This window comes from Pseudomonas sp. MC6, from assembly GCF_054790575.1.
In genome coordinates this window covers 6065001-6122671 of sequence record NZ_CP186504.1, presented here as the reverse complement: position 1 = coordinate 6122671, position 57671 = coordinate 6065001, and the positions used below count along the sequence as shown (strand labels likewise).

The following is a 57671-nucleotide window of genomic DNA, read 5'->3' as shown; positions in this document are numbered from 1 at the left end:
CACCGGAACTGGAAGTTGTGTGTTTGGGGGCTTCCCAAGCAAAGCTGAAGCTGATAAAGTCTCGGCCCTTCTGACAGAGACCCTTACAGGGTTTGTAGCGAAAGGAAGCAACGTTTCGATGTTGCACCGCAAGCTGCAAAGTCTGCTCTAAAGGAACCAAGTGCACGGCACTTGATGCAACAGATACAGGGGCGTCGCCAAGCGGTAAGGCAGCAGGTTTTGATCCTGCCATGCGTTGGTTCGAATCCAGCCGCCCCTGCCATTTTCTATACTCATCCAGGTTACCCTCAGCCTCTAGGTACTGCGCGTGTCCAAGATGATGGTCTTTACGGGGAACGCTAACCCCGATCTGGCTCGACGTGTCGTACGTCAGCTGCATATCCCTCTCGGTGACATCTCTGTCGGTAAATTCTCCGACGGCGAAATTACTGCCGAGATCAATGAAAACGTTCGCGGTAAAGACGTTTTCATTATTCAGCCGACTTGCGCTCCGACCAACGATAACCTGATGGAACTGGTAGTGATGGCTGATGCCTTCCGCCGCTCCTCGGCTACTCGTATCACTGCTGTTATTCCTTATTTTGGTTATGCCCGTCAGGATCGCCGTCCGCGTTCCGCACGTGTGGCTATCAGCGCGAAAGTCGTCGCTGACATGCTTACCGTAGTCGGCATCGACCGTGTTCTCACGGTTGATCTGCATGCTGACCAGATTCAGGGTTTCTTCGATATTCCGGTAGATAACATCTACGGCTCCCCGGTTCTGGTGGATGACATTGAAGATCAGCGCTTCGAAAACCTGATGATTGTGTCCCCGGACATTGGTGGCGTCGTGCGTGCACGTGCTGTTGCCAAATCCCTGGGCGTGGATCTCGGGATCATCGACAAACGCCGTGAGAAAGCCAATCACTCTGAAGTGATGCATATCATCGGTGATGTCGAAGGGCGTACCTGCATTCTGGTCGATGACATGGTCGATACCGCCGGCACTCTGTGCCACGCGGCCAAGGCCTTGAAAGAGCATGGCGCAGCCAAGGTCTTTGCCTACTGCACACATCCTGTGCTGTCGGGTCGGGCCATCGAGAATATCGAAAATTCCGTGCTGGACGAGTTGGTGGTGACTAACACCATCCCGCTGTCCGCTGCAGCACAAGCCTGTGCACGTATCCGTCAACTGGATATCGCACCGGTTGTTGCCGAAGCGGTTCGCCGCATCAGCAATGAAGAATCGATCAGCGCGATGTTCCGTTAAGGGCCCTGCCCTTCTCGAAATGTCTCGTTGACGAAAAGCGCCCCGCCCCGGCATTCCTGTCGGGGCGGGGCTTTTTTGCCCATACCGTGTTCGGCGCTGGTCGCAAACGCCACTCGGTCATGGCTATTTTGGAGATACAAAATGAACGATTTTACTCTGAATGCTGAAGTGCGTTCCGACCTGGGGAAAGGTGCGAGCCGCCGCCTGCGTCGTCTCGCCGCTCTGGTTCCAGCTGTTGTTTACGGTGGCGAAAAAGCCCCTGAATCCATCAGCATGCTGGCCAAAGAAGTTGCCAAACTGCTCGAAAACGATGCTGCCTACAGCCACGTTATCGAACTGAACGTTGGCGGCAAAAAGCAGAACGTCATCATCAAAGCTCTGCAACGTCACCCGTCCAAGGGTCACGTTCTGCACGCTGACTTCGTACGCGTCGTAGCCGGCCAGAAACTGACTGCTATCGTGCCTGTGCACTTTGTTGGTGAAGAAGCTCCGATCAAGAAAGGCGGCGAGATCTCGCACGTCCTGAACGAAATCGAAGTAACTTGCCTGCCGAAAGATCTGCCTGAGTTCATCGAAGTCGACCTGTCGGCTCTGGAAATCGGCGCAATCGTTCACCTGTCCGACCTCAAAGCCCCTAAAGGCGTTGAGTTCGTTGCACTGGCTCACGGTGACGACAAAGCTGTTGCAAACGTACACGCTCCACGCGTTGCTCCAGAAGCTGAAGAAGGCGCAGCAGAGTAATTCACTCTGTCGTGCCTGAGTGAGCAAGTAACATCGCGGACTGGAACGTAGCGAGAAAGCGGGCGAGAACGCGGAGTTTACATCCATGGTAAATGAGCATTTTTCGTCCACTTTCGCCGCCTTTCCTGATCGCGGCGATGTTATTCACCACTCAAAGGAAGGGCCCCTATCGTGACTGCCATCAAACTGATCGTTGGCCTGGGAAATCCAGGCGCTGAATACGACCAGACCCGGCATAACGCAGGGGCCCTTTTTGTTGAGCGCATCGCTGACGCACAAGGTGTCAACCTTGTCGCCGATCGCAAATATTTCGGCCTGACCGGGCGCTATTCGCATCAGGGTCAGGATGTTCGTCTGCTGATTCCCACCACTTACATGAACCGCAGCGGCCAGGCCGTGGCGGCACTCGCCGGTTTCTTCCGCATCAAGCCTGAAGAAATTCTGGTGGCGCATGACGAACTCGACTTGCCTCCGGGCGTTGCCAAGCTCAAGCAGGGTGGCGGCCATGGCGGTCACAACGGGTTGCGCGACATCATTGCGCAACTGGGCAATCAGAATACGTTCTACCGTCTGCGGCTTGGCATCGGCCACCCAGGCGTTGCCAGTATGGTTTCAAATTTCGTCCTGGGTCGTGCGCCACGCGCCGAACAGGAAAAACTCGATGCCAGCATCGACTTTGCCCTCGGCGTGCTGCCGGATATCCTCGCCGGTGAATGGAACCGCGCGATGAAAAACCTGCACAGCCAGAAGGCCTGACTCTACTCCGAGGGGAAACACCATGGGATTCAATTGCGGCATCGTCGGCCTGCCTAACGTCGGCAAGTCCACCCTGTTCAACGCCCTGACCAAATCCGGTATTGCGGCCGAGAACTTCCCCTTCTGCACCATCGAGCCGAACAGCGGCATCGTGCCGATGCCGGATCCGCGCCTGGAAGCCTTGGCGGCCATCGTCAATCCGAAGCGCATCCTGCCGACCACCATGGAATTCGTCGACATCGCAGGCCTGGTGGCCGGCGCCTCGAAAGGTGAAGGTCTGGGCAACAAGTTCCTGGCCAACATCCGCGAAACCGACGCGATCGCTCACGTCGTACGCTGCTTCGAAGACGAAAACGTGATCCACGTTTCCAACAGCGTTGACCCCAAGCGCGACATCGAAATCATCGACCTGGAACTGATCTTCGCCGACCTCGACAGCTGCGAGAAGCAACTGCAGAAAGTCGCGCGCAACGCCAAGGGTGGTGACAAGGACGCGGTGGTTCAGAAGGCTCTGCTGGAGCAACTGATCGCGCATTTCACCGAAGCCAAGCCGGCACGCAGCCTGATGAAGAACATGAGCACCGACGAAAAAGCGGTAATCAAGGGCTTCCACCTGCTGACCACCAAACCGGTCATGTACATCGCCAACGTTGCTGAAGACGGTTTCGAGAACAACCCGCACCTGGACGTGGTTCGCGCCATTGCCGAAGAAGAAGGCGCGATGGTCGTTCCGGTCTGCAACAAGATCGAAGCGGAAATCGCCGAGCTCGATGACGGCGAAGAGAAGGACATGTTCCTCGAGGCCCTGGGCCTGGAAGAGCCTGGCCTGAACCGCGTGATCCGCGCTGGCTACGAGATGCTGCACCTGCAGACCTACTTCACCGCCGGTGTCGAAGAAGTTCGCGCATGGACCGTCAAAGTCGGTGCCACCGCACCTCAGGCTGCCGGCGTGATCCACACCGACTTCGAGAAAGGCTTCATCCGCGCCGAAGTGATCGCCTACAACGACTTCATCCAGTACAAGGGCGAAGCCGGTACCAAAGAAGCCGGTAAATGGCGTCTGGAAGGCAAGGATTACATCGTCAAGGACGGCGACGTGATGCACTTCCGCTTCAACGTCTGATCCGGGCCGTGGCAACACGCTATCGCGCCTGAAAAATCCCCGCATCACTGAGTGATGCGGGGATTTTTCGTTTGTGGACTTCATCAATTTCATCGCAGGCAGCGCGCGGCACCTACGTTATGATCAGTCGCGAGCCCAGCAACCGCGAGACCTGACGTGCCTCCACTGCCACCCATTGGCGTTGGTCCTGCGAGCCTTCCACTACCACGATTTCCTCAAGGATCTACCCGCCGTCGACTGGCTGGAAGTTCACAGCGAAAATTATCTGAGCGCGGGCGGTCGCGATCTGCAAATCCTTGAACGTCTGGCCCGGCACTACCCGATCAGCCTGCACGGGGTTGGGCTGGGCATCGGCTCGGTGCGCGGGTTTTCCATGGCGCACGTCGAGCGTATTCGCCAACTGGCCGCACGCGTTGAACCGTTTCTGGTGTCCGAGCACTTGAGCTGGGGCGCGGTCGAAGGCCGATGCCTGAATGATCTGCTGCCCCTGCCGCTGAACGAGACATCCCTGAGCCTGGTGTGCGAACGGGTCGACCAAGTGCAAACGGTGTTGGGTCGCCAATTGTTGCTGGAGAACGTCTCCACCAGTCTGCGCTTCAAAGACGACACCTTGGGCGAAAGTCAGTTTCTTGCCGAGGTCGTCACGCGGACGGGCTGTGGTGTACTTCTGGACATCAACAACCTCTACGTCAATCAATACAACCATGCTGAGCCTGCGCTGCCGGCCATGCACAAACTCGCGCGCGGCTGCGTGGGCGAGTTGCACCTGGCCGGGCACAGCGAAGAAGAAGGTCTGCTTGTTGACGACCATGCCAGCGCTGTGTCCGAACCCGTCTGGGCGTTGTACCGCGAGGCATTGAAACGCTTCGGCGATGTTCCGGTGCTGGTCGAATGGGATGCCTGTCTGCCGCCTCTGGGCGAATTGTTGAAACAGGTCGCGACGGCACGCGATATCGCCCGGGAGGTATTGCATGACGCTTGACCAGCTAGCGACCTTGCAGGAGCGTTTCGTCCGAGCGCTCGATGCTGACTCGGCAGCCTCGGTGTTGCCCGACGGCTGGTGCAACGGTCATGGGGATGACTGGCAACGTTTTTCCCGTTATCGAAAAGGGCTTTGGCAACATCAGGTGCAATCGTTGGGACTGACGTTTCCGGTGCTCACCGCATTGGTGGGTGAAGATTTTCTCCGCACGCTCGCCTATGACTTCGGGCGCGTGCACCCTTCACGACACCCCGACTTGAGCCTGTTTGGTGAACACCTTCCGGGATTTCTCACCCATTACCCGGCCGCCCGCGATTATCCATATTTTGCCGAGATAGCCGCACTGGAGTGGGCTGTCCACTGCAGCGCACGCACCGAAGAGATCGTCGCCTTGAGCGCGCTGGATCTCGCCGTGCTGAAGCCCGAGCAGATCGATGGGCGGCGATTGTCCCTGCATGCTGGTTGCGCGCTGTTGCACAGCGAGTGGCCGATAGCGGCCTTGTGGCAGGCCCATGTCGAGCACGCGCAAGTGCTGCCGGCTCTGCAATCGGGAAGTTATGTCACGCTGGTCTATCGGCAGGGCTGGCACGCCAGGGTGCGCCCGGTTTCTCCATGGGAGGCGGCGGCATTGAGCCTTTTCATCGCGGGCGCCACGCTGGGCGAAGCGTTGCTGGCGGCACAAGCACAATGGGCCACCACCAGACCCGCTGCGGCCACGGCACTGATCGACAGTGCCGCACTGCTCAGTCGTTGGTTGGGCGAGGCGTTACTCATCGCCACCGAAGATTAGCCGGCGCTCGCCTGTTGCAGCTCATCAAAGGTCACAATACGTCCGGCCATCGCGCTGGCCGCCACCGTGTACGGACTGGCAAGCCACACGCTTCCCGGTCCGGAACGCCCGGGAAAGTTGCGATTGATGGCACTGATGGTGACCTGATCTGCCGACACTGACTGCCCCGGGCCGCAGTTGGCGCAAGCACCGCATCCTGGCTTGATCAGCACCGCTCCCGCCCGTGCGAAGGTCTCCAGATAACCGCTCTGCTCACAGTAATCGTGGACATCCATCGTGCCGAATTGCAGAAACAGCCGAGTGTCGGCGGTAAGTGGGTACTGGTTATCCAGCGCCCACTGCAAGACCTCGTGATAGCAGTCGAAGTCGCTACGCTTGCCAGCGGTGCAGGAACCTCCATAGGCGATGTCGACCTTCACCGACTCTGGCAGATCGCCAACCGCCACGCCGTTGCCCGGATCGCCAGGTCGCGCCAGCATCGGTTGCAGCTGCGCGCCGTCGATGCGAATGGTTTCCCGGTAATGCGCATCGGGATCACTGCGCATCCAGTCTTGCAGTTGGAAATCGATGCCCCGCCGCTCCTTGAGAAACGCCACGGTTTTTTTATCCGGGGCGACAATGCCGGTCATGCCACCCAGTTCGGCAACCATGTTGGTCAGGGTCGCGCGCTCATCAAGACTCATGGCTTCGATCGCCGAGCCGGCATACTCGAACACTGCGCCAATGGCACCGCCGGCCTTGATTGACTCCATCTGCAGCAGATACAGGACCAGATCCTTGGCCATCACGCCTGGCGCCAGCGGCCCGCTGACTTCGATGCGCAAGGTGTCGGGGACCTTGCAGCGCACGTAACCGGTGACCCAGCTGTTGGCCATTTCGGTGGCCCCGACGCCGAAGGCCAGACAGCCCAGTGCGCCGGAGTGCGGGGTGTGCGAGTCGGTGCCGGCAATCACCTGCCCAGGTAAGGCGTAGCGTTCGATCATCAGGGCATGACAAATCCCCTCGGAACCGCTTTTGTCGTGCAATGCGCCGTGGGACTGCACGGGATATTGCAGGGAAAAATGTTCATGTCCGCGAGCCAGATCGGCGACACCGTCCAATAAACCCTGCTGGATATGCGGAATGCTTTGCGGCGCCAGCACCAGGTGATCTTCGAAGGCAATGATCCGCGCCGGATCGATCAGCTGCGCTGGCTGCCCGAATGCCTGATGCATCAGGTGCGCGCTCATTCCGGTGAAATAGTCATGGCTGAAACGGAAATCCGCAGCGATAAACACACCCTCGCCGCGCACTACCCCTCGCGTATCGGGATGCACATGGCGGCTGATGATTTTTTCCACCAGCGTCTGCGGCCCCTGCGCGACCGGGCTTGCGTCCGGTAACGGCCAACGCGCCGAGCGACTGTATTTGAGCAAGCCGCCGCTGCGAATGATCGCTTGGGTCAGCTCGTCACGTCCCTCCAGAAAGGTCGAAAACTCGATGGCTTCACCGGCCGCAATTCGCTCAAGCACGGAAAAGTCGGTGGTGGTCAGGATGCCGATGTTGTCGCAGTTCTGTTGGTAGATACGTTCAAAACTCTCGGCAACAATCAGTCGAATCCCCGCCGACAACTCGGCCACCGGTGAGGACTCCCGCGAAGATCCTTTGCCGTAGCGCTTGCCAGCAACAGTGATTTCAAACCCGGCGTTCTTCACCGCATTGCGGGCGATCGGCAATTGTTCACCGGCCTTGAATCCGACATAGGGGAATTCGCCCAGGCGTTCGTCGTACACCATCATGACGGTGACGGGGGTGATTTCGTCGGTTGAGATGTTGTCTCGCAGCGGCCCGGCCTCGGCCAGTGTCAGGTCCTCACCGTCGAGTTGGCGGCGAATGGCTTGAGGATTCTGCGAGAGGTACAGGACGCGTCCGGAAAAGCGTATGGCATTGTTCATAGATGTGGTCTCCTGAAAACCACTCTATCAGCGGCCACCGACGCTCGTGCTGACGGTTGGAGAACCCAGCGATGCCCATCGGAGACGAATGGGCAAACACCCGACGCGGCTTAGTCGGCGAGCTTCCCGGCAAGCGCCGTGCGCCGATGTTGCAGGCACAAACGAGCGATCCACAAGGCGCAACACAGCAGCAGCACGCAGGTAGCCATGAACACCGAACGGATGCCGATGTGCCCGGCAAAAAAACCGCCCGCCACCGGGCCTAGCACCTGTCCGGCATACTGTGCTGAGGTCGAGTAGCCGAGCATCCGCCCCACCGAACGGTCATCGACATTGTGCCGGATCAGTGCCGTCACGCAGGGCAACAGGCCACCGAGCGCCAATCCCATGAAAAAGCGCAAGACGATCAGTTGCCAGATGTTCGTGACGAACGCCTGCGGGATTAGCAGCAGACCGGCCAGTGCAAGGCTGGCGGCGACCACTTTCAGGCCACCGATGCGGTCGGCGATCTTGCCCAGACGCGGCCCGGAAATGATGCTGCCGAGCGCGGCGACCGACATGGTCAGGCCCGAATAAAACGTGACGCTATCAACGGCGTCCACCAACTGCTGCACGTACACGGTGATGATCGGTTCGATCGACATGTTGGCGACCATCAGCAACGAGGCCGTTGCCAGCATGGTCAGCACCAGCGTGCGCTGGCTGGAAGAGAGTGTGGTCGCTGCCGCCGTTTTATCCTGCGCAGCTTTCGTGCGCGGCGCGACACGCTCTTCGCGCACAAACAGGCACGTCGCCAGAAAATTGAGGAAGATGCAGCCGCTGGCAATGAAGAAGATGCTGCGGATATCCAGCACCGTTGGCAGCACCCCGCCAATCAAGGGCCCCACCAGACTGCCCGCCATGATCCCCGACGCCAGCATGCCCAAGGCCCACGCCGAGCGATCCTTGGGCGTCTGCGCGGCGATGATCACATACGATCCAGAGGTATACCCTCCGGCCAGTCCGACCAGAAAGCGCAGGATCACCAACTGCCAGACGTTTTCCGCCAGACCGATCAGGTCCATGGTCACGACCATGCCGAGACTGGCGCGAATCAGGTTCGGCTTGCTGCCATACCGATCGGCAAGACGCCCCCACAGCGGTGCGACCAGCGCTGCGGAGAGAAAAGTGGCGCCGTAGGCGATACCTGACCATTGCACGATTTGCGCGTGCCCCTCCACGCCCAGTTGCTCGATGTAGAGGGGCAGAAACGGCAGCAGCAAGGTCATGGCAACAATGTTGATGAAGGAGCCAAAAAAGCAGATGGCCAGATTACGCTGCCAATACAGGCTGTTCATGGAATGGATTCCTGGAAAATTGACCGCACGCGCGGGGCGTTGACAGCATCCCGCGCGTCCTTGGTGCGATGCTCAGACAGTCGCCACCGGCGTTACCGGCGATGCCACCGCACCGGTCAGGCGCAGGGGCGGAGCGGTCAACAGGCAACGGCTACGCCCTTGTTCACGCAGCCATTGGGCCAGCGGCGTCAGATACCACAGCTCTCCCAGATGGATACCCAGTTTGAACAGACACAGTTCGTGTAAAGGCAAAATCGGGTAATGCGGCAAGTCGAGTTTTTCCGACGGAAACGCCTCCACCGCATGGTTGTCGGCAGCAATGGCACTGATCTGTGCTTCATCAATCCAGCGTAAAAGTGCTTCATCGCGACCGTTGAGGTCAACACAAGAATGTTCCAGCAGGTGCACGTCCGGGTCGCCTTGCATGTCGACGAGCATCTGCGCAAACCCGGTGTGGAACAGCACGATATCTCCAGGTTCGACGACAATATTGTCGATATCCATGATCCGGCGGATATCGTCATAACCGACGCGGCGTTTTTCCCGGCCGAAATGCGCATGCAGATCGATCAGCACCGCCCGCCCCTGCATGCCGGTAGCCGCCATGTGCTCAATACCGAGAAACTTTGCCGGTGCCGGCGGAAAGTCGCCATGAGCATCCGGCTCGCGGACAATCTCGCCGAAAATATCGCGTTCGGCGCGGTAGCCGTTGTAGAAACAGCTTTGCAGGCGTCCGTCGCCATCGGCATCGAACAGGCTGCCGACTTGGGCGAGGCTGTCCCACTGGGTCGAATACTGGGTGCACAAGGTCACGGTGTGATCGCACAAAACATCAGTCAGGTGCGGGTCGTCCTGGCTCAATTCATAGTCGATGTTAGAGCGATTGTTACGCAGCACCGGTTTCAGAACGGGCGGCTGGCGGCGCGAATTCCATTTCGAGCCACCGGGCAGATCCAATGGCAGGCTCAGGCAAAACGACTTGCCGGCGACCACTTCAGCAGCGCCCTGGCGGATCTTTTCAGCGGTCAGCAAATTCAGTCGCCCCAGTTGATCGTCGGGGCCGAAATCACCCCAGTTCGAACCCGCCGGCCGTTGTTTGTAGCGCATGTGTCACTCCCTCAGACAAGTGGGCAGCCCGCAGGCTGCCCGTTTCAACTCAGATGAACATCTTCAGCACGGCTGACTCAGTTGTGCTCAGTCGGATCCGGCTCCGGTGGCAGCACGGCAAAGCGCTTGAAGCCCGGGCGCTGGCTGATGCGCTGGTACCAGGCATCCAGATGCGGCGTCACCGGTTTGTTGTCGAGCTCGAAGGTTTCGTAGGTTTGCGCGAGGACGCCCAAAGCGATGTCGGCGATGGTGAAGTAGTCGCCCGTGATGTACTGCTTGCCCGCCAGGTACTCATCGGCAATGGCCCAATTCTTCGCCAGGCGCGCTGACTGGGTGCGCACGGAGGTCATGTCGCGACGGTCCGGCGCCGTGCGGATCAATGAGGTGAACAATGGCACGATGTCTGGCCACAGTGCGCCCACCGACCAGTCCAGCCAGCGGTTGCAATCGGCATGCAGCTTCGGCTCGGACGGATACAGGCTGGCCGGACCATAGCGCAGCGCCAGATAACGCATGATCGCGTTGGACTCCCAGAGCACAAACTCGTCATCGATCAGCGTCGGCACCAGACCGTTGCGATTGAGCCGCAGGTACTCCTCGTCGTTGGTGCGACCGTACTGGCGACCGGCATCAATGCGTTCGAAATCCAGCTTCAGGTCTTCCAGGCACCACAGCACCTTTTTGACACACAAACCGCGCTCTCTGCCCCAAACTGTCAACATGACTGATCCCTCGTTCAATTTTATTGGTTGATTGGCATTGCTGGTGTCAACGGCCCTACTCGGCCGGCTTCTTCATGAACATTTCCCGGTACTCGGGCACTTGCAGCCCGGCCATGCCCCAGTTGTCGACATTGATTTCGTCGATCACCACCGTGGTACTGCGGGGGTTCTTCTGCAGTACGCGCTCCAATACTTCAGTGACTTGCGCGATCAATTCGCGCTTCTGCTCGCGGGTCACACCCTCATCGGTGATCTTGATATTTACGTAAGGCATGCGGCGCTCCTCATGGCAGTGGGCTGGATGTCCGGGGTGGTGCTGCAAAGGCTCAATTGCGCCTCAAGACCTCGCGCCAGCCGCGTCATTGCGCGGCGCAGCAATTCGGGTTTCTGGGCGAAGCAGATACGGATAAAGCCTTCGCCAGCCGAACCGAAGGCACTGCCAGGCGCAATGGCGACGCCATGTCGTTGCACCAGCGCCATGGCCAGCGCAAGGCTGTCGGTCACACCTTCCAGCCGAATGAACGCGTACAACGCCGCGTCGGGAACATGACACGTCACGCCCGGTACATCGGCCAGAGCGCTGCAGACGATCTCCCGACCGGTGCGGCAGTAGTCGCGAAAGCTGTCGACAAAAACGCTGTCCTGCAACGCCGCCAGTGCCGCCATCTGTACGAACGGCGCGACACCGGAATGGGTCAGCTCGATCAGTTCACCGAGCTTTTCCCGCTGCCCGGTGGGCACCACCAGCCAGCCGACGCGATAACCGGTCATGGCCCAGGCCTTACTGAAGCTGTTGCACACCACGAGGCGATCCTGGTCAGTGGCGAATTCGAGCATCGAAGGGGCTGAGCGACTGCCGTCGTAAGTCAGACGTGAATACACTTCGTCACTGATGATCCACACCCCGTAACGCCGACACAGCGTCAGGATCGCTTGCATCTGCTCGCGACTGGCCGTCCAGCCGGTGGGGTTGTTCGGTGAGTTGAGAAACAGCACCCGCGCGCCGGGCAACGCAACTTCCAGCGCGTGCAGGTCGAGCGTGAAACCGTGTTCTCCCGCGTCCAGCGCCACCTCCCGGACGTTGACACCTTTCAGCGCGGCAAGATTGCCCGGGTTGGGCCAGGCAGGAGAGATCAACACCGCGCTGTCGCCCTCGCGCAGCAACGCGGCAAAGGCAACGTTGATGGCAGCCATGCCCGACGCGGTCACGGCAATCCGGCTTTCATCGACATCGGTCTGGTAGAGATCACTCAGATAATCCGCCAGGCCCTGACGCAAAACCGGCATCCCGCGAATGTCCGGGTAACGCGTCAACCCGGCGTCAATCGCCTGCTTGAGCGCCACTTGGGCGCTGACAGGACTCGGGTGATCGCTTTCGCCGAAGCAGAGAAAATCCACATCGCCCAAGCGAAACGCTTCACGTGCAACGCCGACCAATTGCGAACCGGCAATGTGATCCAGATCGAATGCCGCCACGTGTTCGAACGCCGAGGCCGCCGCGTCGTCTGAGCGCTTGTAGTTATTCAGGGTAACCATGGACGCCATCCTCGGCCGGTTCAGGCAATCGAACGCACGTTCTGCGGTTGAAGGATTCGATCCTGGCGCTGCAGATGCCCGAGCAATGCATCGAGGAACGTGTTGGAGGAATTGAGGCGGATAAGGGCGCCATACACGATTTCCTTGATCACGCGAGGATCGTGCTCGACCGCGGGTTCGATGACGTTGTCGAACCAACCTTTGCCATGGATGGCGTCAATGCGGATATGCAGGTCGTGATAGGCCAGACCGAATTCCGGCAGGCCCAGGCGCCGCCAGCCGGCGACCAGTTTCTTGAAGCGCCGGGGCGCGAGATATTCGGTCACGCCGAAATAGCCGATGGCTTTGTAGTGATGCCGCGGGCTCAGCGCCAGGCACGCCGAAAGATTGCCGCACACTCGCGCTTCAGGCAGCAATGACTGTTCGATGTAGCGTGCATCGACCTCCAGCGCTTTCAAGGCTTTGCTGAATAACAGTGTGTGGACTTCACGCTCATCGCCGTTACCCATTTCATCGAAATAGTTCTTGGCGATCTCCATTTTCTCGGCGCCGACCGTGCCCACTTGCATCAGGGCGAGGATGTCGTCGAAGCGCGGATCAAGTGTGGTTTCCTGAGCCAGGAAAGTTCTGAACCCTTCGACACTCGCCTGATCGCGAAGATAGTTTTGAAAGAACGGATGCGCGCCCGCCGGATGTTGCGAAATCAATTGTTTGAACCAAGTAACGAATGCAGCGCCACCGGTGGGCATGACATCGAATATATCGGCAGGAATACCATCTATTTCTTTTTGCAGGATAGCCGGCTCAAGCAATGTGGTGATATCTGCAAATACACAAGAGACATCGACCTCTACTGTTTCCATGGCCGGAACGGAAAACCGGTAGTCATAAATGACGGCCAGCACTCGATGCAGTTCTTCGCGGGCCTGCGCTTGGCCAGAGGCGGCCAGACGCTTGAGGCGCAGGCATTCGTCGAGGACACGCTGACGCAATTCATTATTAAGCGCATACGGCTGAACGCCACTCGCCCCCTGGCTGCAGTAGTCGCTGATAAATGAAATCAAATTGAAATCTTGAGTTTGCATCAAATACTCCTTTTGACGAAAAGCCTGACTTTCATCCGCAAATAACAGCCAGACCAACTCACACTAAGCACACCGTATCAGTTGCACTTAGAGCCATTCAGTAGGTTGCTATTCAGTTGCGTTCTATAGTCCATTCAGGTTGTTCTAAAATCAATTCTCGAATTTTCGAACGCTTTCAACTTATCGAGAACGAAGGCGCAAAATGTCGTTCTGTTCATGTCGCGGGCAGCGGCTTTTTTTCCCGCTCATGGATGAACGGGTCGTCACGGCGCACTTCTAATACCGTGCAAAACCGTGTATTCGTAATACCAAAGAAGAAAGCCGCGAGCGCCCGCCAGTTGCTTTTTCGGGCGGCATAAACAATAACGATTCTTATTGTCGCGGTATGGAGATAGTTAAAAGTCTGTCGTACCCAAGGGATTGTCATGAATCACTTAGTCAGAAAGCTGGACTTCACTTCCTTGCGTCTGTTCGTGACAGTGTGCCAAGAGAAGAACATCGCCCGGGCCGCCGAGCGCGAGTGCATCACCCCTTCCGCCGTCAGCCGTCGTATCACGGAAATCGAAGCGATCGTCGGGCTGCCGATCATCCATCGCGAATCGCGGGGTATTTCCGTTACGCCGGTGGGCGAGATGATCATTCGCCACGCCAAGGCCATGATCGCCAGCCTGGAAAGTCTCAACGCCGAACTCTCGCAATTCACCTCCGGTGCCAAGGGCAGCGTGCAGATTGCCGCCAACCTGTCAGCAATCGTGCAGTTTCTGCCTGAAGACCTGGCCGCCTTCAAACGGCTGTTTCCGGACGTCGAAATCCTCGTCGACGAACACAACAGCGCGCACGTGATTCGCAGCGTCAGCGAAGGCAGCGCCGAAGTCGGTATCTGCAATGCCAACTACGGCACCGGCGAACTGGAACACTTGCCCTATCGCACCGATCGTCTGGTGTTGGTGGTGCCGCTCGGCCATCCGCTGGCCGAAGCCAACGCGGTGACGTTTGCCGACATCGTCAATGAAAGTTTCGTCGGGCTGGGTGAAGAAACCTCGCTGATGACCTTGCTCGCCCAGCGCGCGCGGGACATTGGCGGAGAACTCGACGTCAAGATCCGCGTCCGCAGCCTCGACGTGCTGTGCCGCATGGTCCACGTCAAACTGGGTGTGGCGGTGGTCCCGCAATTGGTCGCGGAGCTGAATGTGAATGCCCTCGACCTGCGGGTCATCCCGATCGTGGAGCCGTGGTCGACGCGCAAACTGGTGGTGGTGTTCCGCCACCGCGATCGCCTGACCGCCACGGCGGCGGCGCTGGTCAACTATCTGACCAACAAGCACTGAGGTGCTGACGCTCGCCAATCGGCACGGTAGCCATCTCGACATGTCACGTCTGGAAGTGGATCGACGAAGTAATATTTGGAAACACTTCCACCGGGACCGCTGCCATGACCATCACTGCCCGCCCCAGGACTCTGTACGAAAAGATCTGGGACGCCCATGCCGTTGACACCGATGCCGACGGTACGACGCTGCTCTACATCGACCGTCACCTGATCAACGAAGTCTCCAGTCCGCAAGCCTTCGAGGGCCTGAAGCTCAGCCAGCGCAAGCCTTGGCGAGTGGCCTCCAATCTCGCCGTGGCCGACCACAACGTGCCCACCAGTGATCGTGCCGGCGGCAAGATTCGCGACCCGTTCTCGCGCATGCAGGTGCAAACCCTTGACGCCAACGCCCAGACCTACGGCTTCACGTACTTCGGCATGAACGATCCGCGCCAAGGCATCGAGCACGTCATCGGCCCGGAGCAAGGCGCGACGCTGCCAGGCATGACGGTGGTCTGCGGCGACTCGCACACCTCGACCCACGGCGCCTTCGCCTGCCTGGCGCACGGCATCGGCACATCCGAAGTCGAACATGTGCTGGTCACCCAGACTTTGCTGACGAAAAAGATGAAGTCGATGAAAGTCCAGGTCGATGGTGAACTTCCGCCCGGCGTGACGGCCAAGGACATTGTCCTGGCGATCATCGGCAAGATCGGTACCGCCGGTGGCACCGGATGCGCCATCGAATACGCCGGCTCGACCATTGCCGCGCTGTCGATGGAAGGCCGCATGACCATCTGCAACATGTCCATCGAAGCCGGGGCACGTGCAGGGCTGATCGCCTTCGACGAGACGACGCTCAACTACGTCAAGGGACGTCCCTTGGCTCCGGTGGGTGAGCAGTGGGATCAGGCTGTCGAGTACTGGCACACGCTGCACTCCGATGCCGAGGCGCACTTCGACGTCGTGGTCAATCTGGACGCCAGCACCATCGAGCCGCAAGTGACCTGGGGCACGTCGCCGGAAATGGTCGCGCCCATTGGCGGCTCGATTCCCGACCCCGCCCAGGAGGCCGATCCGGTCAAACGTGACGGCATGCGCAAAGCCTTGGCCTACATGGGCCTGCAAGCCGGAACGGCGATCAACGATATCGTCATCGACAAGGTCTTCATCGGCTCCTGCACCAACTCCCGCATCGAGGATCTGCGCGCCGCCGCCGACGTCGTACGGGGTCATTCGCTGGCGCACAACATCAAACTGGCCATGGTGGTGCCGGGCTCTGGTCTGGTGAAAAGCCAGGCCGAACTCGAAGGTCTGGATCAGGTGTTCATCAATGCCGGCTTCCAGTGGCGCGAGCCCGGCTGCTCGATGTGCATGGCCATGAACGACGATCGCCTGAGTGTCGGCGAGCGCTGCGCTTCTACTTCCAATCGCAACTTCGAAGGACGCCAGGGTGCCGGTGGGCGCACGCATCTGGTCAGCCCGGCGATGGCCGCAGCCGCCGCGATCGCTGGACGCTTTATCGACATCCGCACCCTGCAGAATCCATCACCATAATAAGGACGTTACCGTGAAGCCATTAACCCAACATCGAGGCTTGGTCGTTCCCCTCGATCGAGTGAACGTCGACACCGACGCAATCATTCCCAAGCAATTTCTCAAGTCCATCCGGCGCACCGGGTTCGGTCAGAACCTGTTTGACGAATGGCGTTACCTGGACCTCGGCGAGCCGGGCCAGGACTGCGCACAGCGGCCATTGAACCCGGATTTCGTGCTCAATCAGCCGCAGTACGCGGGCGGTTCGATTCTGCTGACTCGCGCCAACTTCGGCTGCGGATCGTCACGCGAGCATGCCCCGTGGGCGTTGGAGCAATACGGATTCCGGATCATGATCGCGCCCAGCTTTGCCGACATCTTCTTTCACAACAGCTTCAAGAACGGCATGCTCCCGATCGTCCTCAGCGAAGCGCAAGTAGACCGCCTGTTCGACGCTGCCACCGGCGCCACACCGCTGCAGTTGACCGTTGATCTTGAAGCGCAACGGATCCGCGACGACCAGCACTCGCTGGATATCCCTTTCGACATCGATCCCTTCCGCAAGGCCTGCCTGCTCAATGGCCAGGACGACATCGCCCTGACCCTGCAACGTGAAGCACGTATTCAGGCGTTCGAGCAGACTCATCTAAAGCGTTTTCCCTGGCTGCTGAACACTTTGTAAGCGCCATCCGCTGACCGCGTTGCCGCACGGGACTGTCACCGTACCTTCGACACAATCCCTGCGGAATCGATGCCCCATAGCACCGGCGCGTGATATCGCCGATTGCCTGCGGGGCTGGAATGGATGCCGGTTGCCCTGTCCAGGGCCGCCGAGGTTTAACGGAGTGAGTACATGTATCCGATCAGTTTGTTGCATCATTTGGACCTGACCACGCTGAAGCTGCTGCTGTCGATCAGTGAGGAAGGCAATCTGACCCGCGGCGCCCGTCGAGAATCCATCGCTATCTCCGCAGCCAGCAAAAGACTGCTCGGCCTTGAGCAAGCCATTGGCCTGCCCCTGTTTATCCGTGAATCCAAAGGCATGACGCTCACCGCCGCCGGCGAGACCCTGCTCGACCACGCGCGGCAAATGTTGCAAGGAGTGCAACGCATTCACCTGCAACTGCTCGAGCACGCCCGCCAGGCGCAGGACTGTGTGCGGGTGGCGGCCAACCCCTCCTCCATCGCGCAATTCGTGCCGGACGACGTCAGCCAGTTTCTCAAGACGCACAAGAATATCTGCGTCGACCTTACCGAAGAATCGAGCCTGAATGTCTTGCAGTCCGTGGAGAATGGCAGCGCCGACATTGGTGTTTTCGCCGACAACGGCAGCGCTCACGGGTTGTACAGCGAGCCCTACCGACAGGATCGGCTGGTCATGGTCGTGCATGACAAGCACCCGCTCGCCACACGCGGACGCATCAGCTTCGAAGAGTCCCTGGACAATCACCACATTGGCCTGCATGGCAATGACTGGATCAGCCAACACACTCTGCAGGCCTCCCTCGCCGCCGGCAAACCGCTGAACATTCAGACCCAAGTGCCAAGCTTTGAAGTGCTCTGCCGCATGGTGCAGGCCGGTGTGGGCGTCGGCCTGATTCCGTATCAGGTGTTCACCAGCCTTGGGCCACCGAAGAATCTGGTGTCGCTGGATCTGCACGAACCCTGGGCCACCCGCAATCTGATGGTGGTGGTGCGCAATCCACGGCTGCTGTCACCGGCGGCCAGCAAGTTGTTCGGCCACCTGACCCATGCCAGCAAAGCGCAAACGGGCACCCTGTGGATGGCCCACGCCGGCGAGCGCAAGCCGCAAGACCGTCCTTCACTGCTGCGTGTTTCCTGAGCCCGGGTGATTTGATGAACCTGAAAGATCTTTTGGTTGCCACTGCCCTGGCCTCCCTCAATGCCGCAGGCGTGAGCGAAAGGGCGGACGCCGCCGATTCTGCCGCCACCGAAGTCTGTTACGGCGTGGCCAAAGCCGGCCATAACGATTGTGCCGATACCAGTTGCTTCCACTCCTGCTCAGGCATGAGCAGTGTCGACAATGACCCTGGCGAATGGACCATGGTGCCCAAAGGCACCTGCACGCAACTGGGCGGTGTGCCGCATGCACAGCCCCAGGCCTGCTCGGCACACACGGCCACCATCGCCCCGTCCACGGATCTGCAGGCCGGCGCGGCCTTGTACGCCCGAGGCGATCCGGCCCGTACCATTCCAGCCTGTGTCGCTTGCCATGGCCCGCAGGGTAACTCGCAAAACAGTGCTTACCCGAAACTGACCGGGCAATTCGCCGATTATCTCGATGGCCAGTTACAGGCCTTTCGCGACGGCTCACGGCCTTCTTCGGTCATGGCGGTGGCGGCGAAATCATTGTCGGATAAGGACATTACCGAGCTGTCCTACTATCTGGCGACACGCCCCCCGCTCACCGAAGCCAATCGCCTCAGAACCGAAGCCCTGCAAACCCGACTACGCGAGAACGATCGGGTGATCGGCGAGCCGTTCAGCGATTGCGACAGGGCTTGTCCGCCTCTGGTGCCGATCCCGGCCGGAGACTTCACCATGGGTTCACCCGCCTCCGAGGAACAGCGTTTCGGCAATGAACAGCAACATCCGGTGAACATCCCCAAGGCGTTCGCCATGGGGGTCACCAGCGTCACCTTCGATCAATGGCAGGCCTGCGTGGATGACGGTGGCTGCGCAGGCTACACGCCCAGTGATGAAGGCTGGGGCCGCGGCAATCGGCCGGTCATCAACGTCAGCCCGGGGGATGCCCGCGCCTACCTGCAATGGCTTAGCGCCAAGACTGGCCATCGCTATAGCCTGCCCAGCGAAGCACAATGGGAATACGCCGCCCGTGCAGGGACGAGCACGGCGCGCTGGTGGGGGGAAGCGGCCAGACGTGATCACGCCAATTACGGTCCCGACGATTGTCCGGCACAGATCCGCTGCGGGGGATTTGTATCGGGCCAGGACGCCTGGCTGAACACCGCCCCCACGGCCAGCTTCGCCGCCAACGGCTTTGGCCTGTACGACATGCTCGGCAACGTCTGGCAATGGACCGCTGACTGCTGGCACCACGACTACACCGGTGCGCCCGAGGATGGCAGTGCCTGGCAGGACGCGCAGTGCGGTCAACGGGTCATTCGCGGTGGCGCGTGGGGCAATATTCCCGCCTTCATCCGCTCGGCCAGCCGAGCGGGTTACAAGGTCGAGGGCCGCACCAGCAACATTGGCTTCAGAGTGGTGCGCGAACTTTAGAGTGACGGCAGTCGACAGGAGCGGATTGCCCGCTCCTGTCGGTGCTTCAGGCTTTTTGGGTGCGCGGCAGGAAGATCGCCAACACGCCAAACAACGGCAGGAACGAGCACAGGAAATACACGTACTCAATCCCGTGAATATCCGCCAGATGCCCGAGCAACGCCGCGCCAATTCCGCCAAAACCAAACATCAGACCAAAAAACACCCCGGCAATCATCCCGACATTGCCCGGCACCAGTTCTTGCGCGTACACCACAATCGCCGAGAACGCCGAAGCCAGAATGAAGCCGATCACCACGCTAAGAACACTGGTCCAGAACAGATCAACGTGGGGCATCAGCAGCGTGAACGGCGCCACGCCGAGGATCGAGAACCAGATCACCGCCTTACGCCCGATCTTGTCGCCGATCGGCCCGCCGAAGAACGTCCCCGCTGCTACCGCACCGAGAAACAGGAACAGGTGCAACTGCGAACTGGCCACCGACAGGTCGAACTTCTCGATCAGGTAGAACGTGAAATAGCTCGTGAGGCTGGCCATGTAGAAATACTTGGAGAACACCAACAGCCCCAGCACCACCAAAGCACTGATCACCCGGCCCTTCGACAGCCCGTGAGTCGCCGCTTGGCCAGCCTTGAGCTTGAACAGATTGAGGTGATGGGCGTACCAGCGACTGATGCGGTACAGCACGAACAGTGCAAACACCGCGAACAGACCGAACCACGCCACATTGGCCTGACCGAACGGAATGATGATCGCCGCCGCCAGCAACGGACCGAACGCGGAACCGGCGTTACCGCCAACCTGGAAGGTCGATTGCGCCAGGCCAAAGCGTCCACCGGAGGCCAGTCGCGCAATCCGCGAGGCCTCAGGGTGAAACGTCGAAGAGCCGATACCAATCAGCGCCGCCGCCAGCAAAATCAACGGAAAACTGCCAACCATCGACATCATCACGATGCCGATCAGCGTGCAGATCGAACCCGCCGGCAACAGCCACGGCTTCGGATGCCGATCGGTGTGATAACCGACCCAAGGTTGCAACAGCGAGGCGGTCAGTTGAAAGGTCAAAGTGATCAGGCCGACCTGAGTAAAGGTAAGGCCGTAATTGGCCTTGAGCATCGGGTAGATCGAGGGCAACACTGACTGAATCAGGTCGTTGATCAAATGCGCCAGCGCCACCGCGCCGATGATACGCATCACCAAAGGACTGCTTTGCGGAACAGCGGGCGCCGAGGCAGCGGCGGTCTGAACGTTGCTGATAGCCATGAAAGTTTCCGGACAGCAGATGGGTGCACACAGGCAGGTGCGTCAATGTGCCATTTTTCGGTGCGCAAGCGCCATCCCCTTAGCCAGCTAACTAACTGACCTGACCGAATCATGTAGGAACTGCCGCAGGCTGCGATCTTTTGATCTTGCCGTTAAAAACACAGATCAAAAGATCGCAGCCTTCGGCAGCTCCTACAAGGGATAGGTGATAGCGCAACGCCATGGTCTGAATCTTGCCTTGCTACTTGCCTTGAACGCGGCGCCCTTACAAAGGGCACCGACAATGGGAAGTTTCGCTACAGAGCCGGCCTACAGAGCGGGCGAGAGTGAACTTTCGAGGCCTTTTAGCAGGGCACAGGTCGCGATCGAAACGAGCGCGATGCACGCCGATGGTGCGTGGTGTCCAGAGGAGTCATGGGGCATGCAGGCTTTCCTTTCACCGGGGATCAAATTGCTGGGGCGGTTTGGCTTCGCAGGTAAATTCCAGTTGTTGTTTCTGCTGTTCATTCTGCCGTTGGCCGGCAGCCTGTTGATGATCGGCCAGGACTATCGCGACAAGCTCAATCTGATTTCCGGCGAACGCGCCGGCGTACGCCAGTTGCTCGCGCTGGATGCGCTGGACAACCTGCTCGCCGCCCAACGCGACCGCGCCGCCCGCTGGCGCGCCACCGAAACCAATCGCCAACCGACGCCGGCCACCCTCGCCGCCATGGGCGCGTTTGACGCGGTGCAACCGGCGGTTCTGCAAGCCACCACGGACTTGGGCAACGCGCTGAAAAACGAAGGCGCCGAAGGCGAAACCCTCACCCGCTATCAGGCGCTGCAAACCGCGCTCAATGGTCTGGATTCGAAAAGTCTGAGCAGCGTCGGCTGGTGGCCGGACGGTTACGACCGCTTCACCAACGCCCTCAGCGCCCTGCAAGCGTTGCGCGAGCAGATAGTCATGGACAATCGCCTGACCCTCGCGCCGTGGCTGGAAACCTACCTGTTGACGCAAATTTCCACGCAACACGCACCGGACCTGATCGAACGGGTCGGCCGCCTCGCTGCGGTCGGGCAGGCCTCGGTGGTCTCCGGCCAATTCACCCTGCAAAGCCGTCTGCAATTGCGCGACCTGCGCAGCCGCATCGGCGATGCCCGCGAGCAACTGGTGAAAACCGCCACGCTGCTCGAAGCACGCCTGCCGAAGGATCAGCAGAGCTGGGCCAGCCAATATCACGACAGCCTCAAACACCTCGACAGCGGCCTGAAGGTGCTGGATGACGGCGTGTTCGGCGGCAGCATCAACCTCAAACCGGAAGATTTCGAACGCAGCCTCGACGCTTTGCTGACCGATCTCGCCGCCCTGCGCCAACAGTCATTGGTATCGCTGGATCAGCGACTCGACGCCTATCACGGCTCGGCGATCCGTCAGTTCATCATCGTCGCGGCGATCTTCGGCTGCCTGCTGCTCGCGGCGCTGTACCTGTTTGTCTGCCTGCAAGCCTCTATCCGTCGCAGCGCCAGCGGCATCACCCTGCTCGCCGAAGCCCTGCGTGACGGCAACCTCAGTCTGCAAGTGCCGGTGGAGGGGCGCGATGAGCTGGCCGCGATCAGCACCGCGCTCAACGTTGCCGTAGTGCAACTGCGCAGCAGCATGCTCGGTGTCGATCACGAGACCTCGCAACTGAGCAACGCGGTGCGCAGCCTCAACGAACACTCCAGCGGCGCTCTCAGTGAAGTCGAAGCACAGCAGTTGCAGATCAGCCAGATCGCCGCAGCTGCCACGCAACTGGCCGCGACCTCGCAAGGCGTGGCGCAAAGTTGCGAACAGGCCTCCGGCAGCGCACAGCACACCCGGCGCATCGCGGCCGACAGCAGCCGTGACAGCCAGCGCACCACGGCGAGTATTCAGCAGCTCAATCAACGCTTGAACGACACCGCTGCAGCGCTGGGCCGGGTCAGCGAGCAAGGCCAGCAGATTCAATTGGTCGTCGACACCATTCGCGGCGTCGCCGAACAGACCAATCTGCTCGCGCTCAACGCGGCCATTGAAGCCGCGCGAGCTGGCGAACAAGGTCGCGGTTTCGCTGTGGTGGCCGACGAAGTGCGCAGTCTGTCGCAACGCACGCAGTCGTCCACCGCGCAGATCGCCGGCACCGTCGACAGCCTGCGCGCGACGGTCAACGAAGCCGTGAGTTTGATGGAAGCGGCGTGTGGTCAGGCGCAAACCGATGCCGATTCGGTCACTGGTCTCGGTGAGCGTTTAGGAGAAATCGCCAGCGCCGTGCAGAGCGTCACCGACACGTTGGCGCAGATCGCCACAGCGGTTGAGGAGCAAGCGAGTACCGCCGACGAAGTCAGCGGCAATATCCAGCAGGTAGATCAGGCGGCCGTGCGTTTGCTCGAAGGCGCGCGGGCGGTGAACCTCGCGGCGGACACCCTGAGTCAGGGCAGCCATGCCTTGAGCGCCAATACTGCAAGATTTCAGCTGCGTTGAAGCCCTGCCCGGCCCGGATTTTCCGGGCTGGAGGATAAGCGGTTGAAAATAAGAAGAAATATTTTAAATTTACGCTTGACGCTTTTCCATTTCAGGGGAATAATGCGCGCCACTTGGCTACATAGCTCAGTTGGTTAGAGCATAGCATTCATAATGCTGGGGTCCGGGGTTCAAGTCCCTGTGTAGCCACCAAGTACTAAAAACGGCTTACCGAAAGGTAGGCCGTTTTTTTATGCCTCGAGAAAAGTCTCGGTAATCGGTTACTTCAAAACATCCTTCTCTTCGTCGCTCGCTTTGGTTGCTGCCTGTGCGATCAGTGCATCAAGCATCTGCGCAATGACCTTCTGTTGGACCTTCGAAAGCTCATTGATGGACTGCAACCGTCGATACCACGTCGAGGTCAAGCTGCGCCTGGGCGTCTCGGTGTACGAGGGAACCCCGAGCAGGTCTTCAACAGGCACGCGCAGCGCAAATGCCATCTTCACCAGCGTCGTGACCGGCATGCTGCGCGTGCCCTCCTCGTAACCCTGAAAGGTCTGCCGGGAAAGACCTAAAGCCCGTGCAAACCGAGTCTGTGTGATCTCGTGAACTGTGCGTAAGTGAACAATGCGACTGCCCATCGCCACCAGAAAATCGCGATCCTCATTGGAAACACTCATGACAATGGCCGACTGAAAATAGAGTTGAATGGCAACGGACTTATCCCTTTCATCTGAAATCCATCCTGGAAAAAACGATAGAAACCATCCTCAGGTAAGGGCGCGTAAGTTGTCGACCTGAAAAATCTGTAGGAGAAATGTGGAGCAACCGCCAAGTTGCGGCGAGGTACTACAGGCGCGAAATGCCTTTTCAGCAAGCCAACGCCACCAACCCTTTCGCCCAGATTTGCCGCGTGCGCAAACCGACCATCGCCCGCCAATCCGGATCAGCCGGATAGAACTGCTCGAGCAGATTCACTTTGATCCCCCGCCCCGTCGCATCCAGCGGATCGCCATGCAAATGCAACCAATGGTCATCGCGCAAACGCCGATGCACATCCGGCCCCGGATACGTTCCGCACTCGATCACGAACGGCATCAACTGCACGTCCGGCAAGGCATTGAGCAACGCCTGCGAGGTGTACCCGGTAGCCGTCGCTGCCACTCCGGTTTCGCTCAAGGTGTCGGCGCCCGTGTGCAGCGTGTAAAGCCATGGGCCATAAATTGCCTGGGCCTGCGCGAGTGCCGGGTAAGGCGCCTGGGTGATAGTCAGCAACATCGGATGACCGTATTCACCAGCGCCGGTGTGCAGATCGAAACACATCACGGTTTCAGCGCCGGCCAGGTGCGCTTCGATGATTTGATGCAACGTGCGATTCGACCAACTCGGCGCGCGGCCGCCGTAAAACAGGCCGTCGGGATGGCTGTGTTGACCGCCCTCGACAATCGACATCACCGCTGGCCAGCCGTGCTCTTTGATCTGCGCATCGAGCAAGGCGTCGGCACGCTGACGCTCGGCGCCATTCAGATCAGTGCAGGCGTAGATTTCATGCAGTGCGGCGTACGCGCGGTTATCCGGCAGCGGCCCGGTAAAATCGAGGTGGTTGCGGTTGAGGTCGATGTTGTCTTCGTTGACCCGGCGCCACCACGCCGTGCCCCATGGGTTGATCAGGTGAACCATGACCACCGCAACATCCTTGGGCAGCGAACCCGGTTCGAAGGTTTTCAGCCAATCGATCTGACAATCCGAGCCGTAATAGCCCTCGACGCCGTGAGTGCCGCTGAGCGCTACCAGTCGGCGTTTGGCCTGTGAATCGCCGAGCACGGCGACGTCTGTGCTCAGCGGTTCGCCAAAAGGGCCGCAACTTGGATGTGCGTAGGAGGTGAGCGTGGCGCCGGCGGCAGTGGCGGCAGTGATGAACTGTTCGCGTTGATCGCGGTAGCTGGATTCGGTGGGGAACTCGCTGTGCATGCGTGGCCTCTTGTGATTTTTATGCCTTTACCTGTAGGAGTGAGCCTGCTCGCAATAGCGGTGGTTCAGTCAACACTGATGTTGGCCGTAATGACGCTATCGCGAGCAGGCTCACTCCTACAGGGGATGTTGGTGCTCCATAAATTTGAGCTTGACCCTAGCGAACATCCGCCCCGAAAAGAAAGACAAAAATGCCCATCGGTTTGCGTCGCGACCGAGCGGTCGATAAAGTCCCGAAGACTTTTATCCCACGGACGGAGAGCCCGCGTGTTTTCAGCCTTGCCCTTGAGCCGCTTTCGCCTGCCAGCCCTGACACTGATCATCAGCGCCCTGACCCTCACCGCGTGCAACGCCCCGCCCTCTTCGACCCTGCCGCTGGCACCGGAAGCTGCTTCCGGTTTCCGCACCGATCTACAAACCCGTCACGCCAGCAAACACATGGCCGCCGCAGCCAATCCCTTGGCTGCTGAGGCCGGGCGCGAGATGCTGCGTCAGGGCGGTTCGGCGATTGATGCGGCGATTGCGATGCAAGCAGTGCTGACCCTGGTTGAGCCGCAGTCTTCCGGGATCGGCGGCGGCGCGATGATCGTGTTGTGGGACGGCAAACAGGTGCGCACGTATGACGGTCGCGAAACCGCACCGGCCGAGGCGACCGATAAGCTGTTCTTGCGTGCTGATGGCCAGCCGATGTCGTTCCCGCAGGCGCAGATTGGCGGTCGTTCGGTCGGCACGCCGGGCGTGTTGCGCGCGCTGGAGATGGCACACAAACAACACGGTCGCCTGCCATGGGCGAAGCTGTTTGCACCGGCGATCAAACTGTCCGAGCAAGGCTTTGCGATATCCCAACGTTTGCATTCGCTGCTGGAATCCGACCCTGTTATCCGCAAGTCGCCTGATATGGCGAAGTACTTCCTCAATGCCGATGGCAGCGTCAAAGCCGTCGGCACACGTCTGCAAAATCCGGCGCTGGCTGCGGTGCTCAAACGCATCGCCAGCGAAGGCGCGGACGCGCTGTACAAAGGCCCGATCGCCGAAGAAATCGTCGCCAAGGTGCAGGGCCACGCCAACCCCGGCAGCCTGTCGATGAACGATCTGCAGCGCTATCAGGCCAAGGAACGCGCGCCGCTGTGCACCGATTACAAACGCTGGCAGGTCTGCGGCATGCCACCACCGTCGTCGGGCGGGATCGCCGTGGCGCAGATTCTCGGCACATTGCAGGCACTGGAAACCCGCGATCCACGCCTTTCCGTGACACCGCTCAAACCAGTAAAAACCGACACACCGGCGGGCATCGAACCGGTGCCACTGGCAGTGCATTTGATTGCCGAAGCCGAACGTTTGGCCTACGCCGACCGCGCGCAATACGTCGCTGATACCGACTTTGTGCCGGTGCCGGTCAAAGGCCTGGTCGACCCGGGTTATCTCGCCAGCCGCGCCAGCCTGATCGGCGAGCGCAGCATGGGCAGCGCCAAACCGGGCACGCCACCGGGCGTACAAGTGGCCTACGCCCCGGACCGCTCGCCGCTGCGCATCTCCACCTCGCAAGTGGTCGCGGTGGATGACCTCGGCGGCGCCGTGTCGATGACCACCACCATCGAAGCCGCGTTCGGTTCGCACCTGATGGTTCAGGGCTTCTTGCTCAACAACCAGATGACCGACTTCTCGTTCATCCCCGAAGAAAACGGCCAGAAAGTCGCCAACCGCGTCGAGCCCGGCAAACGCCCACGCTCGTCGATGGCGCCAACGCTGATCTTCGATCGAAACAGCGGCGAATTCGTCGCCACGGTCGGCTCACCCGGCGGTTCGCAAATCATCGAATACGTGGCGAAAACCACCGTCGGCCTGCTCGACTGGAACCTCGACCCGCAAAGCGCCATCAGCCTGCCCAACTTCGGCAGCCGCAATGGCCCGACCGAACTGGAACAAGGCCAGTTCAGCCCGGCGCTGATTCAGGCACTGAAGGACAAAGGGCATGCCGTGAACGAAATCGACATGACCAGCGGCACCCAGGCCATCGTGCGGGTCAAGGATGCGCAGGAGAAAGCGTCGTTGGAGGGTGGCGCGGATCCACGGCGTGAGGGGGAAGCGTTGGGGGATTGAGGCTAGGACGCAAAGAGAAAAGGCTTACCGTGAGGTAGGCCTTTTGCTTAGCACACTGCGTATTTCAAATCGGGATGTTTAAAAGCTGCGAGGTAAACAGAGAACCGTCCCACAAGGTTTTCAGGTTGTCCGTCGGACGTCAGCTCTCTAGCCTGTACTCGTCGCTGCCAATTCAGTGACCGGGATTGGAAACCCCGAGTAGAACCGAGCGCACAAGCGCCTTTCATAACGTATCCTTGCGCACCTTCATGGTGTGCACTCCGTTATGGCGGCTGTGCGCGGGAGACCTTAGGGTCAACCGGGTTCTCCGTTCCCCGGGTTTCCAACCTGCGCACAGCTGCCACCTATTCGTTCGGAAACCGAATCGGCCAGCTCCAATCCTGATCGGAGAACACCATGAAAAAACCAACACCCAATCCCCCAGAAACAGACACCGACCCAACATCCCCGTACGCAATCATCGACAGCAAAAAACTCAACGAAGCGGCCGACCGCGCGCTCGACCACTACCTCAAACCGACCATTCACATCATGGCGTCCGCCCGCGTCGCTGAACCCATGTACCTCGCCAACCCGGTTTACGACACCGAATCGCTGCTGGCCAATGCCAGTGAGTCATTGGGTTCGGTCACCGAGATGCTCAACAATTTCGCCGCCGTGCTGGATATCGCGCACCGCAAGACCGCGCTGGGTATCGCGCAAATCGTCATGCTGAGTGAGCTGGCGGTGAATCAGGCGCTGGATAACGTTCAGCCGGTTACGTAGTTTTCGCAATGCATAAAAAATCCGATGCCGTGCAGGCATCGGATTCTTATTTCCTGGCGTTGCCCGGAATAAACCTGGCGTCCCTTTTTGCCCTATTAGGCGGACTCCTTTGAAGTGGAGTAATCCATGAAAGTACGCCCAATTCATAACGAAGACGACTATCGTGCGGCGCTCAAAAACGTGTCTGCACTTTTCGACAACGAGCCAGTACCGGGCACTGCTGAAGGGGATCACTTCGACATCATGATCAGCCTTATCGAAGCCTACGAGGCCAAACAGCTTTCACATCCAAGATCTATGGCTCAGCGATTAGCCACCAGATGCGCACCGAACAGCAGATAGCAACCGCCCGCGAAGCGATCCAGCCATTGTCGCGAACGCTCATACACACCGGCAATCCGCCGACTGGCGAAGAACAGCGCCACGCAGCAATACCAGCTGAACGACAGCGTCGCCATGGTCATCACCGCCAGCGCCAGCAACAGCGGCGGGATGTGAGCCGGCATGGCGGTGGCGAAGATGGTGGCGACGAACAGTGCTGACTTGGGGTTGGTCATGTTGCCCAGAAATCCCCGCCCGTAAGCGCCGAGCAACGTTTGCTCGGAGGTATCGAGCGTGCCCGCGACGATCGGCGCCTTGCGCTTGAACTGCTTGAGCCCGAGGTAGATCAGGTAGCAGCCACCGGCAATCTTGAAGCTCAGGTACAGCGTCGGCGCGGCACTGAACAGCGACTGAATGCCCAGGCCACCCGCCAGCCCCCACAACACGGTTCCGCTGGCCACGCCGAGCGCCGCGATGACACCGTGGCGGCGGGAACGGCTGACCGCCAGTTGCGCGATGTTGAAGAAGTTCGGGCCGGGGGTGACCACCGCGACTGTCCACAACAGGGCCAACGACAGCAACGGCGCCAGATAACTCGAAAGGGAAAGATCCATGGGGGTATGCGCCTGATTGGGTTCGACGATGCCCTCTACCTTGCAACATCCTGCAATGTTTTGCCATCAGCCGTCATTTAGACCGCTAACGTCTTGCCATCCACCGCATCACCAATCTTCAGAAAATGCCCGCCTGCCACGTGGTGCAAGGTGCGCAAACCGTCATGCCCTTCGAAATGCCAGCGCCCGTCGCTGAACACGCGTTCATCGGCGTGGGCAGCGATGACTTCGGCGAGGAACAGGTCGTATTGCTCATGGTTGCGCGGCTCCGGGAGCAAACGGCATTCCAGCCAGGCGACGCAGCCGTCGAGCAGAGGGGCTTGGACTTGTTCGCCGGCAAACGTCTGCAAGCCGTACGCCTGAAACTTGTCTTGCCCTTGGGTTTGGGTGATGTCCAGGCCCGAGGTATTGCCGACGGTTTGCACGATATCAGCCTGATTGACGCACGGGACGTTGAGCACGAAGGTGCCGGACGCTTCGAGCAACTGGCGGGTCCAGGTGGATTTGTCGAGGACGACGGCGACTTTCGGCGGCTCGAAATCCAGCGGCATGGCCCAGGCGGCGGCCATGATGTTGCGCTGACCGTCGTGGGCGGCGCTGACCAGCACGGTCGGCCCGTGGTTGAGCAAACGGTAGGCTTTGTTCAGGGGCACCGGGCGGCGGTGGGAATCGCTCATGGGAGTCTGCTCCGGGGGAAAAGGAGCAGATTGTAGCGCCAGCATCGAAATACAGGCAGGTGAAAACTTTGTAGGAGCTGCGGCGTTTCACTCGACAGCTCCTACAGGGGTTGTGTGCAGGTCAGTTGGAGAGTTGATTGGCGAATTGTCCGACGGCATTCACGACTTTCTGCGCACCGTCCTGAATCTCGACAATCACCGTGCCCGCCTCTGCCGCCAGCGCCAGCCCCTGTTCAGCCTGAAGCTTGCCGTCGGTCATCAGCGCTACGGCGTTGCGCGCCATTTCCTGGTTCTGCCGCACCACGGTGACAATCTCTTCGGTCGCCTGACTGGTGCGCGAAGCCAGTTGCCGCACTTCGTCGGCCACCACCGCAAAGCCACGACCCTGCTCACCGGCGCGCGCCGCCTCAATGGCAGCGTTGAGCGCCAGCAGGTTGGTCTGTTCGGCAATGCCGCTGATGGTTTTGACGATGGTGCCGATCACCTGCGACTGCTCGTTGAGTGCTTCGATGCCCTCACCGGCGGCTTGCATGTGTCGCGACAGATCTCGCATTACGTTGACCGCTTCAGTCACCACCGTGGTACCGCGCTGGGCGGTGCTGTCGGTTTGCTGCGAGGTGCTGTAGGCAATGCTCGCCGCGTCGGCGACGGCTTGTTCGCGGTTGACCTGATCAGTGATCACGGTGGCGAACTTCACCACTTTGTACAGTTTGTTGTTGGCATCGACCACCGGGTTGTAGGACGCCTCCAGCCACACCGTACGACCGTGGCTGTCGACACGCTTGAAGCGGTCAGCCACGAACTCACCGTTGTTCAGACGCCGCCAGAAGTTCTGGTACTCGGCGCTGTTGTATTCCTCCGGGGTGCAGAACAAGCGGTGATGTTTGCCCTTGATCTGCGCCAGGCTGTAACCCATGCCGCTGAGGAAGCGATCGTTGGCGTTGAGCACATTGCCGTTGAGGTCGAACTCGATCACCGCAGTCGAACGCACCAACGCACCGATCAGGTTTTCGTGTTCACGCGAGGCTTCGATGGTGCGGGTCAGGTCGCTGGCAAACAGCGAAATGTGCTTGATCCGCCCATCCGAAGAACGCACCGGCTGCACAATCGATCGCAACCACGCTTCTTCACCATTGCCACGCAGCAGGCGCACGGCACCGGCGAAGTGCTCGCCGCGGGTCATGGCGTTTTTGAAGCGGTGATGGAATTCGTCAGTCTTCACATGCGCCGGGACGATGTCTTCAATCGCCCGACCGATCAGGTCCTGACTCTTGTAGAGCATCTCGGTGAGGAAGTTCTGGTTGACCGATTGAATGCGCCCGTCGGGCTCAAGGTTCAGCACCAGCATCTCGCTTTCCAGGCTTTCCTTCACCTGCACGAGGCTGGAGAGTTCTTCACGAAGAGCGGCCAGCTCTTGCTTCAGGCGTTTGTTGAACATGGGAAAGTACCGGTGGGCAGGGTAGAAAGCGGGATGCAGCCTAACCATCGGCCTTGAAAATCTTTTCTGAAGAGCGCTCGCGACCGGTCAGTCAAAAATAATCTCAACAGGCCATTGGACCTCTCAGCCCTGCGCAAGCCAGATACAAAACCCAGCGCTCTGGCCCGGCCATATCAGGTATTCTCAAGATAAATTGCAACAACATGTTGCAGCTATCCGCCCGATAAGGAGTTCCGTTTTGGATTTATCGACCGCTGCCTGGATGGTTCACGATACCCGCCTGATTCTCTGCTGCCTGCTGGCCATTGCGACGATCATCGTGTTGATCAGCGCCACCAGACTTCCGCCCTTTCTCTCGATCCTGATTGGCACTTTCATCGCGGGTGTCGGCGCCGGTTTACCGCCCGAAGACGTGGCCAAGGCGTTCAGCAAAGGCGCCGGGGCGATTCTCGGTGAAGCAGGGATCATCATTGCGCTGGGTTCGATGCTCGGAGCGCTGATGGCCGAATCCGGCGCCGCCGACCGCATTGCCTCGACCTTGCTCGGGCTGGGCAAAGGCAAGTCGCTGCCGTGGGTGATGGCGTTGGTGGCGATGGTGATTGGCCTGCCGCTGTTTTTTGAAGTGGGTCTGGTGATGATGGTGCCGATCATCTTCGTCATGGCTCGCCGTTCAGGTCAGCCGCTGCTGAAAATCGCCATTCCGGCTCTAGCCGGGATGACCACGCTACACGCTCTGATGCCGCCGCATCCGGGGCCGCTGATTGCGGTCAGTGCGTTGCATGCCGACCTCGGGCTGACCATGTTGCTCGGCTTCAGCATCGCCATCCCGGCGGTGATACTGGCCGGGCCGCTGTACGGCAATTGGCTGTCGAAACGCATGCACGTCGATGAGCCGGCAGAGCTTGGTGCTTTGTTCAGTGCGCCGCCGAAAGCGCCGCGCCAGCCGAGTTTCGGCATATCGCTGCTGATCATTTTGTTGCCGGTGCTGCTGATGCTCGGCAGCACCCTGGCGAAAGTCGCGATGAGCCCGGAAAGCAGCGTCGCCCTGAGCCTGAAGTTCCTCGGCGAACCGTTGGTGGCGTTGAGCATTGCAGTGATGGCGGCGGTGATCTGCCTCGGTTGGGCCAACGGCATGCCTCGTGAAGACGTCGGTGGCACCCTGCGCAAAAGCCTCGCGCCGATTGCCGTGCTGTTGCTGACCATCGGTGCCGGCGGCGGCTTGAAGCAGACCTTGCTGGACGCCGGCGTCAGTCAGACCATCAGCAAAGTCGCCGAGGGCGCGCACATGCCATACCTGTTGCTGGCCTGGCTGATCGCCGTGGCCTTGCGTCAGGCCACAGGCTCCGCGACGGTCGCGACCACGACGACGGCGGGAATTCTGGCGCCGATGATGGCGGGACTCGCCGCGACGCAAAGTTCATTGGTGGCGTTGGCGATTGGTGCCGGCTCGGTGTTCTTCTGCCACGTCAACGACGCCGGGTTCTGGATGGTTCGCGAGTACTTTGGCTTGCAGCTGAAACAGACCATCTGGGTCTGGTCGATCCTGCAAACCATCGTCTCGGTGGTGGGCCTGGTGGGAACGTTGCTGTGGTGGCACTGGTTGACGTGACGGCCTCGGCGGGTTTTCGCTGAGGCGGTTAACTTGCCTTCAGGAACAAGGCGCCACGGATTGGCTGCCGACTCGCGGCATACGCGCGCCGAAATACGCCGCACTGAGGATGCCGACCATGCCCATCACCGCGCAGAACATCACGCAGATCCATGGACTCCACGGCATCAGACCGATCAGCAGCAGCGGTGTGATGCTCGCCCACGCGGCGTAGGCAATGTTGTAGGTAAAGGAAATGCCTGACACGCGAATACGTGCCGGGAACAACCCGACCATCACCGACGGCACCGCGCCGACCACACCGCAAGCCAGACCGGCCACCGCGTAAGCCAGGCCTACCCAGTTACCGCCCATGATCAAACAGCCATACAGCACGCCGATGCCCAACGGCAGTAGAAGGCTATACAGCATGACCGTGCGCCACGCGCCAATTCGGTCGACCAGCAATCCGGCAATCACGCAGCCTATATTGAGAAACACGATGCCCAAGGCACTGAGGGCAAAGGTGTGGCTGGCGGTCATGCCGAAGGTTTTCTGCATCATGGTCGGGGTGATCACCACGAACACCACGACCGCCGAGGTCAGCACACAGGTCAGCAGCATCGCCGGCCACATGGCCAGTCGATGCTCACGCAGCACCGTGCGCAACGGCAGTTCAACCCGCGCTTCACGCTGCGCTTCCATGGCCATGAACACCGGGGTTTCGCTCAGCCAGCGGCGCAGGTAAACGCCAATCACGCCAAACACGCCACCGAGCAGGAACGGGTAGCGCCAGGCGTAATCGAGGATTTCCGCCGGGGTGAAGACTTGTGCGAGAAACGTCGCAGTCAACGCGCCGATCAGGTAACCGAAGGTCAGCCCGGCCTGCAAAAAGCCCAGGGCGTAACCACGATGGCCGGCCGGCGCGTGCTCGGCGACAAACACCCAGGCACTCGGCACCTCACCACCGACCGCCGCGCCCTGGAGGATGCGCAACGCCAGCAACAGCAGCGGCGCGAAGTAGCCAATCTGCGCATAGGTCGGCATGATCCCGATCAGCAGGCACGGCAGCGCCATCATCAGGATGCTCAGGCTGAAGACTTTTTTGCGTCCGAGTTTGTCAGCGAAATGCGCCATCAGGATCCCGCCCAGCGGCCGCGCCAGGTAACCGGTGACGAAAATCCCGAAGCTTTGCAGCAGACGCAGCCACTCGGGCATTTCCGGTGGAAAGAACAACTGGCTGAGGGTCAGGGCGAAGAAGACGAAGATGATGAAATCGTAGATTTCCAGCGCGCCGCCAAGGGCCGCAAGACCGAGGGTCTTGTAGTCGGAACGGCTGAACGGCGCAGGTTTGGCCGGGGATTGGGCTGTCATGGCAAAGAACTCGGAAACAGGCAAAAAACCAAGGCGCCCATGGTCTACGCAAATGGGCTGGTGGACAACCCGTTAGACCATAGTCCCGGTTTTGCAAAACCTGCTCACAAAGCATCGGCTGTTGAATTACTGTTAAAGCCTGTCCAGCGGGACCACGCCAACGCCGGCCAACCGCCGTGAACCCCATGTGGGAGCGAGCCTGCTCGCGAAAGCGCCAGCCCAGCCAACTTCAATGTTGAATGTGCCGACCTCTTCGCGAGCAGGCTCGCTCCCACAGGGATCTCTGTGTTGTCGAGATCGGCGAGCGTTCCCGCGGACCACAATAACCATAAAAAATCCGAGGTACTTCCTGTGGCCGTTGATATCGAAGATAGCCGCTCCGCACGCTTTGCCCTGCGCTGTTCAAGTTTCGCCGAACGCTGGTTCCCCGATTCCTGGGTGTTCGCCGCGCTGGCCGTGATCATCGTCGCCCTGGCCACACTGGCCATGGGCGCCAAACCCACCGCTGCGGCGATGGCGTTCGGAGACGGCTTCTGGAGCCTGATCCCGTTCACCATGCAGATGGCCTTCGTGGTGATTGGTGGCTACGTAGTCGCCAGCTCGCCACCCGCCGTGAAACTGATTGACCGGTTGGCACGCATCCCGAAAAACGGCCGCTCCGCTGTGGCGTGGGTCGCGCTGATTTCGATGGTCGCGTCCTTGCTCAACTGGGGCCTGTCGCTGGTGTTCGGCGGTTTGCTGGTGCGCGCCCTCGCCCGCCGCACTGATCTGAAAATGGATTACCGCGCCGCCGGCGCCGCGGCCTATCTGGGCCTTGGCGCGGTGTGGGCACTGGGTCTGTCGTCATCGGCTGCGCAGTTGCAAGCCAACCCCGCCAGCCTGCCGCCGTCGATCCTGTCGATCACCGGGGTGATTCCGTTCACCGAAACGATTTTCCTCTGGCAGTCCGGCGTCATGTTGCTGGCGCTGATCGTGATCTCGATCATCATCGCCTACGCCACCGCCCCCGGGCCGAATTCGGCGCGCGACGCCAAGGCCTGCGGCATCGACCCGGCCTTCAACCTGCCACCGCTGCAACCGCGGACGCGGCCGGGTGAATGGCTGGAACACAGTCCACTGCTGATCATCGTGCTGGTGCTGCTGGCGGCGGGATGGCTGTTCCACGAGTTTTCGACCAAACCGGCGATCACCGCGATTTCCGGGCTCAATACCTATAACTTCCTGTTCATCATGCTCGGCGCCTTACTGCACTGGCGCCCGCGCAGCTTCCTCGATGCCGTCGCGCGTGCGGTGCCGACCACCACTGGCGTGTTGATCCAGTTCCCGCTGTACGGCTCGATTGCCGCGCTGATGACCACGGTCAAAGGCACCGATGCGCAAACCCTGGCGCACCACATCTCGACGTTCTTCGTCAGCATCGCCTCCCACGACACTTATGCGCTGTTGATGGGCGTGTACTCGGCGGTTCTCGGTTTCTTCATTCCATCCGGTGGCGGCAAGTGGATCATCGAAGCGCCGTACGTGATGCAGGTCGCCAACGATCTGCAGTATCACCTCGGCTGGGCGGTGCAGATTTATAACGCTGCAGAAGCGCTGCCAAACCTGATCAACCCGTTCTACATGCTGCCGCTGCTGGGCGTGCTGGGGTTGAAGGCGCGGGATCTGATCGGGTTCTCGTTCGTGCAGTTGCTGGTGCACACGCCGCTGGTGCTGGTTTTGCTGTGGGCGCTGGGGACGACTTTGGCGTATACACCGCCCGTCATGCCGTGATCCCGAGCGGGGCGCAGTCATGCTGGCCGCGCTCCGCACTTTTCTTCTGAAACAGCCGCGTATCGGGCTGCCTGTCGCAAATAATGGCTCAGAGCCATCATCCTGCTTTACCGCATCGCACCCTCGGTAATATTCTGCGCACCGATAAATGTTTCCATTTTTTACCAAGCGCAAAGGGAGTTCGTTGCAATGATCGTAGGGATTGACCTGGGAACCACCAACAGCCTGGTCGCCGTCTGGCGGGGCGATGCCACCGAGTTGGTGCCCAATGCCCTGGGCCAGTTCCTGACACCGAGCGTTGTCGGCCTGGATGATCAAGGCCGGATTCTGGTCGGTCAGGCGGCGCGTGAGCGTCTGCACACGCATCCGCGCCTGACCGCATCGCTGTTCAAGCGCCACATGGGCAGCGCCACGCAAACGTACCTGGCCGACAAGGCGTTTCGCCCGGAAGAGTTGTCCGCGCTGGTGCTCAAGAGTCTGAAAGAAGACGTCGAGCGTGCGTTTGGCGAAACCGTCACCGAAGCCGTGATCAGCGTCCCGGCCTACTTCAGTGATGCCCAGCGCAAGGCTACGCGGATCGCCGGCGAACTGGCCGGGCTGAAGGTCGAGAAGTTGATCAACGAACCGACCGCTGCCGCCCTCGCCTATGGACTGTACCAACGGGACAAGGAAACTTCGTTCCTGGTTTTCGACCTCGGTGGCGGCACGTTCGACGTGTCGATTCTGGAGTTGTTCGAAGGCGTGATGGAGGTACGCGCCAGCGCCGGTGACAACTTCCTCGGCGGCGAAGACTTCGATACCGTGCTGCTTGAGCACTTCATCAGCCAGCACCGTTCGGCCGCCGACTTCCCGGAGCGCAGCAGCGTCATCCAGCCGCTACGTCGCGAGGCCGAGCGCGTGCGCAAGGCGCTGGGGCAGGACGACAGCGCCGAATTCCGCTTGCAGCTCGGTGAGCGGCAGTGGACGCAAACCATCACCCAGCAACAGTTGGCGACGCTTTACATGCCGCTGCTTGAACGCCTGCGCGCGCCGATTGAACGGGCGCTGCGCGATGCACGCATCCGCGTCAGCGACCTCGACGAAATTCTGCTGGTCGGCGGCACCACGCGCATGCCGCTGGTACGCAAACTCGCTGCCGGGCTGTTCGGCCGGTTCCCGTCGATCACCCTCGATCCGGATCAGGTCGTGGCACAGGGCGCGGCGATTCAAGCGGCACTCAAGGCCCGCGCCGCCGCGCTGGAAGAAGTGGTATTGACCGATGTCTGCTCCTATACGCTGGGCATCGAGACCTCCACGCAGGTCGGCCGCAACTATGAGAGCGGCCACTACCTGCCGATCATCGAACGCAACAGCATCGTGCCGGTCAGTCGAGTGAAAACCGTGTACACGCTGCACGACGATCAGGAACAGGTGGTCGTGCGGATCTTCCAGGGCGAAAGCCGCCTGGTCAAAGACAACGTGGCGCTCGGCGAACTGGACATCAAGGTGCCCAAACGCAAGGCCGGCGAAGTTGCCCTCGACGTGCGCTTCACCTACGACAACAACGGTCTGCTCGAAGCCCAGGTAAAAATCCCCCTGACCGGACAACAGCATTCGCTGGTCATCGAGAACAACCCGGGCGTGCTGTCCCCCGAGGAGATCCAGCAACGCCTGGCGAACCTCGCACAGCTGAAGATTCATCCGCGCGAGCAGCAGGTCAACACGCTGCTGACTGCACGTCTGGAGCGCCTCTATCAGGAAAGCCTGGGCGATCTGCGTGATCTCATGGGCGATTGGGCCAAGCAATTCCAGATCGCGCTCGACTCTCAGGACGAGCGCCAGATCCGTGAAGTGCGCACCGACTTGAGCCGCCGCCTGAGCGAACTTGATCGCACCCCGTGGCAATAAGGAGCCTGGCCATGGATTGCTGGTCGGTGCTGCACCTGCACGATGACGCTGAAACCCGCGACATCAAGCGCGCCTATGCGCGCCTGCTGAAAACCTTCCGCCCCGATGAGGATGCCGAAGGTTTCCAGCGCCTGCGTGAAGCCTACGAACAAGCGCTGGCGATTGCCCGGTGGCGCCTTGAAAACGCTGAGCCTGCGGACGAAGACGACGTCGCCGTGGCCACGGCTTCCAGCGCCTTTGCCGCGCTGGCGGTCGATGCTGCACTGGCAAACAAACACAGCCACCGGCAAAACCCGTCGTGGGATTTTGCCGATCTCGACGTTCCGCCCGTCAACCCGGCAGCCCCCGAGCCTTTTGCGCCGCCGGCGAAGGATGATGTTTTGCCTGTCGAGCCACTGCCGGCGGCCCCGGACACAGAGGCGTATGCGCTTGAAGCGCAGGCCGCACGGCAACTGCTTGAGGGGCTATCGCCCGAAAACCTCGGCGAGCGTTGGGATCAGGCGCAACAGCAAGGCTGCGCCAAGGCCTTCGAAAGGTTGTTGCTGCAATTGTGTTTTGAACAGCCGCAACTGCGCAGCCCGGTGCTGCACTGGGCCGTCGAGCAACTTGGATGGTTGGGGCCGTGGCAGGACGTTCTGATGAATGATCATCAGCGCGACCAGCTCGCCGAAAGCCTGCTGGCCGATTACCGAAACGCCTTGCAGGCGCTGCTCGAAAGCCAGAGCGAACGCGAATTTCTCAACGTGCTCAAACGCTACAGCGCTCAACCGTGGCTGCAGGTATTCGATCGCCGCGAACAATGGCAGCAAACCCTGCTGCACTTGCTCAATGACACCGAGTGGAGCGTGCCGCTGTTCGACCGCATCGGCCAACTGTTCGGCTGGGATCACAACAAAGGCCTGCACCCGCAACCGGACTGGCTCTGGGACGCCTTGATCGAACGCTGCGATCAGGAAAGCTTCTACGACAATCTGCGCGCCAAGGCTGAAAGCGACCGGATGTGGGCGGCCGACGTGCAAGCGGCGCATCTATTGATCAATCCGCTCAAGCCCCTGCAGCAGAAGAAGATCATCGACGGCTTTGGCCAGAATGAATGGCAGGCCTGCCACGATCTGTCGGAAAACCTCAAATGGCGCTTCCCGGAACTGCTGGCGCGCTTGCCCTACGCCGACGTTTTTTACTGGCGGCGGTTTTTTCCACGGCCCATCGCTGCCGAAACCTGGGTACGCGTGTGGGCGGCCATTGCCTTGGCTCTTTGCCTGTTTTATCTGGGCCTTGAGAAAAGAGATACCGCCAATCTGATCTTCATTCCGATGATCTTTGCCTGCGTACCGGTCTGGTTTTTCCGCTTTGCACTGAGTTGGTGGGTGGTGCTCACGGCCCATGTGATAGTCCCCGACCTGTGGCTCACCGAAGGACTGATTCCACGCAAATGGAACCCTGACACGCACTGGCTGGTGATACGTCACGGGATCCCGCAGGTGGTCATGCTGTTGCTGTTTTCGCTGATGCTCGGGCCGCTGGGCGCGCTCACTTATGTCGGCACGCTGCTGATAGGACTGGTGCACAAACGCCGTATCGGTTCGCTCGATCCGGAGCTGAGCCACAGCCGTCCTTGGCTGACCGCACTGCACTGGGCGCACTTCAGTCCGCTGCAATTGCTGTTTCTGGTGGTCATGACCGCGATCACGGCGGCCAGCAGACTCGGCTTTTCGCTCAGTCAACTCATGCCCGGCTAGGCAAACAGCGCCAGTGCCGCTTGTCATCCATCCGTCACATTCACTTGCTAGCGTCCGCCCGAAACATACTGAAACAATTAAGCAAGAACGGGCTGACAGATGAAAGACGACACAGACGGCACTGACGCACCTGAATCCAATCACCCCACCGACACCAGTCGCCGCCGCTTTCTCGGCGGCGTCGCGGTGCTGGGTGTCGGTGCCACGCTGGCGGGGTGTGGCAGCGCCAGCGATCAACCGGGCAAACCGACCGAACGCCCGCTGACGCCCGCCGAACTGGACAAGGCCCTGCGCGATCAGGTGAAAACCGTGGTGGTCATCTATGCCGAAAACCGCAGTTTCAACAACCTGTTCGGTGATTTCCCCGGTGTCGAAAAACCGCTGGCAGCGCTCAAGCCCGGCGACTATCAACAACGTGACCGCGACGGCTCGCTGCTGCAAACCCTGCCTCCGGTCTGGGGCGGTGTGCTGCAGATCGGCCCGCAAACCCTCGATGGCGTGACTTATCCCAACGCCACGCAGTTTCAGCAAAACCTGGCCAATGCACCGTTCGCCCTCAAAGGCCCGAATGCTGAAGATTTGCCATTCGGTCTGGTGACCCGCGATTTGTGGCACGTGTTCTATCAGAACCAGATGCAGATCAACGGCGGCAAGAATGACGGCTTCGTCGCCTGGGCCGACTCCGGTGGCTTGACCATGGGCCACTACGCCCAAAGCCGTTATTCCCTGCGCCTGTGGGACGTCGCGCAGGAGTTTGTGCTGTGTGACAACTTCTTCCAGGGCGCCTTCGGTGGCTCGTTCCTCAACCATCAGTACCTGATCAGCGCCACCGCGCCGTTCTATCCGGACGCGGCCAACTCCGTCGCCAAATCACAGATCGCCGCGTTGCAAAGTGATGATCCGGCCGATCCGCGCCTCAAGCCGCTGGACGCATCGCCGGCCAGCGCCATGACCGGCCCGCCGCAGTTCGGCCCGAGTGCGCTGACTCCGGACGGCTTCGGCGTCAACACCCTCGCCCCGCCCTACTGGCCCACCTGGATTCGCGACCCGGAGCGCCCGGCGTATTCCAAAGCGGATCTGCCCAACGTCATGGTGCCGCAAACCCACGAACACATTGGCGACAAGCTGTCGAAAAACAACATCGATTGGGCGTGGTATGCCGGTGCGTGGCAGGCGACGCTGGATCAGTACAAGGACTCCGGCGGCATCCCGAAGATTCCGAATTTTCAGTATCACCATCAGCCGTTCAACTACTTCAAGCAGCAAGGTCCGGAGAACCCCGACGAGCGCAACAAGCGTCTGCGTGATGCTGGCTTGGGTGATGAATCGAGCAGCAACAAATTCTTCGCCGATGCCGAAGCGGGCAAGTTGCCGGCGGTGAGTTTCTACAAACCCCAAGGCAACCTGAACATGCACGCCGGTTATGCCGACGTGGCTTCCGGGGATCGGCACATCGTGCGCGCGCTGAAAGTGCTGCGCGAAAGTCCGCAGTGGAAAAACATGGTGGTGATCGTCACGGTCGATGAAAACGGCGGCTGGTGGGATCACGTCGCACCGCCCAAGGGCGACCGTTGGGGGCCAGGCTCACGAGTACCGGCGCTGGTGGTGTCGCCGTTTGCACGCAAGAGCACGGTGGATCACACGGTCTACGACACGGCATCGATCCTGCGGTTGATCACTCGTGTCTTCCAGTTGGAGACCCTCGACGGCCTCAAACAACGGGACGAGTCGATGATTGCCCGGGGCCAGAAACCCATGGGCGATCTGACCAACGCTCTGCATTTTCAGGCCTGAAAACCAGCCCTGCGAGTTTGCGCAAAATTCTGCCGATGACGGCTTCTCTGTCAAACGCGGCTGATCCACTATGAGCCGCCCCCGAAACGCGGGGAACCGACGCTGAAAAGGATCTGAGCATGTTCAAACTCGCAGGACTTACCCCCGTTGCACTGGCTCTCACCGCACTCACGCTGAGCGCGGCCGCCCACGCCGATGTCGACTTGAAACTGGGCAGCACCGAACGCGTCACCCGTCTCTTTGCTTATCCCAACAACTGCAGCGTGATCTGTTTCCGCAACTGGACGCTGGAACAGACCGTCGCCCATTACCTGAGCCAGAGCGTACAACGCGATGGTTATACCGATGCCAAGGTGTTGGTAAAAACCGACAACGGCCAGCTCTATGCCGAAATCACCGGCGTGCCGAAGGATTACGACAAACCGCTGTCGGCGCTGCTGGATGCGGGGGATCTGGCCTACACCGGCGCCAGCAAACTCAACGCCGACGGCAAATGGGCCTACAGCTGGTATCTGTTCCTGCCGCTGGGCATGGCTCTGGAAAACCGTAAAAGTGTCGAGTTGCTGCACTTTCCGCCAGATTACTCGCTGACCCAGGCACAGGATTATCTGCGGTCGAACACCACCGACCGCTGGGCGACGCTGCTGACTGACAATGGCATTCCTGCCGGGCAGACGCCGGCCTATCAAACCATCATCGACATCGCCCCGATTGCCGCGCCGTCCAATGCCGGCAGCGATCTGGAAGGCGTGTATGACTACTTCAAGGACTACCAGACCACGCTGGTCAAACAGTTCAGCCAGACCGCCAGCGGCACGACGCTGCCGATGGTCGCGTTCGGTGCGCCGGTGCGTAACTGGATCAAGCAGCAATACGGGCCGACTGTGAATGTCTTGGGGCTGGCGACCATCAGCCCGAGCGAAGGCGTGAAAGTGCCGGTGCTGGGTTCCAACCACCCGAGTTACATCTGGTACGCCGCTGACCCGAAGAGCTACACCGGCGACGATGCACAGGCCAAGGCTGATGCAGCAGGCCTGAAAGTCATGGGTCAGGATTTGAGTGCCGCCTGCTGGCAGGCCGGGATGGGCAGCAAACCTGGCAGCGATGCCCAGACTACCCTCAGCAGTTGCACACAGACATGGCAGGTCACGCAGAAAGTCAAAACCTGCGAGCTGTTCTACACCTCGATCCGTAATCTGACCCCGGAACAAGCCACCGCCAAGTGCGCTACCACCCCGATCAAGGCCCAACTGAAGCAATTGCAAGCACCGTTGCCAACCACCGCCGTCCCTGCCCCGCACCTATAGCCGCTTGAAGCGTTCCCGTGTCAGCCAATGCTGACGCGGGAAAGCGTCTAAATCGCCTGTCAGATCTGACAGTAGACCCGCTATACCTAATAGGACACGATTGGATCCAACCAGTGGCGTTGCAGTACTGACAGGACGTCAACCCAAGGAAGTCGCAAAAGCTTTGCGACAAGGACTGATATGAATATCCACGCCATGGCGCAATCGGCGTCACGCGATACTGAAGGCATCTATCCTTTCGCCGGTCTGCCCGTACGGCTGGGGTTTCCATCGAGCGTCGATTTCGAAATCATCAAGGATGAGCACGGCACCCCAACGGCGGTCGCGGCGCGGCGCGAGTTTCTGCACACCCACCGGATGTGCCGGGTGTCCGGGCAATTACTGCCGTATCGCTGCCGCCAGACCCGGCAACTGCTGACGGGGATCCACATTTACGACCCGCGCTTCTGCGGATTGATCGAACACGCCTGCGACCCCAACGTATTTCTCGACATGAGCGAGTTATGGCTGTGGGCGCTGAAAGATATCCACAGGGGGGAACGGTTGACCATGGACTACGCCGCCACCGAAGACAAACTCTTGCACCAGTTCGCCTGCGGTTGCGGTTCCTCACGTTGCCGCGGGTGGATCACCGGTTTCGACGAACCACCCAGCCTCGAAGGCCACCACTTTCTACAGCGCTGGCGGCATTCCGGTTTGCGCTGAAAGGTGCGCTGAAAAGCGGCTTACAACGCGCCGACCGGCCGCAAACGATACTGCGGCGGCAATTGCTCGAAACCACTGATGGTGGTGTTGAGACTTTTCCAGCGGCCATCCTTGATGCCGTAGATGCAACCGTGGATCGACAGGCTCTGCCCGCGATGCCAGGCGTTCTGGATAATGCTGGTGTGGGCGACGTTAGCCACTTGCTGGACCACGTTGAGTTCGCACATGCGATCAACCTGCTCTTCTTCCGTCGGCAACTTGGCCAGTTCTTCACGTTTTTCGTAATACAGATCACGGATCGAACGCAGCCAGCCGTCGATCAGACCGAACTGCCGATCCTGCATCGATGCGCGCACACCGCCGCAGCCGTAGTGGTCCGTGACAAGAATGTGCTTAACCTTGAGCACATCGACCGCGTACTGAATCACCGACAGGCAGTTGAGATCGGTGTGCAGCACCACGTTGGCGACGTTACGGTGAACGAACAGATCGCCTGGCAACATGCCGACGATTTCGTTGGCCGGCACGCGTGCGTCGGAACAACCGATCCACAGATATTCCGGCGTTTGCTGGCGCGCCAGTTTGGCGAAGAAATCCGGGTCTTCCTTGGTGATCGCGTCAGCCCAACGCTCGTTGTTATCAATCAGGTCTTGTAAGTCATGCATGCTGTAAGGCCTCAAGAAAGATGCGCTGGTATGACAGACGACCACCCGTCGGGGTCACGCCGCCAGCGCAAGTGATTTCATTGGAATTCTCGTGTGCCCGGTGAGTCCACCTAAGTAAGGCCCACAGTATGAGGAATTGCCATGACTGATTCACGACGCCCTTACGATGCGGAGCAACCAGAGCCCATCGATGATAACGAAGACCGCATGGGTTCGGTGCATGAGCTGGATTTCGATGAAGACCAACCGAGCGCGAAAATCGGTGATGAGATTCCTGAACGTGAACGCGAGCAGTTGATGCCGCGTGAGCGGGTGCGCGAGGCCGGGATGACCGGGGCTTCAGTCGCCGATCATGAGCCGACTGACGATGACCTGAGCCCGGAAACGCTGATTCATGAAGACGGTGCGCGTGATGCCGAAGAGGCAGGTGAAGGCAATCAGGCGGATTGGGATTTGAGCATTGTCGATGAGGATGACATTGGCGGTGGCAATGGGCTGGATGAGGCGGAGCTGGCGCGGCGCGATCCGATGGATGGCAACCGCTAATAGACGCGCCGCCCTGTAGGAGCTGCCGAATGCTGCGATCTTTTGATCTTGGTCGCAACATCAAAAGATCGCAGCCTTCGGCAGCTCCTACAGGTCATTAGTCAACCAAGGTGCAGGCCATGACCACGGCATCTTCACGCCCACCCACCGCCGGATAATAATCCCGGCGCCGGCCAATCTCGTTGAAGCCATAACGCTCGTACAACTTGAACGCGCCCGTATTGCTGTCACGCACTTCCAGAAAACATTCCCGCGCCGAAGCCGCATACGCCCGCGACATCAGATGCTCAAGCAACGTCAGCCCCAGCCCGCGCCCCTGATTCTCAGGTTTGACAGTGATATTGAGCAGATGCGCCTCATCCAGAATGATCTGCACCACGCCGTGGCCAACCTGCTGCTCACCTTCGAACATCAGCCAGATCTGGTACTTGCCCAGCCCGTCGAGAAAAATCCCGCGAGTCCACGGATGGCTGTAAGCGGCGTACTCGATTTTCAGCACGGTTTCCAGATCCGCCTCGGTCATCGGGCGGAACGATACAGCGTCACTCATTCGATTCTTTCCAGCGCGCCATCAGCCGACGCATGGCTTGCCACACAGCGGCCTTGCGCTGTGGCTCTTCCATTAACAATTCCAGACCGGGAATGGCCCAGGCCGAGCCCAGGCCTTCGATCTGCAATTCACGATTGAACGCTTCGGCATCCGCCTCACCGGCAAAACGCACCGCCGGCAGGCCGATCAGCCACAGGCAGGCACACGGAGCGGCTTCCATTTGCACGGAAAGGAAACCCTGTACAAAGTCACGCGCCGCTTCCGGGCCCTGATCCATGGTGCCGCGATTGAGCCACGGCCAACGTACCGGCTCGCCGACAATTTGCGGTGCATCCGGCAGACCGGCAGCGCGCAGCATGTCTTTGAGCAGCAAATACGCGGGATCACGGCTCTGGAACGGTTCGCCTGTGGGTAACTCGACCAGCAGCAGGCAACGCCCGGCGCGCAGCAGTTGCAGGGCGAAACGCGGTGGCGGCTCCGGTGCCGGTTTGGCGACCACTGGCGTGTCGTCGGCCTCTTCCACCGGTTTGGCGTTGGTCCGGGTGCTGGCCAACGACGGACGCGGCACTTCGATCTTCGGCCGTTCGACCGGACGAGCGGCAGCCGTTTGCACCGGGGCTTCGGCCTGCGGTGCAAGCACGACCGGCGCCTCTACCTCGGGCTCGGGCATGTCCAGCAGCTCGGGCCGCGAGGGTGCGGCGAAGGGCAATTCGGTGCGCGGCAGCCAGTTGACCACCTGCATGGCGTTCAAATAGGCGCGGCGGCGGGACTCGATTAGCAAGGGTCGGCCACTTGTGGATAACTGAAGTGCGCTGATTCTACCGCCCTTCGTTCAAGATCGCTTGCTGTTGATCGATAGCCTTTACCTAAGCTCTGTCCCTTAGAAAATTCGACAGCCCGTCCCGAGAGTGAATCGCATCCTTCGTGATGCAGTACAATCGCCGCTTTTCATTGCCAACCAGCCGGGCATTCCGATGATCGAACCCAAGCGCGTCTTGCGCGCCCTCGCTGAACACTGGGCACTGCTTGAGCCACTGTGTGAGCACTTCGACCAAGGCACATTGAGCCTCAACGAACTGCGCACGCAACTCGCCGCCCAACAACTGGACAGCACGCCACAGGACATTACCAGCCTGCTCGACGTGTGGATTCGCCTCGATATTCTGATTCCGGTGGCAAAAAGCCCGAACCGTTTCGAGCTGAACGCGCAGATTCACGACTTCCTCGCCTACTTGCGGCGTGAACACCGCTTGGGCCTGTGCCTGGAAATCGAAGCCTATCTGCGCCACCTCGAGCGTCTGGCCGGTTACATCCAGGACGCGTTCGACATCCGCGACGGCCACGACCTCGCGCGCCAGTTGCGCTTGCTCGACATGCGTGTACGCGACGTACTGAAGAAGCTCGACAACGACGAACAGGCCCTGGTCGCCGTCGCCGAGCGCGCGAAGACCAGCGACCGGCAGATTCCGCTGCGTCAGCGTTACGCTGAAGTACTGGCGACGTGGGACGAATACGTCGAACCGATGATCGATCTGGTGAACGCCGACGGCGCCTTCGAACAAGGCGTGCGCAAGGTCGAAACCGTGTTGCTGAAGATGCTCAGCGAACAGCAGCGCCTCGGTCATCTGGTCGACGACGACATGCTGCTGCGCACCCACGCGCGCATCCTCGAAATGCAGACCAGTGCCCAGCTGACTTTGCGTCATGCCCGCGAACTGCTGCTGCCGCTGCGTGAAGAAGCGCGTCGGCACAACGCCGTGACCCGTGGTGCCGCACTCGCATTGGCCGCGATTCGTCGTAAAGGCATCGACGCCGTTCCGCAAGCGGCGATGCCGCTGTTCACCCGCCCGCAAAGTACTTTCCTTGGCAGTGCGAGTCAGGTCGAAGCCTACGTGTACGCCTTGGCGCGGTTCGAGCCGAAACCGGCGCGCTTCCCGAAAGCGCACAAGACCCAGAAAGGCGAAGCCCCACGCGCCCCCCGCACCGTGCGCGAGATGGTCGACCGCTGCGAAGAAGCCCTGCCGATGCCGGATCTGATGACCTGGCTGCTGGAGCAGGAACCGGACGGCGCCACTGACGAATTGCTCTACTGGTTCTCGCGCCTGTCGCGGGAAAAACGCTTCAAGCGCGAGCGTCTGGAACGCCGCGAATACCACACTCACGAGCACCAGGTCAGCCTGCGCTCCTTCGCCCTGCTCCCGGCCAGCGACAGCGCCGCCGAGAATTCTGCGAGCATCCCCAATGCATCTTGATCTTTCCGAACTGTCGCAACTCGCACCGATCTTCCGCGAGCTGTTCAAGGGTTACCACGTCAGCCGCCGCGACCCGGAGCTGTACACACAACTGTCGAACTTCCAGGATCAATACCGCACGCTGTTCAAGGCACTGGGCTTTGAACTGGTCTGCGATACCCGTGGTTTCTACTACTTTGTGCCGGACATGGCCGCTGCGGCGGTGAACAAGACCGCCCAGCGTCTGGCGCTGTTCACCTTCATCCTCGTCGAGCACCTCGCCGATCAGGGCCGCGATCCGATCGCCGTGCTCGATGGCGGCAGCCTCGGCCGCGAAGAGTTGCCGTCGCTGCTGGAGAAATACCGCGACCTGTTTATTCAGGCCGAAGTGCAGACCGTCGAAGAACTCGAAGAAAAGATCATGCGCCGCATGACTCAACTCGGTTTCGCCAGCGAAGAAAACGGCGTGTACCGCTTCCTGCCGCCGATGCACCGCTTCCTCGATGTGTGCCTGTCGGTGCAGCAGGATCGCGATCTGGCGGCCAGCGTGCACAGCGTATTGCCGCTGCCAGCCCCGGTGCTGATCGACGAAGCCGCCGAAGCCAAATTCCTCGAAACCGACGACCCGCTCGATCTTTCAGAGTTTGAAGAAGAGAGCGAAGAAGACGCACTGGCCCGCGCCATTGCCGAAGAACAGGAGTCCGACGCATGAGCCAGGAACGCTACGGCATCCGCCGCTTTGCCCTTTTGAACACCGCCGGTTACAGCCTCGGCCTGTTCCCGCTGGAAGAACCGTTGTCGGTTTACGGTGCGAACAACCTCGGTAAATCGGCGTCGATCAACGCCTTGCAGTTCCCGATTCTGGCGCGCATGTCGGACATGAGTTTCGGCAAGTACAGCCTCGAACAATCGCGGCGTTTTTACTTCGCTTCCGACACCAGTTACATCCTTGTCGAAGTGAGCCTGCCCCACGGCCCACACGTGATCGGGGTGGTCGGGCGCGGCCCGGGCGGTGGTTTCGGTCACCAGTTCTTTGCCTATGCCGGCAAGCTCGATCTGGCGCATTACCAGAAGAACGACACCTGCCTGCGCCAGAAAGAGCTGTTCAGCAACCTTGAGAAAGAAGGCCTGAAAGCCTACGAACTCAAGCCGGACGAACTGCGTCGTTTGCTGGTAGGCGGTCACACCTCGATTCCTTTGGATCTGACGTTGATTCCGCTGCGCTCCACCAGCGAGCAGAGCCTGAAGACCTTCCGCGCGCTGTTCATCAACCTGCTGCACATGCGCGAAATCACCGCGGCCAAGTTGAAGCAGTTGTTCCTCGACGCCTTCGAGCACAGCCTGCGTTCCGGCAGCGTCGATTACATCGCCGCGTGCGAAGAAGCTTTCCGCGATGTGCGCCGGATGGAACAGGACTACAACTCGCTGGTCGCTGCCGGCCCATTGGTTGAAGCCTTGGCCAACGGTGTAAAACAGCGCGACGTGCTGCGCGGCAAACTGCATCGCCTGTCGCCGCTGCTCGACTCGTTGCTCGGCACCTGGTCGGACTACGCCAGTGCGCGCAAAGAAGAACTGACCATCCAGGCCGACCATTACCGTGGTGAGCAGGACAGCCTGCAAAACGATCAACGCGGCGGCACCCAGGAACTGATGCGTCTGGAGCGGGAAATTTCCGGCATTCAGCGCTGGCTCGGCGAGCTGTCGGTGTTGAAGAATCGCTTCGCACTGGTCGATGACGTCAAAGTGCTCGAGCAACAATTGCTCGCGGCCAAAGACGCCCACGACGAACTGGCCGGTGCCTTGGCGCAATCGCGTCAGTTCAGTGCAGAAGATCTCGAAGAGCGTCTGCGCGATCTGGAAAAACGCCTGAAGTCGGTGAAACTGCAACTCGATCACGCCGACAACAACAGCTACGCCCGCCTGCGTGAAGAATTCTCGCAACAGGACGTCGAGCGTCTGATGCGCCTGTTCAACAGCGCGCTGTTCAGCCTGCCGCTGGGCGAACACGGCATCACCCTCGACGACGATGGCGAGTGGGTCAAATCGGTTGAGCTGATTCTCGACGGTTTCAAGGGCGAGCGCTTCGAAGTGCCGGGCCTGTCCATCGACATCTCGCACATTGAGCCGCCGGCGCTGCAGGCCTTGGCTGACCGCGCTGCGCTGCGCGATCAGAAAGAGCGCCTGGAAAAAGAACTCAAGCAACTGAAAACCCAGCAAGCCGTGGCCGCCGACCGCGCCGCGAGCAAGACCCAGACCGAAGCGCTGTACCAGCAAGTGCTGGACGCGCAGAAAGCCTTGGAAGATTTCCGCCGCACCCAGACCCTGAGCGCAGAAGAAGGCGACAAGCTCGAACAACTGGCGCAGATGGAAGGTGCACAGGACGAACTCAAGCGTTCCAGCGATGCCTTCACCGAGCGCGTCCAGCAACTGTCGGCCAAGCTGCAACTGGTCGGCCGCCAGATCGCCGACATGGAAGCCAAGCAACGCACCCTTGACGATGCGCTGCGTCGTCGTCAGTTGCTGCCGGCGGATCTGCCGTTCGGTACGCCGTTCATGGATCCGGTCGACGATTCGATGGACAACCTGCTGCCGCTGCTCAACGACTATCAGGACAGCTGGCAAGGCTTGCTGCGCGCTGACGGCCAGATCGAAGCGCTGTATGCGCAAGTGCGCCTCAAAGGCGTGGCCAAGTTCGACAGCGAAGACGACATGGAGCGCCGCCTGTCGTTGCTGATCAACGCGTACGCGCACCGTACCGATGAAGCGCTGACGCTGGGCAAGGCCCGTCGTGCGGCAGTCACCGACATCGCCCGGACCCTGCGCAATATCCGTAGCGACTACGACAGCCTCGAGCATCAACTGGCGCTGTTCAACCGCGAGATCAACAAGCGTCAGGTCTCCAACCTGCAGAGCTTCCGCATCGTCCTCGCGCCGAACAAGGAAGCCCTCAAGCACATCGACCAGATCATCCACAGCGCCGGTCAGTACGAAGAAGGCGAAACCCTGTCGGTGTTCGATCTGAGCCAGAGCGCGGAGCAGGACAACAAGAACGAAGAGGCCAAGGAATACCTGGCGCGGCTGGTGGCGGCCAACCACAACCAGCTCGGCCTCAAGGACTTGTTCGAACTGGCGTTCGAGATCACCAAGGTCAATGGCCAGCCGGTGATTCACACCGACATCGATGGTGCGGCGTCCAACGGTACGACCATGACCATCAAGGCGCTGACCAACATGTACTTGTTGCTGCACTTGATGGATCGCGATCAGGCCGGTCGCGTGCGTCTGCCGTACTACCTCGATGAAGCAGCAGACATCGACGAGAAGAACCAGGCCGCGTTGCTGGAAACCAGTCTGCAACTGGGCTTCGTGCCGATTCTGGCGAGTGTGAAGCCGCAGGTTTGCGCGAGTGTCGCGATCGACCTGGAAGGCGGCAGCGGCCCGGCCGGTATCTATATTGATGAGGCGGACTGGAAGTACATTCGTCGCCATGATGTGGTGAAGGCTACGGTCAATGTTGAAGCGGATGAGCCGGAGCTGGATGCGGTTTGATCGGCTTTAGCTGAAGGCAAAAAAAAGGGCCGCGATCAGTTTGGATCGCGGCCCTTTTTTATGGCTTGGGGTTTGTGCTGGGCTTTGAGGCCTCTTCGCGAGCAAGCTCGCTCCCACATTGAAACGCATTCCAAATGTGGAAGCGAGCTTGCTCGCGAAGGCGTCTTTGTAGACGCCACATCAACTTCAGGTTATTTACCGAGCGAAATCTTCGGCGCCCACGTCAGCCACTCATCCTCAAACTTGTCGAACAACGGGAACGTCTGCTCCGCACGCGCCGGGTTGCCCATGCGCTCGCCATCCGGCGTGGCGAAGGCGATGCCACCCTGAATCGCCGTCTCCAACGACTCGGTGCGTACCGTCAGCCCGTTGAACAGACCGATATCAAAACCAACACCGCTGGTGTTCCAGAACCGGCTACCGCTGCGCACCAACGGCGCATACTTCGGCTCGATCAAAATGTGCACCAACACGCGATCAGCGGTCTGCCCCAGTTCATAACCGGTGACCTTACCCACAGTAATTTCGCGGTAGGTGACTGGCACACCCGGTTTCAGCGATCCACGACGGGCAGCGCTCAGTACCAGGCTCAGACCCGCCTCTTGCTTGGTCACTTCCGGCGCATTGGCCAGGGCAACGAAGTTCTTCTGCGGGCCGAGGTTCTTAACCGCCGGTTGTACTTCGATGTACTGACCGGTCACCAGGGTTTCCAGATTCGCTGTCTTGATCAGGCCGAGCTCCGGTTTGACCACCCAGAACTGACTGCCGACCCGGGCGATCTTCTCTGGCACTTCGGTGATGCGCGCCGTGAGGATGACCGATTGCAGATCGTCAGTCAGATCGACACTTTCGATCTTGCCGACATCCAGTCCCTTGAAGCGCACCGGGGTGCCACTGCGCAGACCATCAGCGCGATCGACTTTGATTGTCACCACCGCGCCTTTCTGATTCGCCTCATCATGGTTGGCGAACAGGCGGAAACGCGGAATACGTTTCTGCAGCGGCGCCTTGGCTTGCGGTGTCTCAAAGGCGATACCACCGGCCATCAGGGTCTGCAGCGACTCACTCTTGACCTGAATGCCACCGGTCAGTCCGCCGGTCAACGTGATGCCACTGACATTCCAGAAACGCGTCGAGGCGTTGACCAGGTTTTCGTATTCCTTATCGATGTGCACGCCAATGACCAATTGCTTCTTGGTCTTGGAGAACTGGTAGCTCTGCACCGAACCGACCTTGACCTGTTTGTACAGAATTGGACTGCCGACATCGATCGAGCCGAGGACATCGGTGAACAGCACCAGGTGCAAGCCCGGTGAGCGCAGATCCAGCGGCGGCGCTTTCGGCCGCGCCTCGAACTCGCGCTTCGGCGCAGCGCCCTTGTCGCCCGGGCGCACGGCGATGTAGTTACCTTTCACCAGCGCCTCCAGCCCGGTGATACCGGCCAGAGAAATCGACGGTTTGACCACCCAGAACTGCGTGCCGTCGACCAGATAATCTTCAGCGAGCGGATCAAGGGTCAACTCGGCAGTGGCACTGTTCAGATCTGGATCGACCTTCAGCGCTTTCAGGTTGCCGACTTGGATGCCTTTGTACATCACCGGCGTACGGCCAGCCTGCAGGCCTTCGAAGTCGCTGAGTTTGACCTTTACGCGAATCCCGGCAGCAGCAGCATCGAAGTCTTCATAGAGTCGGAACGGCAGGCTTGGATCGGTCGGTGGGCTGTCCTTGCGGTTTTCTGGTGTGGCGAAAGCGATGCCGCCGGCGACGATACTGGCCAGCGATTCGCTGCGTACTTTCACCCCGGACAGGTTGGCGTCGATGCTGATGCCGCTAGCGTTCCAGAAACGCGTGTGTTTGCGCACCAGTTTGGCGTAGGTCGGTTCGATGAAGACTTTGAGCTCAACGGTACTTTGGTCTTCCGACAGCACGTAGCTTTTGATCTGGCCAACCTTGATCTGCTTGTAGAACACCGGGCTGCCTCGGCTCAGTGAACCGAGACGATCAGCCTTGATGGTCAGGTGCAGACCGGGCTTGGCGTCGGACAACGGCGGCTCCTCGGAGAGCGCCTTGAACTTGCGCACCGGTTCACCTTCGCCGGGACTGATGGCGACGTAATTACCCGAAACCAGGGTTTCCAGACCGGTGATACCGGCCAGGGTCACGCTTGGCTTGACCAGCCAGAAACGCGTGCTGGTCTTGAGGTATTGCTCAACGTCTTTATTCATCTCGACGGTGGCAATCACGCCTTTGGAATTGCCCTCATCGTCGAGCTTGAGCGCCTTGACCTTACCGACCGACATGCCTTTGTACATGACCTCGGTCTTGTTGGCCTGGATGCCTTCACCACTCTCGAAGCGGATCTGAATTTCGATACCGGTTTCGGAATAGGCGCGCCAGCCGAGCCAGCCACCGATGATCAGCGCGATCAGAGGCAGTACCCAAATGGCAGACCAGTTCGAAGCCGGTCGGGTTTTCGCTACGGGCAAATCAGTCATGGTCGTCGTCCGACTCCGTGTTATCCCAAATCAGTCGGGGATCGAAAGTTACTGCGGCGAGCATCGTCAGAATCACCACACTGGCGAAGGCGATGGCGCCAAGATTGGCTTCGACACTGGCAAGCCGGCCGAAGTTGACGACCGCCACCAGAATGGCGATCACAAATATATCGAGCATCGACCAGCGGCCAATGAACTCAATGAAGCGGTACATCCAGATGCGTTGACGAGCGGACAGCGGCTGGCGTCTTTGCACAGAGAAAAGCAACAGCGCGATGCCGACCAGTTTGAAGGTCGGTACCAGAATACTGGCGATGAACACTACGGCTGCAATCGGGATCATGCCGTGCTGCACTAACTGAATCACGCCGGACATGATAGTGCTCGGATCACCCTGGCCCAAAGAACTGACAGTCATGATCGGCAAGACATTGGCCGGGATATAGATAATCGCGGCGGTGATCAGCAGTGCCCAGGTGCGTACGAGGCTGTTCGGACGGCGAGCGTGAACCAGCGCACCGCAGCGGGTGCAGGTTTGCTCGTCGGCGTCCGCTTCCTGTTTGTTCAACTCATGACATTCGGTACACACCAGAATGCCCGCATCAATCGCCCGCATGAGCGTCCTCTCCTGATAACGCCTGCCATATCTGGTGCGGTGACATCACCACTTCCAGCCAGACCTGCACCAACAACAAACCGATGAAACACGCCAGGCCCAGACCTACGGTAATGGCGGCCATGTCCGCCAGTTTGACGATCGCCACCAGTACGCCCATGAGGTAAACCTCGAGCATTCCCCAGTCTTTGAGGTGGTGGTAAATGCGATAAAGCAGCAAGCCGTAGCCGCGACCGATATCGAAACGAATAGTCAGTAGAACGAATAACTGGCATAGCAACTTCAGCAACGGTATGGCCATGCTGCACAGAAACACCACGATCGACACACCCTGCATGTCCGTGTTGAACAGGCCGAGTACGCCGCTCCAGACCGTGTCCTGCGAAGATTGTCCGAGGATATTGAGTTGCATGATGGGTAAAAAGTTTGCCGGGATATACAGCAATAATGCCGCGATCACCAAGGCAAGGCTGCGCTGCACCACGTTATGGCGGTGGGCATATAACTCGTAACCGCAACGAGGACAGAGCGCTTTCTCGCCGTGAGCAAGCGTTGGCTTGCGCATCAGCAGATCGCACTCGTGACAGGCCACCAAGTCTTCCAGCGGTAAATCTGACAGCCCGGGGGCGTCAACCGACTCTGGCATAAAGGCTCTGGCTCCGAATAAGGTGGGGCTATTCTAGTGTTCTGATTCGAAAATAACTGTGCAAATTTGTTCGCTGTCACGAGTAAAAAACTTTTCTGCGGGCAAAACAAAACCCCAACTGCTTTCGCAATTGGGGTTTCGGAATTTAATCTTGACGATGACCTACTCTCACATGGGGAAACCCCACACTACCATCGGCGATGCATCGTTTCACTGCTGAGTTCGGGATGGGATCAGGTGGTTCCAACGCTCTATGGTCGTCAAGAAATTCGGGTACTGAGTCGTGACCAGAGGGCCTCGCTTCAGCAAATTGGGTATGTGACAGCTTTCGGTGTTTTGTGAACATCGAACTTTCGGTTCGTTTCGTCTTCACACACCGCAATCTGGTCTCTCTCGAGTTCGCAAATTGCTTGGGTGTTATATGGTCAAGCCTCACGGGCAATTAGTATTGGTTAGCTCAACGCCTCACAGCGCTTACACACCCAACCTATCAACGTCGTAGTCTTCGACGGCCCTTCAGGGAACTCAAGGTTCCAGTGAGATCTCATCTTGAGGCAAGTTTCCCGCTTAGATGCTTTCAGCGGTTATCTTTCCCGAACATAGCTACCCGGCAATGCCACTGGCGTGACAACCGGAACACCAGAGGTTCGTCCACTCCGGTCCTCTCGTACTAGGAGCAGCCCCTCTCAAATCTCAAACGTCCACGGCAGATAGGGACCGAACTGTCTCACGACGTTCTAAACCCAGCTCGCGTACCACTTTAAATGGCGAACAGCCATACCCTTGGGACCGGCTTCAGCCCCAGGATGTGATGAGCCGACATCGAGGTGCCAAACACCGCCGTCGATATGAACTCTTGGGCGGTATCAGCCTGTTATCCCCGGAGTACCTTTTATCCGTTGAGCGATGGCCCTTCCATACAGAACCACCGGATCACTAAGACCTACTTTCGTACCTGCTCGACGTGTCTGTCTCGCAGTCAAGCGCGCTTTTGCCTTTATACTCTACGACCGATTTCCGACCGGTCTGAGCGCACCTTCGTACTCCTCCGTTACTCTTTAGGAGGAGACCGCCCCAGTCAAACTACCCACCATACACTGTCCTCGATCCGGATAACGGACCTGAGTTAGAACCTCAAAGTTGCCAGGGTGGTATTTCAAGGATGGCTCCACGCGAACTGGCGTCCACGCTTCAAAGCCTCCCACCTATCCTACACAAGCAAATTCAAAGTCCAGTGCAAAGCTATAGTAAAGGTTCACGGGGTCTTTCCGTCTAGCCGCGGATACACTGCATCTTCACAGCGATTTCAATTTCACTGAGTCTCGGGTGGAGACAGCGCCGCCATCGTTACGCCATTCGTGCAGGTCGGAACTTACCCGACAAGGAATTTCGCTACCTTAGGACCGTTATAGTTACGGCCGCCGTTTACCGGGGCTTCGATCAAGAGCTTCGCGTTAGCTAACCCCATCAATTAACCTTCCGGCACCGGGCAGGCGTCACACCCTATACGTCCACTTTCGTGTTTGCAGAGTGCTGTGTTTTTAATAAACAGTCGCAGCGGCCTGGTATCTTCGACCGGCATGAGCTTACGGAGCAAGTCCTTCACCCTCACCGGCGCACCTTCTCCCGAAGTTACGGTGCCATTTTGCCTAGTTCCTTCACCCGAGTTCTCTCAAGCGCCTTGGTATTCTCTACCCAACCACCTGTGTCGGTTTGGGGTACGGTTCCTGGTTACCTGAAGCTTAGAAGCTTTTCTTGGAAGCATGGCATCAACCACTTCGTGTTCTAAAAGAACACTCGTCATCAGCTCTCGGCCTTAAGATCCCGGATTTACCTAAGATCTCAGCCTACCACCTTAAACTTGGACAACCAACGCCAAGCTGGCCTAGCCTTCTCCGTCCCTCCATCGCAATAACCAGAAGTACAGGAATATTAACCTGTTTTCCATCGACTACGCTTTTCAGCCTCGCCTTAGGGACCGACTAACCCTGCGTCGATTAACGTTGCGCAGGAAACCTTGGTCTTTCGGCGTGGGTGTTTTTCACACCCATTGTCGTTACTCATGTCAGCATTCGCACTTCTGATACCTCCAGCAAGCTTCTCAACTCACCTTCACAGGCTTACAGAACGCTCCTCTACCGCATCATCCGAAGATGATACCCGTAGCTTCGGTGTATGGTTTGAGCCCCGTTACATCTTCCGCGCAGGCCGACTCGACTAGTGAGCTATTACGCTTTCTTTAAAGGGTGGCTGCTTCTAAGCCAACCTCCTAGCTGTCTAAGCCTTCCCACATCGTTTCCCACTTAACCATAACTTTGGGACCTTAGCTGACGGTCTGGGTTGTTTCCCTTTTCACGACGGACGTTAGCACCCGCCGTGTGTCTCCCATGCTCGGCACTTGTAGGTATTCGGAGTTTGCATCGGTTTGGTAAGTCGGGATGACCCCCTAGCCGAAACAGTGCTCTACCCCCTACAGTGATACATGAGGCGCTACCTAAATAGCTTTCGAGGAGAACCAGCTATCTCCGAGCTTGATTAGCCTTTCACTCCGATCCACAGGTCATCCGCTAACTTTTCAACGGTAGTCGGTTCGGTCCTCCAGTTAGTGTTACCCAACCTTCAACCTGCCCATGGATAGATCGCCCGGTTTCGGGTCTATTCCCAGCGACTAGACGCCCTATTAAGACTCGCTTTCGCTACGCCTCCCCTATTCGGTTAAGCTCGCCACTGAAAATAAGTCGCTGACCCATTATACAAAAGGTACGCAGTCACCCAACAAAGTGGGCTCCCACTGCTTGTACGCATACGGTTTCAGGATCTATTTCACTCCCCTCTCCGGGGTTCTTTTCGCCTTTCCCTCACGGTACTAGTTCACTATCGGTCAGTCAGTAGTATTTAGCCTTGGAGGATGGTCCCCCCATATTCAGACAAAGTTTCTCGTGCTCCGTCCTACTCGATTTCATGACTAAGAGATTTTCGCGTACAGGGCTATCACCCACTATGGCCGCACTTTCCAGAGCGTTCCGCTAATCTCAAAGCCACTTAAGGGCTAGTCCCCGTTCGCTCGCCACTACTAAGGGAATCTCGGTTGATTTCTTTTCCTCAGGGTACTTAGATGTTTCAGTTCCCCTGG

Annotated in this window: 45 protein-coding genes, 2 tRNA genes, 2 rRNA genes and 3 pseudogenes (2 of these 52 cut by a window edge); 29 read left to right on the top strand and 23 right to left on the bottom strand. The window is 59.5% G+C overall.

Annotation, left to right across the window (positions count from 1 at the left end; translation table 11 throughout):
- The 8 genes from ispE to ACOYXE_RS27525 form a co-directional block, all read left to right on the top strand.
- Window positions 1-151 carry the final stretch of a 4-(cytidine 5'-diphospho)-2-C-methyl-D-erythritol kinase gene (ispE, locus tag ACOYXE_RS27560; RefSeq protein WP_160059397.1) on the top strand. Its footprint begins 701 nt before the window's first position, so the window shows 151 of its 852 coding nt (coding positions 702-852); its start codon lies beyond the left edge, outside the window; its stop codon occupies window positions 149-151.
- A gap of 36 nt (window positions 152-187) precedes the next feature.
- Window positions 188-262: transfer RNA gene (locus ACOYXE_RS27555), tRNA-Gln, on the top strand.
- A gap of 45 nt (window positions 263-307) precedes the next feature.
- Window positions 308-1249, top strand: a complete 942-nt coding sequence (locus ACOYXE_RS27550) for a ribose-phosphate pyrophosphokinase (RefSeq protein ID WP_003171603.1) — start codon at window positions 308-310, stop codon at window positions 1247-1249.
- A 141-nt stretch (window positions 1250-1390) separates the two neighbouring features.
- Window positions 1391-1990, top strand: a complete 600-nt coding sequence (locus tag ACOYXE_RS27545; RefSeq protein WP_064387646.1) for a 50S ribosomal protein L25/general stress protein Ctc — start codon at window positions 1391-1393, stop codon at window positions 1988-1990.
- Between the two features lie 171 nt (window positions 1991-2161).
- On the top strand, window positions 2162-2746 hold the full coding sequence (pth, locus tag ACOYXE_RS27540) for an aminoacyl-tRNA hydrolase (RefSeq protein ID WP_007912902.1): 585 nt from the start codon (window positions 2162-2164) through the stop codon (window positions 2744-2746).
- 22 nt (window positions 2747-2768) lie between these two features.
- Complete coding sequence (gene ychF / locus ACOYXE_RS27535) at window positions 2769-3869, top strand: redox-regulated ATPase YchF (RefSeq protein ID WP_034156038.1); 1101 nt, start codon at window positions 2769-2771, stop codon at window positions 3867-3869.
- A gap of 73 nt (window positions 3870-3942) precedes the next feature.
- Window positions 3943-4851: an MNIO family bufferin maturase gene (bufB, locus tag ACOYXE_RS27530; RefSeq protein ID WP_460926997.1), complete on the top strand. Its 909-nt coding sequence runs from the start codon at window positions 3943-3945 to the stop codon at window positions 4849-4851.
- Window positions 4841-5641 (top strand): HvfC/BufC N-terminal domain-containing protein, encoded by an 801-nt coding sequence (locus ACOYXE_RS27525; RefSeq protein ID WP_160059399.1) that lies wholly within the window; start codon window positions 4841-4843, stop codon window positions 5639-5641. Before bufB ends, ACOYXE_RS27525 begins: the two co-directional genes overlap by 11 nt.
- Here the strand turns inward: ACOYXE_RS27525 and ACOYXE_RS27520 are convergent.
- The 7 genes from ACOYXE_RS27520 to ACOYXE_RS27490 form a co-directional block, all read right to left on the bottom strand.
- The gene (locus ACOYXE_RS27520) at window positions 5638-7575 is read right to left on the bottom strand and encodes an aconitase family protein (protein WP_460926994.1); all 1938 of its coding nucleotides are present in this window, start codon (window positions 7573-7575) and stop codon (window positions 5638-5640) included. The two genes, ACOYXE_RS27525 and ACOYXE_RS27520, sit on opposite strands and share 4 nt — an antisense overlap.
- Before the next feature lie 110 nt (window positions 7576-7685).
- A complete protein-coding gene (locus tag ACOYXE_RS27515) occupies window positions 7686-8912 on the bottom strand; it encodes an MFS transporter (RefSeq protein ID WP_460926992.1) in 1227 nt (408 codons plus the stop codon).
- 72 nt (window positions 8913-8984) lie between these two features.
- On the bottom strand, window positions 8985-10019 hold the full coding sequence (locus ACOYXE_RS27510; protein ID WP_160059402.1) for a cyclase family protein: 1035 nt from the start codon (window positions 10017-10019) through the stop codon (window positions 8985-8987).
- 77 nt (window positions 10020-10096) lie between these two features.
- The gene (locus ACOYXE_RS27505) at window positions 10097-10741 is read right to left on the bottom strand and encodes a glutathione S-transferase family protein (protein WP_160059403.1); all 645 of its coding nucleotides are present in this window, start codon (window positions 10739-10741) and stop codon (window positions 10097-10099) included.
- Window positions 10742-10796: 55 nt separating this feature from the next.
- The gene (locus tag ACOYXE_RS27500; RefSeq protein WP_160059404.1) at window positions 10797-11015 is read right to left on the bottom strand and encodes a tautomerase family protein; all 219 of its coding nucleotides are present in this window, start codon (window positions 11013-11015) and stop codon (window positions 10797-10799) included.
- Window positions 11003-12277 (bottom strand): aminotransferase class I/II-fold pyridoxal phosphate-dependent enzyme, encoded by a 1275-nt coding sequence (locus ACOYXE_RS27495; RefSeq protein ID WP_160059405.1) that lies wholly within the window; start codon window positions 12275-12277, stop codon window positions 11003-11005. The genes ACOYXE_RS27500 and ACOYXE_RS27495 overlap by 13 nt, the downstream gene beginning before the upstream one ends.
- Before the next feature lie 20 nt (window positions 12278-12297).
- On the bottom strand, window positions 12298-13362 hold the full coding sequence (locus ACOYXE_RS27490) for an iron-containing redox enzyme family protein (RefSeq protein WP_160059406.1): 1065 nt from the start codon (window positions 13360-13362) through the stop codon (window positions 12298-12300).
- A 425-nt stretch (window positions 13363-13787) separates the two neighbouring features.
- Between ACOYXE_RS27490 and ACOYXE_RS27485 the strand changes: the two genes are divergently transcribed.
- The 5 genes from ACOYXE_RS27485 to bufA1 all read left to right on the top strand — a co-directional run bounded on the left by ACOYXE_RS27485 (window position 13788) and on the right by bufA1 (window position 19468).
- Window positions 13788-14690, top strand: a complete 903-nt coding sequence (locus tag ACOYXE_RS27485; protein WP_160059407.1) for a LysR family transcriptional regulator — start codon at window positions 13788-13790, stop codon at window positions 14688-14690.
- A gap of 104 nt (window positions 14691-14794) precedes the next feature.
- Window positions 14795-16228, top strand: coding sequence for a 3-isopropylmalate dehydratase large subunit (gene leuC, locus ACOYXE_RS27480; RefSeq protein WP_405122874.1), 1434 nt, complete (start codon window positions 14795-14797; stop codon window positions 16226-16228).
- A 13-nt stretch (window positions 16229-16241) separates the two neighbouring features.
- Window positions 16242-16889, top strand: a complete 648-nt coding sequence (gene leuD / locus ACOYXE_RS27475) for a 3-isopropylmalate dehydratase small subunit (protein WP_460926987.1) — start codon at window positions 16242-16244, stop codon at window positions 16887-16889.
- Window positions 16890-17060: 171 nt separating this feature from the next.
- Window positions 17061-18050: a LysR family transcriptional regulator gene (locus ACOYXE_RS27470; protein WP_405122872.1), complete on the top strand. Its 990-nt coding sequence runs from the start codon at window positions 17061-17063 to the stop codon at window positions 18048-18050.
- 14 nt (window positions 18051-18064) lie between these two features.
- Window positions 18065-19468: a BufA1 family periplasmic bufferin-type metallophore gene (gene bufA1 / locus ACOYXE_RS27465; RefSeq protein ID WP_160059411.1), complete on the top strand. Its 1404-nt coding sequence runs from the start codon at window positions 18065-18067 to the stop codon at window positions 19466-19468.
- Between the two features lie 46 nt (window positions 19469-19514).
- Here bufA1 and ACOYXE_RS27460 read toward each other — a convergent pair whose 3' ends face one another.
- Window positions 19515-20732 (bottom strand): MFS transporter, encoded by a 1218-nt coding sequence (locus tag ACOYXE_RS27460; RefSeq protein WP_160059412.1) that lies wholly within the window; start codon window positions 20730-20732, stop codon window positions 19515-19517.
- A gap of 421 nt (window positions 20733-21153) precedes the next feature.
- On the opposite strand from ACOYXE_RS27460, the gene ACOYXE_RS27455 reads away from it, so the two are divergent.
- Both ACOYXE_RS27455 and ACOYXE_RS27450 read left to right on the top strand, forming a co-directional pair.
- Complete coding sequence (locus tag ACOYXE_RS27455; protein ID WP_405122871.1) at window positions 21154-23211, top strand: methyl-accepting chemotaxis protein; 2058 nt, start codon at window positions 21154-21156, stop codon at window positions 23209-23211.
- Between the two features lie 115 nt (window positions 23212-23326).
- Window positions 23327-23403, top strand: a tRNA-Met gene (locus tag ACOYXE_RS27450).
- Between the two features lie 68 nt (window positions 23404-23471).
- Here the strand turns inward: ACOYXE_RS27450 and ACOYXE_RS27445 are convergent.
- Complete coding sequence (locus ACOYXE_RS27445; protein WP_238785170.1) at window positions 23472-23870, bottom strand: helix-turn-helix domain-containing protein; 399 nt, start codon at window positions 23868-23870, stop codon at window positions 23472-23474.
- Window positions 23871-24060: 190 nt separating this feature from the next.
- Complete coding sequence (locus ACOYXE_RS27440; protein ID WP_460926983.1) at window positions 24061-25161, bottom strand: DUF2817 domain-containing protein; 1101 nt, start codon at window positions 25159-25161, stop codon at window positions 24061-24063.
- Window positions 25162-25428: 267 nt separating this feature from the next.
- On the opposite strand from ACOYXE_RS27440, the gene ggt reads away from it, so the two are divergent.
- From ggt to ACOYXE_RS27425, 3 genes and pseudogenes are all read left to right on the top strand, one after another.
- The gene (gene ggt / locus ACOYXE_RS27435) at window positions 25429-27261 is read left to right on the top strand and encodes a gamma-glutamyltransferase (protein WP_160059415.1); all 1833 of its coding nucleotides are present in this window, start codon (window positions 25429-25431) and stop codon (window positions 27259-27261) included.
- 396 nt (window positions 27262-27657) lie between these two features.
- Complete coding sequence (locus ACOYXE_RS27430) at window positions 27658-28026, top strand: DUF6124 family protein (RefSeq protein WP_460926981.1); 369 nt, start codon at window positions 27658-27660, stop codon at window positions 28024-28026.
- A gap of 126 nt (window positions 28027-28152) precedes the next feature.
- A pseudogene (locus ACOYXE_RS27425) lies at window positions 28153-28305 on the top strand (transcriptional regulator); the annotation flags it as partial.
- A gap of 23 nt (window positions 28306-28328) precedes the next feature.
- On the opposite strand, the gene ACOYXE_RS27420 reads toward ACOYXE_RS27425, so the two are convergent.
- The 4 genes and pseudogenes from ACOYXE_RS27420 to ACOYXE_RS27405 all read right to left on the bottom strand — a co-directional run.
- Window positions 28329-28961 carry a LysE family translocator gene (locus ACOYXE_RS27420; protein WP_460926979.1) on the bottom strand — a complete coding sequence of 211 codons (633 nt, stop codon included), beginning with the start codon at window positions 28959-28961 and terminating at the stop codon, window positions 28329-28331.
- 77 nt (window positions 28962-29038) lie between these two features.
- A complete protein-coding gene (locus ACOYXE_RS27415; protein ID WP_460926978.1) occupies window positions 29039-29638 on the bottom strand; it encodes a flavin reductase family protein in 600 nt (199 codons plus the stop codon).
- 121 nt (window positions 29639-29759) lie between these two features.
- Window positions 29760-30197 (bottom strand): annotated as a pseudogene (locus ACOYXE_RS27410) (methyl-accepting chemotaxis protein); the annotation flags it as partial.
- 150 nt (window positions 30198-30347) lie between these two features.
- Window positions 30348-30986, bottom strand: a pseudogene (locus tag ACOYXE_RS27405) (PAS domain-containing protein); the annotation flags it as partial.
- 328 nt (window positions 30987-31314) lie between these two features.
- On the opposite strand from ACOYXE_RS27405, the gene ACOYXE_RS27400 reads away from it, so the two are divergent.
- A complete protein-coding gene (locus ACOYXE_RS27400; RefSeq protein WP_160059419.1) occupies window positions 31315-32685 on the top strand; it encodes a GntT/GntP/DsdX family permease in 1371 nt (456 codons plus the stop codon).
- A gap of 39 nt (window positions 32686-32724) precedes the next feature.
- Here the strand turns inward: ACOYXE_RS27400 and ACOYXE_RS27395 are convergent, their stop codons facing one another.
- On the bottom strand, window positions 32725-34038 hold the full coding sequence (locus ACOYXE_RS27395; RefSeq protein ID WP_160059420.1) for an MFS transporter: 1314 nt from the start codon (window positions 34036-34038) through the stop codon (window positions 32725-32727).
- Between the two features lie 351 nt (window positions 34039-34389).
- Here ACOYXE_RS27395 and ACOYXE_RS27390 point away from each other — a divergent pair, with 351 nt between their 5' ends.
- The 6 genes from ACOYXE_RS27390 to ACOYXE_RS27365 all read left to right on the top strand — a co-directional run bounded on the left by ACOYXE_RS27390 (window position 34390) and on the right by ACOYXE_RS27365 (window position 43240).
- Window positions 34390-35808, top strand: coding sequence for a short-chain fatty acid transporter (locus tag ACOYXE_RS27390; protein ID WP_160059421.1), 1419 nt, complete (start codon window positions 34390-34392; stop codon window positions 35806-35808).
- A gap of 189 nt (window positions 35809-35997) precedes the next feature.
- Window positions 35998-37695 (top strand): molecular chaperone HscC, encoded by a 1698-nt coding sequence (locus ACOYXE_RS27385; protein ID WP_460926975.1) that lies wholly within the window; start codon window positions 35998-36000, stop codon window positions 37693-37695.
- 11 nt (window positions 37696-37706) lie between these two features.
- Window positions 37707-39434, top strand: a complete 1728-nt coding sequence (locus tag ACOYXE_RS27380; protein ID WP_160059423.1) for a J domain-containing protein — start codon at window positions 37707-37709, stop codon at window positions 39432-39434.
- A 99-nt stretch (window positions 39435-39533) separates the two neighbouring features.
- Window positions 39534-41228, top strand: a complete 1695-nt coding sequence (gene acpA, locus ACOYXE_RS27375; protein WP_160059424.1) for an acid phosphatase — start codon at window positions 39534-39536, stop codon at window positions 41226-41228.
- A gap of 119 nt (window positions 41229-41347) precedes the next feature.
- Entirely contained in the window at window positions 41348-42535 is a 1188-nt protein-coding gene (locus ACOYXE_RS27370; RefSeq protein WP_160059425.1) for a hypothetical protein, read from the top strand.
- Window positions 42536-42715: 180 nt separating this feature from the next.
- Window positions 42716-43240 (top strand): SET domain-containing protein-lysine N-methyltransferase, encoded by a 525-nt coding sequence (locus tag ACOYXE_RS27365; RefSeq protein WP_160059426.1) that lies wholly within the window; start codon window positions 42716-42718, stop codon window positions 43238-43240.
- Window positions 43241-43260: 20 nt separating this feature from the next.
- Here ACOYXE_RS27365 and can read toward each other — a convergent pair whose 3' ends face one another.
- Window positions 43261-43905, bottom strand: a complete 645-nt coding sequence (gene can / locus ACOYXE_RS27360; protein ID WP_460926971.1) for a carbonate dehydratase — start codon at window positions 43903-43905, stop codon at window positions 43261-43263.
- A 141-nt stretch (window positions 43906-44046) separates the two neighbouring features.
- Here can and ACOYXE_RS27355 point away from each other — a divergent pair, with 141 nt between their 5' ends.
- On the top strand, window positions 44047-44451 hold the full coding sequence (locus ACOYXE_RS27355; protein ID WP_160059428.1) for a serine kinase/phosphatase: 405 nt from the start codon (window positions 44047-44049) through the stop codon (window positions 44449-44451).
- 97 nt (window positions 44452-44548) lie between these two features.
- On the opposite strand, the gene rimI is transcribed toward ACOYXE_RS27355, so the two are convergent.
- Window positions 44549-45001, bottom strand: a complete 453-nt coding sequence (gene rimI / locus ACOYXE_RS27350; protein ID WP_007912963.1) for a ribosomal protein S18-alanine N-acetyltransferase — start codon at window positions 44999-45001, stop codon at window positions 44549-44551.
- On the bottom strand, window positions 44994-45743 hold the full coding sequence (locus tag ACOYXE_RS27345; RefSeq protein WP_160060138.1) for an energy transducer TonB: 750 nt from the start codon (window positions 45741-45743) through the stop codon (window positions 44994-44996). The genes rimI and ACOYXE_RS27345 overlap by 8 nt, the downstream gene beginning before the upstream one ends.
- 232 nt (window positions 45744-45975) lie before the next feature.
- Here ACOYXE_RS27345 and mksB point away from each other — a divergent pair, with 232 nt between their 5' ends.
- From mksB to mksF, 3 genes are read left to right on the top strand one after another with little or no spacing between them, the layout of a single operon-like run.
- Window positions 45976-47253: an Mks condensin complex protein MksB gene (mksB, locus tag ACOYXE_RS27340; protein WP_460926968.1), complete on the top strand. Its 1278-nt coding sequence runs from the start codon at window positions 45976-45978 to the stop codon at window positions 47251-47253.
- Entirely contained in the window at window positions 47243-47944 is a 702-nt protein-coding gene (mksE, locus tag ACOYXE_RS27335) for an Mks condensin complex protein MksE (protein ID WP_095114361.1), read from the top strand. Before mksB ends, mksE begins: the two co-directional genes overlap by 11 nt.
- On the top strand, window positions 47941-50781 hold the full coding sequence (gene mksF, locus ACOYXE_RS27330; RefSeq protein WP_460926966.1) for an Mks condensin complex protein MksF: 2841 nt from the start codon (window positions 47941-47943) through the stop codon (window positions 50779-50781). Before mksE ends, mksF begins: the two co-directional genes overlap by 4 nt.
- A gap of 191 nt (window positions 50782-50972) precedes the next feature.
- Here mksF and ACOYXE_RS27325 read toward each other — a convergent pair whose 3' ends face one another.
- From ACOYXE_RS27325 to ACOYXE_RS27305, 5 genes are all read right to left on the bottom strand, one after another.
- Entirely contained in the window at window positions 50973-53276 is a 2304-nt protein-coding gene (locus ACOYXE_RS27325; RefSeq protein WP_405122868.1) for a PqiB family protein, read from the bottom strand.
- Complete coding sequence (locus tag ACOYXE_RS27320) at window positions 53269-53892, bottom strand: paraquat-inducible protein A (protein ID WP_160059432.1); 624 nt, start codon at window positions 53890-53892, stop codon at window positions 53269-53271. Before ACOYXE_RS27320 ends, ACOYXE_RS27325 begins: the two co-directional genes overlap by 8 nt.
- A complete protein-coding gene (locus ACOYXE_RS27315; protein ID WP_160059433.1) occupies window positions 53879-54538 on the bottom strand; it encodes a paraquat-inducible protein A in 660 nt (219 codons plus the stop codon). Before ACOYXE_RS27315 ends, ACOYXE_RS27320 begins: the two co-directional genes overlap by 14 nt.
- Window positions 54539-54687: 149 nt before the next feature.
- Window positions 54688-54803, bottom strand: a 5S ribosomal RNA gene (gene rrf, locus ACOYXE_RS27310).
- Window positions 54804-54959: 156 nt separating this feature from the next.
- A 23S ribosomal RNA gene (locus ACOYXE_RS27305) occupies window positions 54960-57671 on the bottom strand (it continues 182 nt past the right edge of the window).

Excerpts from the sequence above, each read along its gene's own strand:
- ACOYXE_RS27545 (WP_064387646.1), top strand. The coding sequence starts at position 1,391 with ATGAACGATTTTACTCTGAATGCTGAAGTGCGTTCCGACCTGGGGAAA.
- ychF (WP_034156038.1), top strand. The coding sequence starts at position 2,769 with ATGGGATTCAATTGCGGCATCGTCGGCCTGCCTAACGTCGGCAAGTCC.
- ACOYXE_RS27525 (WP_160059399.1), top strand. The coding sequence starts at position 4,841 with ATGACGCTTGACCAGCTAGCGACCTTGCAGGAGCGTTTCGTCCGAGCG.
- ACOYXE_RS27520 (WP_460926994.1), bottom strand. The coding sequence starts at position 7,575 with ATGAACAATGCCATACGCTTTTCCGGACGCGTCCTGTACCTCTCGCAG.
- ACOYXE_RS27515 (WP_460926992.1), bottom strand. The coding sequence starts at position 8,912 with ATGAACAGCCTGTATTGGCAGCGTAATCTGGCCATCTGCTTTTTTGGC.
- ACOYXE_RS27510 (WP_160059402.1), bottom strand. The coding sequence starts at position 10,019 with ATGCGCTACAAACAACGGCCGGCGGGTTCGAACTGGGGTGATTTCGGC.
- ACOYXE_RS27505 (WP_160059403.1), bottom strand. The coding sequence starts at position 10,741 with ATGTTGACAGTTTGGGGCAGAGAGCGCGGTTTGTGTGTCAAAAAGGTG.
- ACOYXE_RS27500 (WP_160059404.1), bottom strand. The coding sequence starts at position 11,015 with ATGCCTTACGTAAATATCAAGATCACCGATGAGGGTGTGACCCGCGAG.
- ACOYXE_RS27495 (WP_160059405.1), bottom strand. The coding sequence starts at position 12,277 with ATGGTTACCCTGAATAACTACAAGCGCTCAGACGACGCGGCGGCCTCG.
- ACOYXE_RS27490 (WP_160059406.1), bottom strand. The coding sequence starts at position 13,362 with ATGCAAACTCAAGATTTCAATTTGATTTCATTTATCAGCGACTACTGC.
- ACOYXE_RS27485 (WP_160059407.1), top strand. The coding sequence starts at position 13,788 with ATGAATCACTTAGTCAGAAAGCTGGACTTCACTTCCTTGCGTCTGTTC.
- leuC (WP_405122874.1), top strand. The coding sequence starts at position 14,795 with ATGACCATCACTGCCCGCCCCAGGACTCTGTACGAAAAGATCTGGGAC.
- ACOYXE_RS27470 (WP_405122872.1), top strand. The coding sequence starts at position 17,061 with ATGTATCCGATCAGTTTGTTGCATCATTTGGACCTGACCACGCTGAAG.
- bufA1 (WP_160059411.1), top strand. The coding sequence starts at position 18,065 with ATGAACCTGAAAGATCTTTTGGTTGCCACTGCCCTGGCCTCCCTCAAT.
- ACOYXE_RS27460 (WP_160059412.1), bottom strand. The coding sequence starts at position 20,732 with ATGGCTATCAGCAACGTTCAGACCGCCGCTGCCTCGGCGCCCGCTGTT.
- ACOYXE_RS27455 (WP_405122871.1), top strand. The coding sequence starts at position 21,154 with ATGCAGGCTTTCCTTTCACCGGGGATCAAATTGCTGGGGCGGTTTGGC.
- ACOYXE_RS27445 (WP_238785170.1), bottom strand. The coding sequence starts at position 23,870 with ATGAGTGTTTCCAATGAGGATCGCGATTTTCTGGTGGCGATGGGCAGT.
- ACOYXE_RS27440 (WP_460926983.1), bottom strand. The coding sequence starts at position 25,161 with ATGCACAGCGAGTTCCCCACCGAATCCAGCTACCGCGATCAACGCGAA.
- ACOYXE_RS27430 (WP_460926981.1), top strand. The coding sequence starts at position 27,658 with ATGAAAAAACCAACACCCAATCCCCCAGAAACAGACACCGACCCAACA.
- ACOYXE_RS27420 (WP_460926979.1), bottom strand. The coding sequence starts at position 28,961 with ATGGATCTTTCCCTTTCGAGTTATCTGGCGCCGTTGCTGTCGTTGGCC.
- ACOYXE_RS27415 (WP_460926978.1), bottom strand. The coding sequence starts at position 29,638 with ATGAGCGATTCCCACCGCCGCCCGGTGCCCCTGAACAAAGCCTACCGT.
- ACOYXE_RS27395 (WP_160059420.1), bottom strand. The coding sequence starts at position 34,038 with ATGACAGCCCAATCCCCGGCCAAACCTGCGCCGTTCAGCCGTTCCGAC.
- ACOYXE_RS27385 (WP_460926975.1), top strand. The coding sequence starts at position 35,998 with ATGATCGTAGGGATTGACCTGGGAACCACCAACAGCCTGGTCGCCGTC.
- ACOYXE_RS27380 (WP_160059423.1), top strand. The coding sequence starts at position 37,707 with ATGGATTGCTGGTCGGTGCTGCACCTGCACGATGACGCTGAAACCCGC.
- acpA (WP_160059424.1), top strand. The coding sequence starts at position 39,534 with ATGAAAGACGACACAGACGGCACTGACGCACCTGAATCCAATCACCCC.
- ACOYXE_RS27370 (WP_160059425.1), top strand. The coding sequence starts at position 41,348 with ATGTTCAAACTCGCAGGACTTACCCCCGTTGCACTGGCTCTCACCGCA.
- ACOYXE_RS27365 (WP_160059426.1), top strand. The coding sequence starts at position 42,716 with ATGAATATCCACGCCATGGCGCAATCGGCGTCACGCGATACTGAAGGC.
- can (WP_460926971.1), bottom strand. The coding sequence starts at position 43,905 with ATGCATGACTTACAAGACCTGATTGATAACAACGAGCGTTGGGCTGAC.
- ACOYXE_RS27355 (WP_160059428.1), top strand. The coding sequence starts at position 44,047 with ATGACTGATTCACGACGCCCTTACGATGCGGAGCAACCAGAGCCCATC.
- rimI (WP_007912963.1), bottom strand. The coding sequence starts at position 45,001 with ATGAGTGACGCTGTATCGTTCCGCCCGATGACCGAGGCGGATCTGGAA.
- ACOYXE_RS27345 (WP_160060138.1), bottom strand. The coding sequence starts at position 45,743 with ATGCAGGTGGTCAACTGGCTGCCGCGCACCGAATTGCCCTTCGCCGCA.
- mksB (WP_460926968.1), top strand. The coding sequence starts at position 45,976 with ATGATCGAACCCAAGCGCGTCTTGCGCGCCCTCGCTGAACACTGGGCA.
- mksE (WP_095114361.1), top strand. The coding sequence starts at position 47,243 with ATGCATCTTGATCTTTCCGAACTGTCGCAACTCGCACCGATCTTCCGC.
- mksF (WP_460926966.1), top strand. The coding sequence starts at position 47,941 with ATGAGCCAGGAACGCTACGGCATCCGCCGCTTTGCCCTTTTGAACACC.
- ACOYXE_RS27325 (WP_405122868.1), bottom strand. The coding sequence starts at position 53,276 with ATGACTGATTTGCCCGTAGCGAAAACCCGACCGGCTTCGAACTGGTCT.
- ACOYXE_RS27320 (WP_160059432.1), bottom strand. The coding sequence starts at position 53,892 with ATGCGGGCGATTGATGCGGGCATTCTGGTGTGTACCGAATGTCATGAG.
- ACOYXE_RS27315 (WP_160059433.1), bottom strand. The coding sequence starts at position 54,538 with ATGCCAGAGTCGGTTGACGCCCCCGGGCTGTCAGATTTACCGCTGGAA.